Origin of the sequence: Flavobacterium sp. ACN2 (assembly GCF_002303885.1) — a bacterium.
In the GTDB taxonomy this organism is placed as follows: domain Bacteria; phylum Bacteroidota; class Bacteroidia; order Flavobacteriales; family Flavobacteriaceae; genus Flavobacterium.
Genome location: NZ_MRCM01000001.1, coordinates 1 through 57,671 on the forward strand (window position 1 = coordinate 1; position 57,671 = coordinate 57,671).

The 57,671-nt window shown below is 34.8% G+C and carries 47 protein-coding genes (1 of these 47 running past the window's edge); 27 read left to right on the forward strand and 20 right to left on the reverse strand.

The window, feature by feature from the left end; genetic code table 11:
* Nucleotides 1–100 precede the first annotated feature (100 nt).
* Nucleotides 101–844, reverse strand: a complete 744-nt coding sequence (locus tag BSF41_RS00005) for an SDR family oxidoreductase (protein ID WP_095927487.1) — start codon at nt 842–844, stop codon at nt 101–103.
* A gap of 326 nt (nt 845–1,170) precedes the next feature.
* Between BSF41_RS00005 and kaiC the strand changes: the two genes are divergently transcribed.
* The 7 genes from kaiC to BSF41_RS00040 all read left to right on the forward strand — a co-directional run bounded on the left by kaiC (nt 1,171) and on the right by BSF41_RS00040 (nt 7,237).
* Nucleotides 1,171–2,844, forward strand: a complete 1,674-nt coding sequence (gene kaiC, locus BSF41_RS00010; RefSeq protein ID WP_095927488.1) for a circadian clock protein KaiC — start codon at nt 1,171–1,173, stop codon at nt 2,842–2,844.
* A 5-nt stretch (nt 2,845–2,849) separates the two neighbouring features.
* On the forward strand, nt 2,850–3,143 hold the full coding sequence (locus tag BSF41_RS00015; protein ID WP_095927489.1) for a circadian clock KaiB family protein: 294 nt from the start codon (nt 2,850–2,852) through the stop codon (nt 3,141–3,143).
* Between the two features lie 2 nt (nt 3,144–3,145).
* Nucleotides 3,146–3,445 (forward strand): circadian clock KaiB family protein, encoded by a 300-nt coding sequence (locus BSF41_RS00020; RefSeq protein WP_095927490.1) that lies wholly within the window; start codon nt 3,146–3,148, stop codon nt 3,443–3,445.
* A 1-nt stretch (nt 3,446) separates the two neighbouring features.
* The gene (locus BSF41_RS00025) at nt 3,447–4,700 is read left to right on the forward strand and encodes an ATP-binding protein (protein ID WP_095927491.1); all 1,254 of its coding nucleotides are present in this window, start codon (nt 3,447–3,449) and stop codon (nt 4,698–4,700) included.
* A gap of 1 nt (nt 4,701) precedes the next feature.
* Nucleotides 4,702–5,106, forward strand: coding sequence for a response regulator (locus BSF41_RS00030; RefSeq protein ID WP_095927492.1), 405 nt, complete (start codon nt 4,702–4,704; stop codon nt 5,104–5,106).
* Between the two features lie 91 nt (nt 5,107–5,197).
* On the forward strand, nt 5,198–5,533 hold the full coding sequence (locus tag BSF41_RS00035) for a helix-turn-helix domain-containing protein (protein ID WP_095927493.1): 336 nt from the start codon (nt 5,198–5,200) through the stop codon (nt 5,531–5,533).
* A 627-nt stretch (nt 5,534–6,160) separates the two neighbouring features.
* Nucleotides 6,161–7,237, forward strand: a complete 1,077-nt coding sequence (locus BSF41_RS00040; protein WP_095927494.1) for a calcium:proton antiporter — start codon at nt 6,161–6,163, stop codon at nt 7,235–7,237.
* Nucleotides 7,238–7,313: 76 nt separating this feature from the next.
* On the opposite strand, the gene BSF41_RS00045 is transcribed toward BSF41_RS00040, so the two are convergent.
* Nucleotides 7,314–9,077 carry a hypothetical protein gene (locus BSF41_RS00045; protein ID WP_095927495.1) on the reverse strand — a complete coding sequence of 588 codons (1,764 nt, stop codon included), beginning with the start codon at nt 9,075–9,077 and terminating at the stop codon, nt 7,314–7,316.
* A gap of 432 nt (nt 9,078–9,509) precedes the next feature.
* Here BSF41_RS00045 and gndA point away from each other — a divergent pair, with 432 nt between their 5' ends.
* From gndA to BSF41_RS00065, 4 genes are all read left to right on the forward strand, one after another.
* Entirely contained in the window at nt 9,510–10,919 is a 1,410-nt protein-coding gene (gndA, locus tag BSF41_RS00050) for an NADP-dependent phosphogluconate dehydrogenase (protein WP_095927833.1), read from the forward strand.
* 27 nt (nt 10,920–10,946) lie between these two features.
* On the forward strand, nt 10,947–12,479 hold the full coding sequence (gene zwf / locus BSF41_RS00055; RefSeq protein WP_095927496.1) for a glucose-6-phosphate dehydrogenase: 1,533 nt from the start codon (nt 10,947–10,949) through the stop codon (nt 12,477–12,479).
* A complete protein-coding gene (gene pgl, locus BSF41_RS00060; RefSeq protein WP_095927497.1) occupies nt 12,460–13,176 on the forward strand; it encodes a 6-phosphogluconolactonase in 717 nt (238 codons plus the stop codon). Before zwf ends, pgl begins: the two co-directional genes overlap by 20 nt.
* A 328-nt stretch (nt 13,177–13,504) precedes the next feature.
* Nucleotides 13,505–15,229 carry a hypothetical protein gene (locus BSF41_RS00065; protein ID WP_095927498.1) on the forward strand — a complete coding sequence of 575 codons (1,725 nt, stop codon included), beginning with the start codon at nt 13,505–13,507 and terminating at the stop codon, nt 15,227–15,229.
* 198 nt (nt 15,230–15,427) lie between these two features.
* Here BSF41_RS00065 and BSF41_RS00070 read toward each other — a convergent pair whose 3' ends face one another.
* The 3 genes from BSF41_RS00070 to BSF41_RS00080 all read right to left on the reverse strand — a co-directional run bounded on the left by BSF41_RS00070 (nt 15,428) and on the right by BSF41_RS00080 (nt 17,547).
* On the reverse strand, nt 15,428–15,793 hold the full coding sequence (locus BSF41_RS00070; RefSeq protein WP_095927499.1) for a hypothetical protein: 366 nt from the start codon (nt 15,791–15,793) through the stop codon (nt 15,428–15,430).
* On the reverse strand, nt 15,790–15,999 hold the full coding sequence (locus BSF41_RS00075) for a hypothetical protein (RefSeq protein ID WP_095927500.1): 210 nt from the start codon (nt 15,997–15,999) through the stop codon (nt 15,790–15,792). The genes BSF41_RS00070 and BSF41_RS00075 overlap by 4 nt, the downstream gene beginning before the upstream one ends.
* Nucleotides 16,000–16,551: 552 nt before the next feature.
* Entirely contained in the window at nt 16,552–17,547 is a 996-nt protein-coding gene (locus BSF41_RS00080; RefSeq protein WP_253251735.1) for a succinylglutamate desuccinylase/aspartoacylase family protein, read from the reverse strand.
* 345 nt (nt 17,548–17,892) lie between these two features.
* On the opposite strand from BSF41_RS00080, the gene BSF41_RS23585 reads away from it, so the two are divergent.
* The 7 genes from BSF41_RS23585 to BSF41_RS00110 all read left to right on the forward strand — a co-directional run bounded on the left by BSF41_RS23585 (nt 17,893) and on the right by BSF41_RS00110 (nt 26,354).
* Nucleotides 17,893–18,252 carry a hypothetical protein gene (locus BSF41_RS23585; protein WP_141248100.1) on the forward strand — a complete coding sequence of 120 codons (360 nt, stop codon included), beginning with the start codon at nt 17,893–17,895 and terminating at the stop codon, nt 18,250–18,252.
* Nucleotides 18,253–18,480: 228 nt separating this feature from the next.
* Nucleotides 18,481–19,575 carry an efflux RND transporter periplasmic adaptor subunit gene (locus tag BSF41_RS00085; protein WP_253251736.1) on the forward strand — a complete coding sequence of 365 codons (1,095 nt, stop codon included), beginning with the start codon at nt 18,481–18,483 and terminating at the stop codon, nt 19,573–19,575.
* 50 nt (nt 19,576–19,625) lie between these two features.
* Nucleotides 19,626–22,742 (forward strand): efflux RND transporter permease subunit, encoded by a 3,117-nt coding sequence (locus BSF41_RS00090; protein ID WP_095927502.1) that lies wholly within the window; start codon nt 19,626–19,628, stop codon nt 22,740–22,742.
* Nucleotides 22,743–22,933: 191 nt separating this feature from the next.
* On the forward strand, nt 22,934–24,424 hold the full coding sequence (locus tag BSF41_RS00095) for a TolC family protein (RefSeq protein WP_095927503.1): 1,491 nt from the start codon (nt 22,934–22,936) through the stop codon (nt 24,422–24,424).
* Nucleotides 24,425–24,583: 159 nt separating this feature from the next.
* Nucleotides 24,584–25,144, forward strand: coding sequence for a Crp/Fnr family transcriptional regulator (locus BSF41_RS00100; RefSeq protein WP_095927504.1), 561 nt, complete (start codon nt 24,584–24,586; stop codon nt 25,142–25,144).
* 73 nt (nt 25,145–25,217) lie between these two features.
* On the forward strand, nt 25,218–25,544 hold the full coding sequence (locus BSF41_RS00105; RefSeq protein WP_026728926.1) for a multidrug efflux SMR transporter: 327 nt from the start codon (nt 25,218–25,220) through the stop codon (nt 25,542–25,544).
* 363 nt (nt 25,545–25,907) lie between these two features.
* Nucleotides 25,908–26,354 (forward strand): GNAT family N-acetyltransferase, encoded by a 447-nt coding sequence (locus BSF41_RS00110; RefSeq protein WP_095927505.1) that lies wholly within the window; start codon nt 25,908–25,910, stop codon nt 26,352–26,354.
* Between the two features lie 4 nt (nt 26,355–26,358).
* Here BSF41_RS00110 and BSF41_RS00115 read toward each other — a convergent pair whose 3' ends face one another.
* Nucleotides 26,359–27,222 carry a LysR family transcriptional regulator gene (locus tag BSF41_RS00115; protein ID WP_095927506.1) on the reverse strand — a complete coding sequence of 288 codons (864 nt, stop codon included), beginning with the start codon at nt 27,220–27,222 and terminating at the stop codon, nt 26,359–26,361.
* A 62-nt stretch (nt 27,223–27,284) separates the two neighbouring features.
* On the opposite strand from BSF41_RS00115, the gene BSF41_RS00120 reads away from it, so the two are divergent.
* Nucleotides 27,285–27,806 (forward strand): GNAT family N-acetyltransferase, encoded by a 522-nt coding sequence (locus BSF41_RS00120; RefSeq protein ID WP_095927507.1) that lies wholly within the window; start codon nt 27,285–27,287, stop codon nt 27,804–27,806.
* A 1-nt stretch (nt 27,807) separates the two neighbouring features.
* Nucleotides 27,808–28,695: a DMT family transporter gene (locus tag BSF41_RS00125; RefSeq protein WP_095927508.1), complete on the forward strand. Its 888-nt coding sequence runs from the start codon at nt 27,808–27,810 to the stop codon at nt 28,693–28,695.
* Between the two features lie 96 nt (nt 28,696–28,791).
* On the opposite strand, the gene BSF41_RS00130 is transcribed toward BSF41_RS00125, so the two are convergent.
* The 4 genes from BSF41_RS00130 to BSF41_RS00145 all read right to left on the reverse strand — a co-directional run bounded on the left by BSF41_RS00130 (nt 28,792) and on the right by BSF41_RS00145 (nt 34,466).
* Complete coding sequence (locus BSF41_RS00130; protein WP_095927509.1) at nt 28,792–31,068, reverse strand: ATP-binding protein; 2,277 nt, start codon at nt 31,066–31,068, stop codon at nt 28,792–28,794.
* 5 nt (nt 31,069–31,073) lie between these two features.
* The gene (locus BSF41_RS00135) at nt 31,074–31,670 is read right to left on the reverse strand and encodes a biliverdin-producing heme oxygenase (RefSeq protein ID WP_095927510.1); all 597 of its coding nucleotides are present in this window, start codon (nt 31,668–31,670) and stop codon (nt 31,074–31,076) included.
* A 109-nt stretch (nt 31,671–31,779) separates the two neighbouring features.
* A complete protein-coding gene (locus tag BSF41_RS00140) occupies nt 31,780–33,114 on the reverse strand; it encodes a PAS domain-containing sensor histidine kinase (RefSeq protein WP_095927511.1) in 1,335 nt (444 codons plus the stop codon).
* A gap of 2 nt (nt 33,115–33,116) precedes the next feature.
* Complete coding sequence (locus BSF41_RS00145) at nt 33,117–34,466, reverse strand: sigma-54 dependent transcriptional regulator (protein WP_095927512.1); 1,350 nt, start codon at nt 34,464–34,466, stop codon at nt 33,117–33,119.
* A 284-nt stretch (nt 34,467–34,750) separates the two neighbouring features.
* Here BSF41_RS00145 and BSF41_RS00150 point away from each other — a divergent pair, with 284 nt between their 5' ends.
* The 4 genes from BSF41_RS00150 (at nt 34,751) to BSF41_RS00165 (ending at nt 42,888) form a co-directional block, all read left to right on the forward strand.
* Nucleotides 34,751–35,461 (forward strand): ABC transporter ATP-binding protein, encoded by a 711-nt coding sequence (locus BSF41_RS00150; RefSeq protein WP_095927513.1) that lies wholly within the window; start codon nt 34,751–34,753, stop codon nt 35,459–35,461.
* Nucleotides 35,462–35,464: 3 nt separating this feature from the next.
* Nucleotides 35,465–37,876, forward strand: coding sequence for an ABC transporter permease (locus BSF41_RS00155; RefSeq protein ID WP_095927514.1), 2,412 nt, complete (start codon nt 35,465–35,467; stop codon nt 37,874–37,876).
* Between the two features lies 1 nt (nt 37,877).
* The gene (locus tag BSF41_RS00160) at nt 37,878–40,289 is read left to right on the forward strand and encodes an ABC transporter permease (protein WP_095927515.1); all 2,412 of its coding nucleotides are present in this window, start codon (nt 37,878–37,880) and stop codon (nt 40,287–40,289) included.
* Nucleotides 40,290–40,470: 181 nt separating this feature from the next.
* Entirely contained in the window at nt 40,471–42,888 is a 2,418-nt protein-coding gene (locus tag BSF41_RS00165) for an ABC transporter permease (RefSeq protein ID WP_095927516.1), read from the forward strand.
* 65 nt (nt 42,889–42,953) lie between these two features.
* On the opposite strand, the gene BSF41_RS00170 is transcribed toward BSF41_RS00165, so the two are convergent.
* Both BSF41_RS00170 and BSF41_RS00175 read right to left on the reverse strand, forming a co-directional pair.
* A complete protein-coding gene (locus BSF41_RS00170) occupies nt 42,954–43,565 on the reverse strand; it encodes a DUF417 family protein (protein WP_095927517.1) in 612 nt (203 codons plus the stop codon).
* A 79-nt stretch (nt 43,566–43,644) separates the two neighbouring features.
* Nucleotides 43,645–44,457, reverse strand: coding sequence for an AraC family transcriptional regulator (locus BSF41_RS00175; RefSeq protein WP_095927518.1), 813 nt, complete (start codon nt 44,455–44,457; stop codon nt 43,645–43,647).
* A gap of 246 nt (nt 44,458–44,703) precedes the next feature.
* Here BSF41_RS00175 and BSF41_RS00180 point away from each other — a divergent pair, with 246 nt between their 5' ends.
* Both BSF41_RS00180 and ilvD read left to right on the forward strand, forming a co-directional pair.
* On the forward strand, nt 44,704–45,273 hold the full coding sequence (locus BSF41_RS00180) for a Crp/Fnr family transcriptional regulator (protein ID WP_095927519.1): 570 nt from the start codon (nt 44,704–44,706) through the stop codon (nt 45,271–45,273).
* Nucleotides 45,274–45,328: 55 nt separating this feature from the next.
* Entirely contained in the window at nt 45,329–47,020 is a 1,692-nt protein-coding gene (ilvD, locus tag BSF41_RS00185) for a dihydroxy-acid dehydratase (RefSeq protein WP_095927520.1), read from the forward strand.
* Between the two features lie 114 nt (nt 47,021–47,134).
* Here ilvD and BSF41_RS00190 read toward each other — a convergent pair whose 3' ends face one another.
* The 6 genes from BSF41_RS00190 to BSF41_RS00215 all read right to left on the reverse strand — a co-directional run bounded on the left by BSF41_RS00190 (nt 47,135) and on the right by BSF41_RS00215 (nt 53,863).
* Entirely contained in the window at nt 47,135–47,689 is a 555-nt protein-coding gene (locus BSF41_RS00190) for an NAD(P)-binding domain-containing protein (protein ID WP_095927521.1), read from the reverse strand.
* A gap of 267 nt (nt 47,690–47,956) precedes the next feature.
* Nucleotides 47,957–49,387, reverse strand: coding sequence for a glycosyltransferase family 2 protein (locus BSF41_RS00195; RefSeq protein WP_095927522.1), 1,431 nt, complete (start codon nt 49,385–49,387; stop codon nt 47,957–47,959).
* Between the two features lie 12 nt (nt 49,388–49,399).
* Entirely contained in the window at nt 49,400–50,221 is an 822-nt protein-coding gene (locus tag BSF41_RS00200; RefSeq protein WP_095927523.1) for a hypothetical protein, read from the reverse strand.
* Between the two features lies 1 nt (nt 50,222).
* On the reverse strand, nt 50,223–51,437 hold the full coding sequence (locus tag BSF41_RS00205) for a YaiO family outer membrane beta-barrel protein (RefSeq protein WP_095927524.1): 1,215 nt from the start codon (nt 51,435–51,437) through the stop codon (nt 50,223–50,225).
* Nucleotides 51,437–51,802 carry a response regulator transcription factor gene (locus BSF41_RS00210; protein ID WP_095927525.1) on the reverse strand — a complete coding sequence of 122 codons (366 nt, stop codon included), beginning with the start codon at nt 51,800–51,802 and terminating at the stop codon, nt 51,437–51,439. The genes BSF41_RS00205 and BSF41_RS00210 overlap by 1 nt, the downstream gene beginning before the upstream one ends.
* A 75-nt stretch (nt 51,803–51,877) precedes the next feature.
* A complete protein-coding gene (locus BSF41_RS00215; protein ID WP_095927526.1) occupies nt 51,878–53,863 on the reverse strand; it encodes a GAF domain-containing hybrid sensor histidine kinase/response regulator in 1,986 nt (661 codons plus the stop codon).
* A 299-nt stretch (nt 53,864–54,162) separates the two neighbouring features.
* Here BSF41_RS00215 and BSF41_RS00220 point away from each other — a divergent pair, with 299 nt between their 5' ends.
* The gene (locus BSF41_RS00220; protein ID WP_095927527.1) at nt 54,163–56,445 is read left to right on the forward strand and encodes a cation:proton antiporter; all 2,283 of its coding nucleotides are present in this window, start codon (nt 54,163–54,165) and stop codon (nt 56,443–56,445) included.
* Between the two features lie 62 nt (nt 56,446–56,507).
* Here BSF41_RS00220 and BSF41_RS00225 read toward each other — a convergent pair whose 3' ends face one another.
* Nucleotides 56,508–57,146: an NAD(P)H-binding protein gene (locus BSF41_RS00225; protein ID WP_095927528.1), complete on the reverse strand. Its 639-nt coding sequence runs from the start codon at nt 57,144–57,146 to the stop codon at nt 56,508–56,510.
* A 299-nt stretch (nt 57,147–57,445) separates the two neighbouring features.
* Nucleotides 57,446–57,671 carry the end of a DUF5074 domain-containing protein gene (locus BSF41_RS00230; RefSeq protein ID WP_095927529.1) on the reverse strand. Its footprint extends 2,054 nt past the window's final position, so 226 of the gene's 2,280 nt are visible here — the last part of the coding sequence; the start codon falls outside the window, past its right edge; the stop codon is at nt 57,446–57,448.

A 57,671-nucleotide genomic window follows, 5' to 3' on the forward strand; every position in this document is an offset into this window, starting at 1 on the left:
GAATGTAGAATTATCTGATCAATTAGAATTTAAAATTCAACACTTTTAAAAAAAAAAAGAGCTTGCTGATACAAGCTCTTTTTATTGATATAAACTAAATTCACCCCAAACTCATCCCACCATCCATAATAACATCAGCCCCAGTCATAAACACCGCAGCTTCACTACTTAGGTAAGAAACCATTTTAGCCACATCTTCTGCCCTTCCCATTTGTTTTAGCGGGACTTTTTCTACTACGACATCCATAATGCCTTTTACGGTGGTTTCGTCTAGGCCTACTTTGTTCATGACTTCGGTTTGAGTTGGTCCTGGGCTAACCGAATTGACACGAATCTTTCTTGGTGCTAATTCTAAAGCCGCCGATCTCATAAACGAATTCAAAGCGGTTTTACTCGCCGAATAAACCGAAGATTCCGGACCCGGCATACTTGCAGTATTCGAAGAAAGAAATACCACCGAAGCACCATCTTTCAAAATCGGGATAAATTTGCTTAAAGTGAAAAAAGCTCCTTTTAGATTCACATTCATAATGCTGTCGTATAATTCTTCCGTAGTTTGTTCAATTGTTCCTAAACCTGCAATTCCTGCATTGATAAACAAAATATCAACCGAACCGAAATCGGTTTTTAACTTTTCAGCCAGTTTTTCGATATCCAAAATATTCGATTGGTCTGCTGTAATGGCTGTAACGCCTAGTTCTAAAGCTGCTTTTTCTATGGCTTCTTTTCTTCTTCCTGTAATAATTACTTCTGCTCCTTGATTTTTTAATAATTGGGCTGTAGCATATCCTATTCCACTGTTTCCACCAGTTATCACTGCCACTTTATTTTTTAAATTATCCATTTTATATGTGTTTTAAATTAATGAGACAAAGGTAAATTCAAAATGGTATAACTTTGTAACCAGTATCATAAAGTATACCAGAAGTACATTTTAACAGTTAAATAGTATTGAAAAATAAGTTTTAGTAAAAAGTCTTATTTTAATGTTAAATATTGAATTTGTATTCTTTACTTTTTTGGTTAAAATTCTTCGATTAATTTAGATTTTCAAATCAATTCTCTTAATTTATTTTTAAAACTTCATTAAACGCCTGTTAAATCTTAATCAGAATTCATTGAAAATTCTTCAGAAAAAGGTATATTTGAGTAATACAGAAATTTATTATCGTGCAAGAAAAAACAAAATCACATAGTTTTATATTTCCAAAAACTCCTACTGGAGTCGATGGATTAGATGAGATTACAGAAGGTGGATTTCCGCAAGGACGACCAACTTTAATCTGCGGTGGTGCGGGATGCGGTAAGACTTTATTGTCTATGCAGTTCCTTATAAAAGGAATTACAGAGCATAACGAACCAGGAGTTTTCATGTCTTTTGAAGAACCTTCAGACGACTTGACTCTAAATGTTAAATCATTAGGCTTTGACCTTGAACAGCTTAAAAAAGATAAAAAGCTTGTTGTAGATCATGTTCGCGTTGAAAGATCAGAAATTGAGGAAGCAGGCGAATACGATCTTGACGGCTTATTTATTCGTTTAGGACACGCTATCGATTCTATAAAAGCCACTCGTGTTGTATTGGACACAATCGAATCGCTGTTTGCTGGTCTGGACAATCAAGCCATTTTACGAGCTGAATTACGAAGGTTGTTTCATTGGTTAAAAACAAAAGGCGTAACAGCAATCATCACTGGAGAGCGCGGTGAAGCGACTCTAACCCGTCAAGGTCTGGAAGAATACGTTTCAGACTGCGTAATTGTTCTTGATCATCGTGTAATTGAACAGGTTTCGACTAGAAGGCTTCGAATTGTAAAATACAGAGGTTCAACACATGGAACAAATGAATATCCGTTTTTAATTGATGAAGAAGGAATTTCGGTTCTTCCAATCACTTCTCTAAAATTGGATAACGAAGTTTCCTCAGATATTATTTCTACAGGTGTTCCTGGATTAAATGAAATGTTTCATGGTGGCGGTTTCTACAGAGGAAGCAATATTTTGGTTTCGGGAACTGCGGGAACGGCTAAAACGACAGTCGCCTGTTATTTTGCCAATGAACAATGCGAAAAGAACGAAAAAACGATTTACTTCGCCTTTGAGGAATCACCGCATCAATTGGTTCGCAACATGAAATCAATTGGAGTAGATCTGGAAAAACACATCAAAAAAGGCATTTTGCAAATACATTCTTCCCGTCCGTCATTAAACGGTTTAGAACTACATTTGCTTACGCTTAGAAAGTTAATCAAAGAATTTGAACCTACTACCATTATTATTGACCCGATCAGTAATCTTATTTCGGTAGGAAGTGAACACGAAGTGCGCTCTATGCTGGTACGATTAATTGATATGCTGAAAGCCAATAATATTACGGCCATGTTTACGTCGTTAAACAAACAAACCGACACTGTTAGACCTGATTTGGCAGAAGAATCGGTTTCGTCATTGGTGGATACCTGGATTACCGTTCGCGATATGGAAGGTGTTGGCGAAAGAAACCGCGGTATTTTTATCATCAAAGCACGCGGAATGGGGCATTCTAACCAAGTTAGAGAATTTGTCATAACGAGTAACGGAATTGAATTGCTAGATGTTGAATTAGGTCCGCAGGGAATTTTGACGGGAGCGGCGCGAAAGTCTTATCAATTCAAAAAAACCATCTCGGATATTAAGCTTCAAAACGAAATCAGTCGAAAAGACAGGGAAATTGAGCGTAAACGCAAAGTCCTTGAGGCGAATATTGAAGCATTGAGAACAGAATTTGAATCGGCTGAAGAAGAACTTAGCATCCTTAAAGCAACAGAAGAATTGCAGGAAAAACTGTCTTCTAAGAAAAAATAAATAAAATGAAAAAAGAAGTAGCCGAATGGCAATTATTGCTTTATATAGCAGGGCAAACGCCAAAATCGATCAAGGCGCTGGAAAACATAAAGAAGTATGCCGAGGAGCATTTAAAAGGAAAATACAGCATCGAGATTATCGATTTGCTGAAGAATCCGCAATTGGCAGAAGGCGATCAGATTTTGGCCGTACCTACTTTGGTGCGTAAATTTCCCGAGCCTATTCGTAAAATTATAGGTGACCTTTCTAATGAAGAAAGAGTGCTTGTAGGGCTGAACATCAAACCTATAAACTCTTAATCATGGAAGATTCATCTGATGGCACTAGTACAACCAAACATAAGTTTATGCTTTTTGTTTCAGGTATGTCTGTTAAATCAGGACATGCAATCGAAAATATACGCAAAATATGCGACACCTATCTCACCAACAATTATGAATTAGAAATTGTTGATATCAGCCGTGATAAAGAACAGGCTGTGATTCATCAAATTGTAGCCATTCCTACCTTGATCAAAACACAGCCAGAACCTAAAAGAATCATTTTAGGAGATTTATCAGATAAAGAAAAAGTATTATACATACTTAATATAAGCAAATAAATTGAAGGAAGATAAAAAAAATATTGCCGCTCTATTAGCCGAAATTGAGTCATTGAAAGAAGAACTTTATGAGTCAAACAGTATTGTTAATGCTATAAAACAAGGAGATGTTGATGCGCTTGTGGTAAGCAGTAATGGAGTTCCCGAACTGTATTCTCTAGAAACTGCCGATTATACGTATCGTCTTCTTATAGAGAAATTCGGTCAGGGCGCGCTGAGTATTTCAAGAAATGGATTGATACTATACTGCAATGAGCAATTTTCAAAATTAGTCGGCCTTCCTTCAGAGAAAATAACAGGAACGTACATTTATGAATATTTTACAAACCAAACGCAGTTTGTTTCTCTTATAGAAGCATTGAGATATGGAATTACTAAACATGAAATACTTCTAAAATCGGAAAATGAAAAAACTTTTCCAGCTTATATCGCTTTAACTGATCTGGAACCCGCTGTAGAAGCCATTGGGGTTGTAATTACCGATTTGACCGAAAAGAAAAAGCATGAGGAAGCTCTAATTCGCCATCAGAAAGAATTGGAAGAAAAAATAAACGAACTGAATAAAATCAATCGTAATCTAGAGGAATTTATTCATGTAATATCACACGATTTAAAAGAACCGCTGCGGAAAATTGTCATGAATACCAGCAGAATTGACGGAAGCTATTTTAAAGAAGCCGATACAAAAGCGGTAAATGTCATGAAATTATCGGCTTTAAGATTAAATTCGCTTGTAGACGATTTAGTGCAGTATTCTTCGCATACCGCGCAGGAAGAACGAACGGAAATAGATTTAAGAACCATAATTTCGGAAGTTATTGAGGATTTTGAAATTATAATATCTGATAAAAAAGCCGTTATCAAAACAGGAAAAGTCCCCATTATTAAAGCTTCTCGCGTACAGATGAGACAGCTTTTCTCTAATCTTATTTCAAACGCCATTAAATATAGCAAAACAGATATTGCTCCTATTATAGAAATTTCGCAGGAAGAAAATTTAGATAGTGAAATACCGAATCAAAATGCTAAATTTGTAAAGGTTCAGATAAAAGACAACGGTATTGGAATGGAAGAAAGCCATTTGCTTAAAATATTTGTCATTTTTCAGCGCCTGCATGCCAGAAACGAATACTCAGGAAACGGTATTGGCCTCGCGATCTGTAAAAAGATAATGGAAAACCATTCTGGAAATATTACCGTTGAAAGTACATTGAACAAAGGAACCATATTTAACCTTTACTTCCCGATCTTATAAAATGCCGGAAAAATATAATTTACATATCGTAATTGCTGAAGATGACATAGATGATGCAGATGTTATTGCAGAAACTTTTACCAAAAATCCAAATTTTAGCAAAGTCAGTCTTGTTGCCAATGGCGAGGAACTGCTTAATTATCTAAAAAACGGTTCGAACGAAAATCCCGATGTTATTCTTACCGATATCAATATGCCCATTATTGACGGTATTGAAGCTTTGCAAGAAATTCTTAGCAATGATGAATTAAAAAATATTCCGTGTTTTGTTTATTCAACAAGCATTAATCCTTCTTACAAAGAAAAATGCGATGATATGGGCGTAAAAGCCTACTTAATTAAACCATATTCTTTTGAAGCTTTCGCTGAAATTCCGAAAACTATTTTGAGCATTATTGAAGCTTAAATTTCATTCCATCTTAATTTTTTTTTCATTATTTTAGAATTATGGTATAACTTTGTAACCAGTGAATTTTCTAAACTAATGCTGTTTTGTTATGGAAAGAAATCAGAAAGAAGAAGTACAAGCGCTTCAAGACACTTTACATGTTTTGGGTGGTAAATGGCGATTGCCAATCATCAATTCCATCTGTAACGGAAATAACCGTTTCAGGGAAATCGAACGCAGTATTCCGGGAATTACGACACGCATGCTTTCGCGAGAACTCAAAGAAATGGAGATCAATATGCTGATCAAAAGAACCGAAGACCGCGATGCCGAAATTCAGGTTAAATACGAATCCACGCCGTATTGCAAATCTTTCGGTCCAGTAATCGAAGAAATGATCAAATGGGGAAAATTACATCGTAAAGAGATTATTCGAAACTCTTAAAATATTCTCCCGCAGATTTTGCAGATTATGCAAATCAAAAAAAAATCTGCTTTATCAGCTGAATCTGCGAGAAAAAAAAATAGAGAAACTTTAATTTTTTTTCTTAAACACATAGAAACATAGATTTTTTTGCTCTAGAAAAGAATTAAAAAAAGAAATTAATTTCTAACACATAGTCTTAGTACGAAGCCAACTTTGACAAAGTTTAAACTATTAAGGAAAATTGCATGAAAGGAAATCATCAGAAATTCTTAAAATACTCTCCCGCTGATTTTGCAGATTTAGCAGATTCTGTTAATCAAAAAAAATCTGCTTTATCAGCTAGATCTGCGAGAGAAAAATAGAAATACGCTAGAATTGTTTTAGGCACGAAGCGAACTTTGACAAAGTTTAAACTATTAAGGAAAAATCGCATCGAAAGGAAATCATCAAAATTCTTAAAGAAAGTTGTAATTTTATCTGTGGTAAAATGCACTTTTTGATTCAAAACACTCTCAAATAAACTTAAAAAGTGCTTAAAAATGCTTTTTTTTATCATTTTTAGCTATAAAAGTTCTATCTTACAAAAAAGGTAAAAGCCGATTCTGTTGGCCCTATCGGCAGTATAAACTTTAAAAACTACAAAAAATGAAACAATTATTACAGTGGACCATCATTATTCCAATCCTTTCGTGGGTTCTTTTATTTAGCGGACTGATCGCCGACAGCAGCATCTTTCAGATTGTTGCTAGTATCTTGCTTATTCTGAGCGTAATGTCTGCCGTACATCATTCTGAAATCATTGCAGAACGCGTAGGAGAACCATACGGAACCATAATTTTGGCTATTTCTATTACTGTAATTGAAGTTTCTATAATTGTTTCTTTAATGCTTTCTGAAGGTTCTGAGGCCGCATCTTTGGCCAGAGACACTGTTTATGCCGCCACCATGCTGATCTTGAACGGAATTATTGGATTGTGTCTACTTATTGGAAGCATCAAACATTACGAACAGAATTTCTCTACTTCTTCAGTAACCATTGGTTTGGTTTCGCTTATTTCGATTATTGTATTCACTTTAGTGTTTCCTACATTTACAGAGAGTGTTCACGGCTCTTATTATTCAACACCTCAATTGATCTTTGCTTCTATTGCCTGTCTGGTTATTTACGGTTCTTTTTTGTTCGCACAAACCAAAGGGTATCGCCAATATTTTCTAACCAATACCACGAGCGAGGACGAATCTAAAACACATCCAATCGAAATTAATAACAAAACATTTTATACAAGTCTTGTTTTTCTATTGGTGAGTTTAGGAATTGTGGTCTTACTGGCCAAAACCCTCTCGCCTACTATCGAAACTATTATTATAAGTCACAATCTTCCAAAATCTTTGGTTGGGGTTGTAATTGCCATCATTATTTTATTGCCAGAAGCGATCGCAGCGATAATTGCAGCCAAAAAAAACCGATTGCAAACGAGTTTAAATCTAGCTTTAGGTTCTGCTCTTGCCAGTATTGGTTTGACTATTCCAACTGTTGCGCTCGTTTGTATCCTAATGGGAATTCCAATTGTTTTAGGACTTGACATTAAATCTATTGTTCTTTTGGCACTGTCTGTTTTTACCGTAATGCTTTCTCTTAGCAAAGGAAAATCGAATATCGTTTACGGCGTTGTGCTTCTAGTCAATTTGTTTGCTTATATGTTTTTGATGATTTATCCTTAAAAGAATGGGATTTAAACACATAGAAACATAGTTTGAAAGCTTATAAAATCAATGTTTATAAGCTTTTTATCATTTTTTAAAACAATGTCAATCCAAAACTCCATCCTATCCATCCTAGAATATCTTTGCTGTTATTGTTGATTATAGTATAGCGTTTGGTACGATCCTGAACAAATGTAGAAGTATTTAAATTGCCGTTTTTATCTTGTTTTTCAGACCAATAAAAATTTAAAGAAGGTCCTGCAGATAGCGCTACACCTTTACACAATTGAAAAGAAAAGGAAGAATCAAATTTAGATAAGGAATTATAGATGTCCCAATTTCCTAAATAAAGATACTGTGTGCTAAATTCGGGATTAAAAGTGAAACGTTTCCCTAATGGAATATTCTTCCCTAATCCAATTCCGAAAGAAAATAGCTTTTCTTCATCGGTTCTATCGCTTCTTCCTGCCATTAAAATGGTGTACATTTTATGGTCTCCTGTTTTTATAGCAAGATTTATGTCTGAAATTTCGTTGCTTGTAATACTAATCTTTTTATAACCGCCTCTTTTAAAGTTTAGCAGACCAAAACTATAACCAGACGGTGAATCTGTAATGTTCACCAATCCAAATTGAACTCCATTTAATTCTTTAGCATAATTAAAAAGACCAGTAATTTGGGCACCACGCACAGTATCTTTTCCAATATTGTAAATTCCCGAAAACTGTAATCCGTTTTGTGAACCCTTTACTGTATTACCAATTCCTGCAATTTGAAGCCCTTTAGAATCTTTATATACGTTGTTGTAGATACCGCCCATTTGCAAACCGACTTGCGAACCTTTTACACTATTATGAATCCCACTTATCTGCAATCCTCTTAAATTGCCAAAAACATTATTATAGATTCCGGCTAACTGAACTCCGTTTACAGATCCTCCAACGGTATTAAATATTCCTGCTATTTGAAGCGCGTCAACATTCATACGATTAATATTGTAAAGTCCTGCCATTTCTAGCCCGCGAACTCCAGCATTATAACCTCCTAATATATTTAACGAAAAATTATTGACAATTTGCGTATTCAGCATTCCTCGAGTGCTGATACTTGGAATTAAAGAAGCCTGTACGGGAACTTTAGAAATAAATCCTCCCAGATTGAGCGCTTGTATTTTTTGTTTAGAAGAAATAAAGAAACGGCCAATTCCTGATCTTTCAATTGCAGAGAAATCTCCATCAATATAATCTGTTTTATTTTTTTTGTCTCCCATCTGAATTTTAATTTCAGATAGAAATACCATCGTTACCGTTTTATAATTCTCCTTAACGGCTGTAAGTTCTATGGCTTGAGGTGCATTTTTTAATCGAAGTTCAAAAAAACCATCTTTATTGGTTAATGTAGACAGTAGCGCATTCTTCTCCAATACACTCACATTTTCAATACGATTATTGGTTTGTGTATCTACAATATAACCGATTACAATTTGCTGTCCGTCACTCATAACAGTGTTTTTTTCTAACACAAGAGCAAGCTCTAAAGGGGCATAACGAACAATAACAAATCCTGGCGATTCTTTCAATTCATATTTGGCACCTAACAACTGATCTAAAACTCCTTTTATGGTTGTATTATCAGCATTAATACTAACGACGCTATCTTTTACAGCTAGTTTACCATAATAAGCAAATCTAAAATTTCCTTTTTCTTCCATTAAGTCCAAAACACTGCCTAATGGCTTCTTATCTGCATGAACAGATATTTCGTTTTCTAATACCGACTGTGCATTTGCTTTAAAAAAGATACCCGAAATAAGGATAAAAAAAATGGATGTAAAAACAAACTTTGTGTTTCTTGGCATATAAAAGGGATATAATAATTTAATGAATTAAATCTTGGATCCAGTGATTGGGTTTCCAAAATTACCTCAATTCCTATATTTTCAATAAACATTTTTATATTTTTTTACTTCTTTTTTCTTACGAACAGTAAACGGCTTCTAATAAAAGTAGTTCACAATTGACATTAGCAGTATTACAACGATTTAGTTGAAAAACAGTCTTAATAAGCGTAATTTTTACACATAAAAAGTATCACAATAAAGACCAAAAGTGAACGATTTTACCCCTTATTTTTCAGCATTTTTCTCTAACTTAGCGCTCTACATTTTGAAATGTAAGATTAAAATAACCATTGTTTTGCTGCAAAACATTGAATGAAAAAGAATTACCATACTTTCTCTTACTTTTTGCTGCAAAAACATTTCTTCTAATAATTTAGTTAATTGAAAACTATGAGCAAATTTGATTTTGGAATTGTAGGACTTGGCGTAATGGGTCGTAACCTACTTTTAAATATCGCCAGCCATAACTTTGCGGCTGCAGGTTTAGACTTAGACACCGAAAAAGTCAATTCTCTTCAACAAGAAGCCGATGCCGACCACACTATTGAAGCGACGACAGATGTAAAACATTTTGTAGAGCTTATTCAGCAGCCAAGAGCGATTATGTTATTGGTTCCTGCGGGAAAACCAGTTGACAGCGCTATCGCTAGTTTATTGCCTCACTTAGATAAAGGAGACATTATTATTGATGGTGGAAACACTTATTTTACAGATACGGACAGAAGATTTATTGAATTGTCTGAAAAAGGAATCCACTTCTTCGGAATGGGAATTTCAGGCGGTGAAAAAGGGGCTCGTTTCGGTCCTGCTATGATGCCTGGAGGAGATCAAAAAGCATACGAAAGACTTCGTCCTATTTTTGAAGCCATTGCGGCAAAAGTAGATGGCGAACCTTGCGTGGAATATTTAGGAAATGGTTCTGCTGGAAACTACGTAAAAATGGTTCACAACGGAATTGAATACGGAATCATGCAGTTGATTTCTGAGATTTATGACTTAATGAAAAGAGGTTATAACTTAGATGATGAAACGATTCAGCAAACTTTTTCCGAATGGAATCAGACTGATGATTTAAGATCGTATTTGATTGAAATTACTGGAAACATCTTAAAACAAAAAGATGAAGACGGAACACAATTAATCAACAAAATATCGGATTGGGCAAGATCTAAAGGAACAGGGAAATGGACTTCGCAAAATGCAATGGATTTACAAGTTCCAGTTCCAACAATCGACGCAGCAGTTAACATGCGCGATATGTCTAAAACCAAACCAGAAAGAATTGAAGCGGCTAAAAAATTAGTTTGGAACGCTGATGAAACAAATGTTTCTCAAAGCGAAGCCATTGCGGCTTTAAAATCGGCTTTATACTTTTCTATCGTGGTGACTTACGCTCAAGGTTTAGCTCAGCTTCACACGGCTTCTAAAGAATACAACTACGGATTAAATCTAGAAACTGTTGCTAAAATCTGGCGTGGCGGATGTATCATTCGTGCGACTATTTTAGAGGATTTCAGAAAAGCATACGTAGCAAAATCAGATTTGCCAAATTTACTTTTGGATGGCGGAATTGCTTCAAAATTAGTAGAAAACCAAGCAGGAATGAGAGCTGTAATTCAGTTCGCAGTTCAAAAAGGATTGCCTGTTTCAGGATTAATGAACTCGTTATCTTATTTTGATGCTTACAGATCTGCTAATCTTCCAACTAATTTAATTCAGGCACAGCGTGATTATTTTGGAGCGCATACTTACGAGCGTATCGATAAAGAAGGCGTTTTCCATACACAATGGGCTGAATAAACAATTAAAGCAACACAACTACACACAATGACTAAAAATAAACTAAAGAATCCAACCATCATTGTCATTTTTGGTGGAACTGGAGATCTAGCAAAGAGAAAGCTCTTCCCCGCTTTCCAAAATCTGTACCTTGACGGACGTATGTCTGAACAGTTTCAGATTATTGCTCTTGGTAGAGCTGAAAAAACCAATGAAGATTTTCGCGCTTATGTAGCAGAAAATCTAAATCTGTTCTCAAGAAGAAAAGGAGTTGATGATCCAGAAACAGAAAAATTTCTTTCACACATCTCTTACCACAGTCTTGATATCGATAAAGAGGAATCGTACATTGGATTAAATGAAAAAATAAACAATTTTGATCTTGCTTTTGGCGAACGCGCTAATCGACTTTTCTATCTTTCGATTACGCCTTCTTTCATTTCAACGATTTCAAGCAATATCAAGAAAATCGGACTTGCTGCTAATGCGAAACAAGATCGTATTATTATCGAAAAACCTTTTGGTTACGATAAAGCTTCTGCAATTGAGTTGAATGAAATGCTTTCGCAGACTTTCAAAGAAGAGCAGATTTACAGAATTGATCACTATTTAGGAAAAGAAACGGTTCAAAATATTTTGGCTTTCCGTTTTGGAAACTCAATGTTCGAACCTTTATGGAGTCGTAATTTTATTGATTTCGTGCAAATTACCGTTGCAGAAGAAGTGGGCGTTGAAGAGCGAGGCGGATTCTATGAAGGTGTTGGTGCATTGAAAGACATGATTCAGAACCACTTGTTTCAGATTTTATGTATGACGGCTATGGAAGCGCCTGCTTCTTTAAATGCTGATGACATTCGTAATCGAAAAGCAGATGTTTTAAAGTCAATTCGCCGTATTAAACCAGAAGAAGTCGATCATTATATTGTAAGAGGTCAGTATGATGCTGGAGAAATAAAAGGAGTTCCTGTTCCGGGTTACCGTCAAGATAAAGGCATTGCGCCAGATTCTAATACAGAAACCTATGTAGCAATGAAAATCTATTTGGACAACTGGAGATGGCAGGGAATTCCGTTCTACTTGCGTTCAGGAAAAAGAATGGAAGAAAAACAATCTTCGATCATTATTCAGTTTAAACCAGTGCCACATTCTTCATTCTCATACGGAAAAGAAGGCATGACACCAAACCGATTGATTATCAACATTCAACCTTCAATGGACATTAAACTGCAGTTTATGACCAAAAAACCAGGTTTATCCATGTCTTTAAGACCTGCAGAAATGGTTTTTGATTATTTTTCTTGTTCTACAATGTCACCAGAAGCTTATGAAACCCTAATTGCAGATGCATTATTGGGAGATCCTACCCTATTTATGCGTTGGGATCAGGTGGAAGAAGCTTGGGATGCAATTGAAACAATTCAGCAAGTTTGGAAAACAACGCCTCCAAAGAATTTCCCAAATTACAAAGCAGGAAGCTGGGGTCCTGAAGAAGCTGATGAATTATTAGCACGTCAAGGCCACAAATGGATTCCGAATACACAAACAAAAGAAGAAGTTTTAAATGATACAGATACACAATAATACAGAAGAAATTAATACTGCAGCTGCAGATCTTTTTGTAGAATCAGCTCAAAAAGCGATTGCTGCAAAAGGCCAATTTACAGCTGTACTTACAGGAGGTTCTTCTCCTGCTGGGATTTACAAATTATTAGCTTCTGATGCTTACAAAAACAAAGTAGACTGGAGTAAAGTTTATATTTTTTGGGGAGATGAAAGATGGGTTCCGCTTAATGATGATTTGAGTAATGCTAAAATGTCTTACTCCACTTTATTGAGCCACGTTCCTATTCCGCAAGAAAACATTTTTGAAATGTACAAAGATGGCATTACACCTGAGGATTATGCAGCTGAATACGAAAAGTCTATTAGGAAAATTTTAGGCGAAGAAGGAAAATTTGACCTGATTCTTTTAGGAATGGGAGATGACGGACATACAGCTTCTCTTTTTCCAGGTGAAGCGGTTCTTGAGGAGCAGACTAAATGGGTTGATGCTTATTATTTAGCTCCACAAAAGATGTATCGCATCACGCTTACAGCTCCGCTAATTAACAAAGCAGAGAAAATTGTAGTGGTAGCTTTTGGAGAAAAGAAAGTTCACGCTTTGAAAGAAGTGACAACTGGAGAATACAATCCGACTTTATACCCAATGCAATTGATTAAACCAGTTTCGGGTGAATTATTGTTTTTGGTGGATAAAGTTGCTGCAGGAACAAACTAAGAAATTATTTATTTCTATATAATTTAAGGTCTATGCTGAAAAGTGTAGACCTTATTTTTTTGTTTTTTTCTCTCGCAGATCTTGCAGATTTGGCAGATATTATAATTAAAAAAATCTCCTGAATCTGCTAAATCTGCGGGAGAACTATAAGCTCAAAGCAATTCTAAAACCGACCACAAAATACTGAAAAACAAATATTTACATAAACCTATTTCTTTTTTATTTAATTTTGTTTAATACTCTCCGTATCAAACCATTATACTATAAGCATATTCTTTATTCTTCTCGAGCTTTTACACTGATTATATAATTTCAAATTAACTTTCTGATGAAATATAATTACTTTCTAATTGCTGTTTTTCTTCTTTTTATTTCCTGTAAAGAAAAAAACACCGAACCCAAATCAGTTAAAGTTAGCGCTTCGCAAGGATGCTATATTCCGAAAACGAACGATAAAGATTGGTATACCCAAAACAAGAAAGCGCCAAAATTTAAAGGTCTCGATGCTGTGAATTTTAAAATTACGACCAATAATCCAGAAGCGCAGGAATATTTCAACCAAGGAATGATGCTCGCTTACGGATTTAATCATGCCGAAGCAGCCAGATCTTTTTATGAAGCTTCGCGTTTAGATCCGAATTGCGCTATGGCGTATTGGGGATTTGCTTATGTTTTAGGCCCGAATTATAATGGCGGAATGGAAGAAGATAATTTTCAGCGTGCTTATGATGCGGCTCAAAAAGCTAAAAAACTTTCTGGAAAATGTTCTCCAAAAGAAATCGCTATGATTGATGCTTTATTGGTGCGTTATGCTAAAAATCCTCCTGCGGATAGAAAACCGCTTGACATTGCGTATGCCGAGGCGATGAAAAAAGTATATACTCAGTTTCCCTCAGATCCAGATATCGGTTCACTTTATGCCGAATCTCAAATGAATCTCCATCCGTGGGATTTGTATGAAAAAGGCACTGGAATACCTAAAAAATGGACTCCCGAAATACTTGCCGTTTTAAACGAATTGATTACAAAAAATCCGAAACATCCAGGCGCACATCATTTTTTGGTTCATACTGTAGAAGCTTCTGCACATCCAGAAAACGGACTTAAAAGTGCCAAATTACTAGAAACTCTAGTTCTAGAATCGGGGCATTTGGTGCATATGCCATCTCATATTTACATTCGTACGGGAGATTATCATGAAGGCACGCTTTCCAACATTGAAGCGGTTCGAATTGATAGTTTGTATTCTACAGCCTGCAATGCACAAGGCGCTTATCCTCTAGCCTATTATCCGCACAATTATCATTTTTTGGTGGCAACGGCTGCTTTAGAAGGAAACTCTCAATTGGCTTGGAAATCGGCTCAAGTATTACAACAGCATATATCTCCCAAAATCATGCGTGAGGCCGGCTGGGGAACTCTACAGCATTATTACAGTATTCCGTATTATATCGTCGTAAAATTCTCGATGTGGGATAAAATTATGGAGATTCCACAACCTGAAAAGGATCTTGTATATCCGAATGCTATTTGGCATTACGCCAAAGGAATGGCTTATCTCGGAAAAAATGATATTACCAATGCCGAAAAACAGCTTGCTTCTCTTAATCAATTAGCCAAAGATAAAACCTTAAAAGAGGTTACCATCTGGAATATCAATACCACCTACGATCTTGTTCAAATTGCTACCAATGTGCTTTCAGCGGGAGTTGAAGTAAAAAAAAATAATTTGGATAAAGCAATTGTACTTTTAAATAAAGCAATAGCAATCGAAGATCAGTTAAATTACAACGAACCGCCTGATTGGTTTTTCTCCGTTAGACATTATTTAGGCACAGTTTTACTTAAAGCAGGAAAATACGCCGAAGCTGAAAAAGTATACAAACAAGATTTACAAACGCTCCCAAAAAATGGCTTCGCCTTAATCGGACTTTATAATTCTTTAACCGCACAGAAAAAAGAAAAAGAGGCTTTACAAATTAAAACCTCTTTTAATAATGCTTGGCGATATGCTGATGTGAAGATTAAGGCTTCTTCAAATATTGTGGAGTGAGTTTAGTTTTACTTTTTTATTTTAAAATTTATTTGAGATGAAATCATGAAAAATCACGTTTGCAATTTCTAAACACAAAAAAATTGCGCAAAGTCAAGACATTTGCGCAGCTTTTCAATTCAAATATGGTACTCTTTCCAGAGCAAGGGGCCTTTTTTATTTAAGAACTCTTTGCAGAGCGGGAAAACTAATAATTTATTATTTTACAAGAATATTATTTTGCTTTTTAACACTATTTTTAATCATGAATTTCCTGATAAAATTATAATTCAAAGGCTTTGATAGGGTATCTTTATTAATATCATGTATGTAATAAGTCAATTTTTCCTTAGGAACTTTATATGGTTCCATTGATGAGTTATTGTCAACAGAGAAAAAAATAAATTTATCGTCGAAACTAAAATCAACAGCTCCTTTATCAATTATTAATTTGTTTTTTTGCAATACAATATTACTATGCCCTCCTTCCTTTACAAATATATAATTACAAGGAAGCTCGAAATTTTGATCTGACATATTACAACCATAAGCGAATACTAAGGATATTAAAACTAATTTTTTCATGGATATTGTTTATATGAACTTAATTGCGGCGCAACTTTTACCGAATTATTTTTAATTGTGTTAAGGCCTGAAAATTTAAAAGTAAAGCTTGTACCTTTACCAGCATAAAGTTGTGCAATTCCTGTAAAAATATTTCTAGGAGACAAAAACTCAGATACTTTTAATGGGTTTGAAAATTCTAAATTAAAATCGTAAAAGTCATCCATTATTTTCACTTGATTATTACCTTTATATTGTAAATTTAATTTTCCAAAAACCCAGCTCTCTGAAGTCTTCCTTGCTACTGCTGCGCAAATGTCTCTGATTTTGCGCCAGCGCAGCTCTTTAATTCGAATTTAGAACTCTTTGTATAGCGCCGCGAAAAATGCCGTGTTAGACAATTCTAAAACTAGAAAAACTGATCTACTTATTGTAAAATTAAATTTACTCTATTCGATTCAATATCCAAATTATAAAGTTTATAATTTAACTGCTTCAACTTATTTAATCATATGTACTAAAAAGAAACTCGTCTCATTTGTTGGTAACATAAAATTCCATTTTTCACTGTCAAGAGAGTTTAAAATTGGAAGATAATAATTATAAGATGAATTATTACTAATCAACAATTTAGCATAACTATTGTTTTTTAAAACTTTGTCAACTATTTCAAATGTTATATCCTTTGCTTTTTTTTTCTTGCGAAAAGCATAAATTCAAAAATAAAAAAAAAACTAATTGCAGTTACTTTTAATGCTTTAATCATCTTTCAAGTTTTTCTAATATCCAATACAAAAAACAGTCTCACCTTTATTCACTGGCGGAGTTCCTATTTTATATAAAACAATTCCAGTTGCGGGTGATTTAATTTCAGCTAAAACCTTTCCAAATTCATTAGAAAAAAATCCGATTTTATCGCCTTTTCTTATGTAATCTCCGCTTTTTAAAGTGCTATTAAAAATTCCAGCAACTTCTGCTTTTACGTATTCCTGATTGTTCAAATAAACGGCTGATGGATTTTTCACAGAAGCTATTCCGTCGCCGTACATTTCCATGTAATTGAGCATATTATAAACTGCTTTTTTGATCAAATGTACCGCTTCTGTCTGCACATTTCCTAATTTACCAGCTTCGATACTTAAAGCTGTTTTTCCGTTTTGAGAAGCTTGTTTGAAAGCATATTTTGCAGGTTCGGTTTTCGTAATCGTATACGGATAAGAAACAATATGATTGATTCCTGAAATCTCTGAAAGTTTACTGCTTAAAAGCGTTTTCTTTTCTTCTGATGCATTATTGTAATAACACACAAAAGGAAGCAAATCTTCGTTGGCATCGCCTCCATGAATATCCAAAAAAACATCCGATTGAGGAATAATCTGTTTCGTGATATAATTAGCAATTTGTTCTGTAATAGTTCCTGTTTCTGAGCCTGGAAAAGCATTATTCAGATTTTTATGGTCTGACGGATTTACAAATGGGGTTCTTTTATAAAATGAACCAACATTGGCAATTGGAACCACAATCAAAGTTCCTTTCAACTTTTTCGGGTCGATTTCTTTGATTAATTCCTGAACTGCTGTAATCGGCGGATATTCAAAACCATGTATTCCCGCAATAATGGTAAAAACAGGTCCTTTTTCTTTTCCAGAAAGTATCGTTACAGGCATGTAATTATAAGGCGAGTCTGTTTTAAAATGAACCAAAGTATCGGTTCTTTTTGCAATGTTTTCTTTTATTAATTTTTCTAGATATTGTCCATAACTAATTATACTCATCAATAGCATTAATTTTGTTCCAAAAAGCTTTAAATAATTCACGTGGTATTCTTTTTATTATGAGAAACAAAGTTTGTTTCCTTATATTCTTATAGCGCAAAGATAAAAAAGTTTACTCTTTTACTTAATACTCAAAATCCAATCGATACTAACTTATTAATAAGGAACCCAGTAAAAAATCAAAACCTTAAAAACCAACTTCAAATATTATCAAATTTTTAAATCTTACGGTTTTTAGAAAAATTTTAAGAAACCTTACTTTTCAAATTACTATATTTGGCGCACTTTAAACAAATATATTCCCTCTTTCTAAGGAACAAAATTATATAATCTGCTCTACTGTAAATGAAACCCACCAAGTTCATATATGTCGTTTTACTATCGCTGCTTTCTTTTTTTAGAGGTACCGAGACGTATTCGCCAATTTATAGTGCAAGCAACTGCATTACCTTAGATAGTGTTGCAGCAGACGATACGCAAATTTTTTCTTCTGACTTCTCTTCTTCTAAAAATCTAGAAGTTCATTACAAGCTCAAAAAGAAAATGAAATGCAGAGCGACTACTTTGGAACAAAGTACGATCAAAGCTCCGTATTTTTGCAATTTAGTCAACTTCAAAGTCTATAAAGAGACTTTAATATATGGTATAGCTTCAATATACCACATCGAAAGACATCCTCATCTTCATTTGTATCAGCTTTTCTAGGCTTTAAATTTTTGTCGTTTTTATATTTCTATATAATACTCATTTGCTTATGCAATAGAGCTTTTATTGCTATAAAAACATTCTTAAAACGGTACTTTTCTAACAGATAAGCATCCGAAATCCATTTTTATTTTTTGTTTCGATTGTTTTCGAAAACAGAATCCAAATTCATACTCCCGATATTTATTATCAAGGGAGAAAATCTATTTATTCAAAAATTTAAACCTAATGATGAGCATTTATAAAAATCCATTTCTTTTATGCACGTTGGCTTTATTCGTTTTAGTCTCGTGCGGAGATAAATCAAAAAAAGATTCAAACAACATAAAAACGTTTCCTGTTTATAAGGTTACTTTAAAAGACACTATAGTTTCGAGCAAATTTGTTGCCGATGTACATGCTAAAAATAATGTAGAAATTCACGTTCGTATTCCTGGTTTGTTAGACAAGGTATACGTTAGCGAAGGACAAAAAGTAAAAAAAGGGCAAATCCTTTTTAAAATAAGCGATGTTGAACTTCAGATTCAACTTCTAAAAGCCGAAGCCGTTTACAAAAGTGCAAAAGCCGATTTAAGAATAGCAACTGTAGAACTAGAACAGGCTCAAACCCTTTTCAATAAAAAAGTAATTGCAGACAAAGAATTAGAATTATCTAAAGCAAAATATGAAGCCGCTTCCGCTAAAGTAGCCCACGCTGCTGCAGAAAAGAAAGCAATTGACCAACAAATTAGCTTTACCACTATCCGCGCGCCATTTGACGGAACAGTTGACCGTATTCCGTTTAAGGAAGGAAGTTTAGTAGAAAACGGTTCATTATTGACTACTGTTTCTCAATTGGACGATGTGTACGCCTATTTCTCAATTCCTGAGAACACTTATTTCCAAATGATGGAGGATAAAACCTTAAACACGCAAGGCGATATTAGATTGGTATTGCCAAACGGACAAGTTTATGATCAAAAAGGAGAATTAAGAACTGCTGATGGAGATATCGACAAACAAACAGGTTCTATTCAATACAAAGCAAAATTTCACAATCCGCAAGGATTTATCAAACACGGAACTTCTGGAAAACTAATTATTTCAGAGCCAAAAACCAATGCAATTTTAATTCCGCAGAAAGCTGTTTTTTCTATTCAGGACAAACAATACGTTTTTCGCGTGAACAAAGATGGAGTAGTTAAAATGACGAATGTTACAATCGAAACGACTCTAGATGATGTGTATATCTTGAACGAAGGTCTAAAAAGCGACGACCTAATTGTGCAAGAAGGTACGCAATCATTGAGAGACGGCGATAAAATCAACATGAAACAAATGTAGGTTATCGACTTGTAAAACAGTTATTTAATTATTTATCTAAAAAATTTAAAATGATAGAGTTATTTATCAGAAGGAAAATATTGTCATTAATCATCTCGGTTATGATAGTCCTTCTGGGATTGCTGGCGTTGTTTCAGCTTCCCATTACCCAATTCCCAGACATTGTACCACCGTCTGTAACCGTTACAGCAAAATATACAGGAGCAAACGCAGAGGTTTCGGCCAATGCCGTCGCCCTTCCGTTAGAAAGAGCCATAAATGGAGTACCCGGAATGACGTATATGTCAACCGTAACTTCTAACGATGGTTTGACCTTAATTCAGGTTTTCTTTGAAGTAGGAACCGATCCCGATTTGGCTGCTGTAAACGTGCAGAACAGGGTTACCACGATTCTGGACGAACTTCCAGAAGAGGTAATTCGTGCTGGGGTTACAACCGAAAAAGAGGTAAATAGTATGTTGATGTACTTGAACATTACAAGTACCGACAAAACTCAAGACGAACAGTTTATCTTCAACTTTACCGATATTAATATCCTTCAGGAATTAAAACGTATTGATGGTGTCGGACGTGCCGAAATCATGGGTCAGAAAGAATATTCGATGCGTGTTTGGTTAGATCCAGAAAAGATGCTTTCGTATAATATTTCAGCAAATGAAGTTATTAATTCACTTCAAAAACAAAACATTTCTGCTGCACCGGGGAAAGTCGGTGAAGGTTCAGGACAAATGAACAATCAATTACAATATGTAATTAAGTATGGCGGAAAATTCTTCGAGCCAAAACAATATGAAGAAATTCCGCTAAGAGCCAATTCAGACGGAACTATTTTAAGATTAAAAGACATTTCGAAAATCGAATTTGGTGCGATGAGTTACGGAATGGTTTCTAAAACCGACGGAAAACCTTCGGCATCAATCATGTTGAAACAGCGTCCGGGTTCGAATGCTTCTGAAGTTATTGCGAGCGTAAAAGAAAAAATGGCAGAATTGAAAGGGTCTTCTTTTCCTCCTGGAATGGAATTCAACATTGCGTACGACGTTTCGCGTTTCCTTGACGCTTCTATTCATGAAGTATTGAGAACATTAGTTGAAGCCTTTATTTTGGTAGCATTTGTAGTTTTCCTTTTCCTTCAAGATTGGAGATCTACTTTAATTCCAGTATTGGCAGTTCCTGTCGCGCTTATTGGTTCGTTTACGTTTATGTCGATGATGGGATTCTCGATCAACTTATTAACGCTTTTCGCTTTAGTACTTTCCATCGGAATCGTGGTAGATAACGCCATTGTCGTCGTCGAAGCCGTTCACGTAAAAATCTCCGAAGAACACATGTCGCCAATGGAAGCTACCATTAGTGCCATGAAAGAAATTACAGGTGCCGTTATTGCGATTACTATTGTAATGGCTGCGGTATTTATTCCGGTTGCTTTCTTGAGTGGTCCAGTTGGGGTTTTCTATAGGCAGTTTTCTTTAACAATGGCTATTAGTATTGTGATTTCGGGTATTAATGCCCTTACCCTTACTCCTGCCCTTTGCGCTATTATGTTAAAAGCACACGATCCAAATAAAGAGAAAAAATCGCTTTTAGATCGTTTCTTCCACAGATTCAACCATTGGTTCGATAATATTACTTCAAAATACATCAAAGTATTGGTGAAGTTTGCTGATCGTAACACCGTTACAGTTGGTATATTAGTGCTATTCTGTATTTTAACATGGGGAACAACTAAGTTTTTGGCATCTGGATTTATCCCGACTGAAGACCAAGGTATGGTTTACGTAAGTGTTACAACACCACAAGGGGCAACGGTAGAACGTACTGAAAAAGCCCTAGACGAAGTGACTAAAATTGCTCGCGGAATTAAAGGTGTAGACAACGTAACAACTCTTGCTGGATACAGTATTGTAACTGAAATCGCCGGAGCTTCATACGGAATGGGAATGATCAACTTAAAAGACTGGAGCGAACGTGATATTTCGGTTACCGAATTTATGGCCGAACTTACAGAAAAAACCAAAAACATTACCGATGCACAAATCGAGATTTTTGCGCCACCAACCGTTCCAGGTTTTGGTAATACCAGCGGTTTTGAGCTTCGTTTACTGGATAAATCTGGAGGAAGTATTACCAATACCGATAAAGTGACCAAAGAATTCATCAAAGAATTAAATGCTTCGCCAGAAATTCAGAATTCATTTTCGAGTTTTGATGCCACTTTTCCACAGTATTTAATCCATATTGATTATGATTTGGCGGCCAAAAAAGGAATCTCGGTAGACAATGCCATGTCGACTTTACAAACCATGTTAGGTTCTTTTTATGCAACCAATTTTATTCGTTTTTCTCAAATGTATAAAGTAATGGTACAGGCAAGTCCGCAATTCCGTCAAAATCCAGAAAGTATTTTGGATATGTATCTGAAGAATGAAGCTGGCGAAATGGTTCCGTTTTCTACTTTCATCAAATTAGAAAGAGTTTACGGACCTGAGGTTTTAACTCGTTACAACATGTACATGTCGGCTATGATTAACGGTGAACCTGCTGAAGGTTACAGTTCTGGAGATGCCATTGCTGCTGTTGAAAAAATTGCAGCAGAAAAACTTCCTAGCCGTTTTGAACTGGAATGGTCTGGTATGACGCGTGAAGAGATTTTATCAGGAAACCAGACGATTTACATTTTTGCGCTTTGTATACTTTTTGTATACTTATTACTGGCGGCACAATACGAGAGTTTATTGCTTCCGTTCCCTGTATTATTAAGTCTTCCGGTTGGAGTTTTCGGTTCTTACATTGCACTTGTCATGGTCGGACTTGATAATAACATTTATGCCCAAGTAGCACTCGTCATGCTGATTGGTCTGCTCGCCAAGAACGCCATCCTAATTGTTGAGTTTGCGATGGCACAAAATAAACTCGGACGCGATATCGTGGAAGCGGCAATTGAAGGAGCGAGACTTCGTTTCAGACCAATTTTGATGACTTCTTTTGCTTTTATTTCAGGATTGATTCCGTTGTGTATCGCTTCTGGTGCAGGTGCAATTGGTAACCGTTCGATTGGTACAGCAGCTGCGGGAGGAATGTTAATTGGAACTGTGTTTGGTCTTTTAATTATTCCTGGGCTTTACATACTGTTTGCAAAATTGGAAAAACGAATGAGTAAATCTTAATGCGTAATTTTTTAAACACATAGATTCATAGGATTTAAAAAGCGTAAAAAAGGCGTTTCACTAGCATAAGCACACATAGGCTATGTGTTAGAAACTAGTTTCTTTCAACTCCCTTTTCAAAAAAAAGAAAACCTATGTTTCTATGTGTTAAATAAAAAAAAGCACAGAAGATTCAACAAATAAATTAAACAATGAAAGAGATATTAAATCAATATAAAAATACTGATATGATAAGGACAACCAAAAGCGCCATTGTAATAACTGGAGTTTTACTTATAACGGCTTGTTCGGCACCAAAAGTCAGTAACAAACTAGACGCAGCAAAGCTTCCAGAAAATTTTGATAGGGAGAAAAAAGAAGCTTCAACTGAGGCTCAGCCTTTTATTCCGTTAAAAACGGAGACATTTTTTAAAGATCCCAAATTAGAGGAACTATTAAAAAAAGCCATTACCAAGAATCCTGATTATTTAATCATGCAGGAAAGAATACTAATTGCTAATTCGCATTTAAAAGTAGCAAAACTAGCACTTCTTCCCTCTTTAGATCTTGTGGCCGATGCTTCTGGAACACATTACGGAAAATATACAATGGATGGAGTTGGTAACTTTGATACCAATTTTTCTCAAAATATTAGCGATAAACAAAGAATCAACGAAGATGTTACTCCTAACCTATTTTTGGGAGCCAAAGTTTCTTGGGAAGCTGATATCTGGGGAAAATTAAGCAATCGAAAAAAAGCAGCTCAACAACGATTTTTTGCTTCTCAGCAAGGAATGCGTTTGCTTCAAACACGTCTTTTAGGAGATGTTGCTGACTTGTATTTCAAATTGATCGCTTTAGACAAACAAGCCGCGATTTACGATAATAACTTGAAAACGCAAGAAAAAGCACTTGATATTGTTTCGGCACAAAGATCGGTCGGAAAAGCAACAGAATTGGCTGTACAGCAGTTTAATGCACAAAACAATAACATTCACGCCGAAGCGTCAGAATTAAAGTTAAGCATTGATCAGACTGAAAAAGCGCTATTAACACTTTTAGGCGAATATGGCGGAAAAATTGACAGAAGCAGTGATTTTTTGTCTGGACATTTGGAGGTTTTAAACCAAAAAATCAGCGTGGATTCTATCATTCACAAAAGACCAGATGTATCTGAAGCTTACTTCGAATTGTTAGCCAGTAATGCAGATGCCAAATCGGCTCGTGCCGCTTTTTTCCCAACTGTAAATTTGGGCGGATATGCAGGATTCAATTCGTTTTCGTTCAACACTTTCTTTGATGCTGGTTCTTTTGCTTGGCAGATATTGGGCGGACTGACAGCTCCTGTTTTCAACAAAGGACAGATCAAACAAGAATTTTATGTTTCCAACAGAAGACAGGAAATTTCATTTCTGCAATACCAAAATACGGTTACAACAGCCTTCAACGAATTAAGTGCTCTATTGCATAGAAATCAAGCTTATGAAGATGTTTTAAAATATAAATTAAACGAAATTGATCATCTCGAAATTGCCGTAAACGTCTCAAACGATTTGTATTTGAGCGGTTATGCTAATTACTTGGAAATTATCAATGCACAAAAAAATAAATTGCAGGCCGAATTGGACTTTGTTGATATCCAATTACGAAATGCAAACTCACAAGTATTGCTGTACAAAGCTTTAGGCGGAGGAATAAATTAGTTTATATGTTGGTCAAAAATGGCTTCTGTTTATAATAGCTCATCGCAGAGGTTGTTTTTAAGTCCCGTTTCTATTTTGAAACGGGATTTTTTTTATAAAACCAATACTCATTTTACCGTTTACTTTTTACCTTTATTCCAAAATACTAAAATTCCGTTGATGGATATTTCCAAAATTCTCGATCACATACACCAACTTCCCGAGCAGTCTAAACTTGCTCTACAAAACAATGTTACAGAAATAGCATTTTCTAAAGGGCACATTTTGCTAAAAGCCAATAAAGTAGAATCGAATATTTATTTTATAAAGAAAGGATTAGTAAGAGCTTATGTAGAAAGAGATAACGAAGTTACTTTTTGGTTTGGAAAAGAAGGTGAAACCATCATTTCAATGAAAAGTTATGTTGAAGATCAGCCTGGTTATGAAACCATTGAACTTTTGGAAGACTGCGAATTGTACGAACTTAAAACAGAAAACCTAAGAAAACTCTTTAATGAAGATGTTCACATAGCCAATTGGGGACGAAAATTTGCCGAAAAAGAATTGATAAAAACCGAAGAACGTTTGATTTCTAAACAATTCAAAAATGCTTCTGAACGCTATTTGGAATTAATGAAAGACCATCCTGAACTCCTTCAAAGAGTTCAACTAGGACATATTGCTTCTTATTTAGGAATTACACAAGTCAGTTTAAGCAGAATACGTGCAGAAATAAAATAACTTCATTTTTTATCATTTGTTAAATTTTTTCTGATTTCCATAAAAGAACTTTGCATCACAAAATTTTAACTATATGAACTGGATTATTTTAATCATCGCGGGTCTATTTGAAGTAGCCTTCGCATCATGTCTTGGAAAAGCAAAAGCAACTACTGGAACCGAAATGTACTATTGGTATATTGGTTTCTTTATATCATTAACGGTAAGTATGCTTTTATTAATGAAAGCTACAGAAACGCTTCCTCTAGGAACTGCTTATGCAGTCTGGACAGGAATTGGGGCAGTAGGAACTGTGTTAGTTGGTATCTTTGTTTTTAAAGAACCTGCAGCCTTCTGGAGATTATTTTTCTTGGCAACATTGGTTGGTTCTATTGTTGGGTTAAAGGCCGTTTCTCACTAAAAATATTTTTTACAATTATCCTCAACTTTGTCAAAGTCTGAAACTTTGACAAAGTTTTTTTGTTTTTAAACACATAGTCCCGATAGCTATCGGGATTCTTTCTCAAAAAAAGGAAATTGAAAGAAACTAGTTTCTAACACATAGAATATTCACGCAATCTTGTCATTCCGAGGAACGAGGAATGACAAACTGTTGACAGAAACTGCTACATAACTTTGTCAAAGTTTTCAGTTTGGAATTTGGGATTTAAAATTTGGAATTTAAATAAACTAATGCAATTCCAGCATCACATGATAAAAAAATAGCATTTTTAATCATTATTCTCTCTTTTATCTTTGTCAAAAATTAAAGCCTAAATAAAAAATGACATTCAGCCATTCCATTAAATCTTTTGACGAATTAACCAATCACGAATTGTATAATATGCTTCGATTAAGAAGCGACGTTTTTGTAGTCGAACAAAACTGCCCTTATCTCGATTTGGATAATAAAGACCAGAAAGGTTTTCATTTATTGTATTATGTCGATAACGAATTGGCAGGTGTTACGCGCTTACTTCCAAAAGGAGTATCATACGATGAAGTTTCAATCGGAAGAGTTGTCATTGCAAGATCGCATCGCGGATTAGGTTTAGGAGTAAAACTAATGGAAGCTTCGATTGCGGGATGTGAAGAAAAATTTGGAAAAGGTCCAATCCGAATCAGTGCGCAATACCATTTATCCAAGTTTTATCAATCTTTGGGATTTGTAGAACAAGGAGAAGTTTATGATGAAGACGGAATTCCGCATATCGGAATGTTGAGAGCTTAAATGTTTACGGAATAATCAATTTTAAAACATTGGAAAGCACAGGATTATGATCTTCGGTTCTCCAATTGACATATAAATCGGTTTCTAGTGGTAATTTGATAAATCGGATTCCTGGAATTTCATGAAAGACATACGAATCGGGTAAAATCGCGATTCCAAGTCCCTTACGAACCAAAGCGATTATAGAAGAACCAAATTCAGAATGAAGATATACTTCTGGCGCGTTCTCCAAAGAATGGAACAATCTTCGGATAATATCGCTGTAACTGCTGCCTTCATCATTGGTTGGTAAAATAAACTTCTGAGACGCAAGTGTTTCTTTAGTCAGATCCTCAGGCGTTTGATACGGATGATCTGCTGGAACCACAACCGCCAAATGATCGGTATGTATTTTTTGAGATTGAATATCTTTAGCATTATTAATATCTCTGGTAATCGCCAGATCAATTTTATAATTTCGCAGAAAATCCTGCTGATTCTCGTACAGCACCTGAACCAGTTTGATTTTTAGTTTTGGAAAAGCTTCTGAAATACGCGACAAAATTTCGGGCATAAGAGAAGCCGAAATAGAATCGGGATGAGAAATGGTAATCGTACCGCTCTCCCCCAACTGAATCTGGCGGGCAGATTGGTGAATAAACTCCAGTTTACTCAATTCGACCTCCCATTTTTCTTTTAAGAATTGGCCTGCAGCTGTGAGTTTTACATTGCGTTTGTTACGTTCAAACAACTGAACGCCAAGTTGATTCTCAAGAGACTGAATCTGACGGCTGAGTGCCGATTGTGTAATATTCATTTTTCCGGCGGTGTTCCAGAAATGAAGTTCGCGGGCCAAAGCCAAAAAATATTTAATCTGCTGTAAATCCATTGATGCAATTTACGCATTTATCAAGAACAAAAAATAGCTTTTAACGCATTAAAGAAATAAAAATGAATACGCTAAAAATAATTCCAGCAACAATCGATGACGTTTTAAAACTTCAATCAATTGGCCAACAAACCTTTTCTGAAACCTTCGCCAATGTAAACAGCGAAGAAAACATGAAAAAATATCTGGATGAAAGCTTCGCAACAGCAAAATTGGCTGCCGAACTGGACAATCCGTCATCCTATTTCTATTTAGCTGTTTTAGACCAAAAAGTAGTGGGTTACCTGAAACTGAATACAGCCGATGCTCAAACCGAAAAAGAAGATTTAAACGCCTTAGAAATAGAACGTATTTATGTCGCAAAAGAATTTCATGGCAAGAAAGTCGCACAGGCATTATATGCTCAAGCAGAAGAAATTGCAGAAGAAATAAAAGCTTCGTATATGTGGCTAGGCGTTTGGGAAAAGAATTTCAGAGCAGTAAGTTTCTACACTAAAAATGGTTTTGTACAATTTGACACTCATATTTTTAGATTAGGCAACGATGAACAAACTGATTTAATGATGAAAAAAGTATTGATTTAAAATGGAAAGAAGACAGCTACTATTATTTCTATTAATTCTTGGCACTGCCTTTTGGGGAGTTTCTTACTCCGTTACCAAAATGGCAATTGGCCACTTTTCACTCAACATTTTTTTATTTTATCGTTTCCTGCTGGCCGTAATGGTATTGAGCATTGTTTTTTGGAAATACGTTAAAGACATTAATCGAGAAGCTATTAAAACCGGTTTTATACTTGCCGTTCCCATGTTTTTAGGGATTCAATTGCAGACGACCGCATTAAAATATACCGATGCTTCACAATGTTCTTTCATCGCAGGACTAACAGTAATTATTATTCCGATGTTGAAGTTGGCGATTTACAGAACAAATACGCCTTTAAAGATTTGGATTGCCGCTCTCACTGCTTTAACGGGATTATTTATTATTGCTATAACAGATAAATTTACCATAAACGTCGGCGATTTATTTACCATCTCTGGCGCATTTGCTTTTGCCGTTTATTTGATTTCTGTCGAAAAACATTCTGCTGCCAAAAATCTTTTGTACTCGATTGTTCCTATGTTTGCGTTTTGTGCTTTATTTACTTTTTGTATTGCACTTACAGATTCGCAAGCGGTTTGGTTGCCTAAAAACGATACGTTTTGGCTGGGTGCTGTTTACTGCGCTTTGTTTTCTACAGCATTTATGTACACGGTTTCAAACATTTCACAACGTTATTTATCGGCAGAACGTGTAGCGGTTATTTATTTGTTCGAACCTGTTTTTGGGGCAATTGGAGCGTTTTTCATTTTAGGAGAAAACCTTTCATGGCGACTGCTTTTGGGCGGAACTTTAATTTTCTCGGCCACTATTATTTCTGAAGTCAATTTTAAAAGTAAAAAATTAAAAATGCTGATTAGAAAAAACTAATATTTTAAAAGATTTCACGCAGATTTAAAAAGATTTAAGCAGATTTTATTTTATAATCTATTTAAATCCGCTGAATCTGCGTGAAAAAAAACTTATTTACAAAGGCAAAAGTGTGTCTTCGGGATCGCAAGGGAAATAAATAATAATATCGGTACCTTGATTTGGTTTCCCTTCTGCTTGGATATCTCCTCCAACTGTCTGCATAATCTTTTTACATAAAGCAAGTCCAATGCCCGAACCTGTATAGTGTTCTTGCGTGTGAAGTCTTGTAAAAACTTTAAAAATAGATTCTGCATATTGCTGTTCAAAACCAATACCATTATCAGAGAAACGAACCCAGTGACAATATACTTTGTATCTATCGTGTATCAGAACAGGTTCCTGAGAAGCTGTGATTACAATTTTAGGCTGTCTTTCTGAGGAAGCATATTTGATTGAATTCTGAAGAATATTATTAAACAACTGGCGCATTAAAAAACTGATAGCGTGAACTTCCGGAAGATTTTCATGCTCAATGATGGCTTGACTTTCTGCAATAGTTTCATGCATTTCTTTAATCGTAGACTTCAGTATTTTGTTTAAATCTACTTCTTCCAGCTTCTCTCTTGTGTTTTTTATACGGGTATATTTCAGAATATCTTCCAGCAAGCCACTCATTCTGTTGGCAGATTTAGAAACGCGCTGCAAAGAATTCGAAATTGATTCTGTAGAAATAACATCTAGTTCCGAAAGCATTTTAGAAGTAATAAGCTGAATTTTACGCAACGGTTCCTGCAAATCATGCGTACTGATCCAGTTGATGTTTTCAAGCTCAGAATTGGTTTCTTTCAAAATTTCACTTTGACTACGATACTTCTCTTCCTCTTCACTTAACATTATCAAAATCAAATGATTGTATAAAGTATGAGTATATTGAGAAGCAGCATTAATTTCATAGAGTTTCCAGTTACTGCTTTGGTTTTTTACTATTTGTTTATAAATATTGTATGAGTTTCCTGGATGGAGTCCTTTACTGTCTTTTACAATTCTTTTTTCTGGATCGCCTCCCCATTTTATTTCTGAAATCGTTTCTGGTCTAAACCATATTACATGCCCATTGCTACCTAATGAATGGTAAATAATTCCTGCGAAATTAGAATTTTCATCAAATTCTGGAAAATGGTCACTAATCTTATTCGTTGAGAAAAAATCACTATTATTTTTACTTTTGAGATGTCTGAGTAAATCAATAATTTGTTCATCAGATGGCGTTAAACCATTTTTATAGATTTTATCTCTAGTGATAATAGATACACCAGAAGCATTTGCGATTTCTAACAATTGTGGAGCATTAACAATTTTTTCTAAAGACTCTTTTAAAACAGGAAGCTCCAAACTAGTCAACTGTTCTAATGCTAGATTCGTTTTCTGGGCACTAATATACTCATCATTAGATTGTCTAATATCTATTTGAGAAGTAATAAACTGCCCCTGAAGTTTTGCTGCAAGTCTAATTTCAGGAGATATATTTTTCTTTGAATAATGATGGCATGCAATTAACCCCCACAATTTTCCATGATGAATAAGAGAAATCGTCAATGTTGCGCCAACTCCAATATTTTTCAGGTATTCTACGTGAATCGGTGATGTACTTCTTAAAATAGAAAGACTTAAATCGAGATTTTTTCCCTCTTTATCATCAACCGTATAAATTGGAACAGGCTCATAATCAATATCGACAATCAGCCTCAACAGATTCTTAATGTATAATTCTCTTGCTTGAGCTGGAATATCGGTATGCGGGTAATGCAATCCTAAAAAAGGTTCTAAATCTTCTCTGCAATCTTCGGCAAAAACCTCTCCGTTATATTGTTCATCAAAACGATAAATCATTACACGATCATAACCTGTAATTTCGCGCGTTCCTTGTGCTACAAGGGCGCAGAGATCTTTAAGCGAGGTGGTTTTATTCATCTGACTTACAAACTGAATCGTTTGTTTGTAAGCATTAGCAAGTTTTTCTTGGTCAGCAAACAGTAATTCAGCTTCAAGAATGTAAATTCCTTCACTTTTATGAATGTTTATTTGAAATAAGCTACCCAACAATTCTATCTCCAGAGGAAAAGCGTCTTTAAACTCATCTCCGTTTGTGTAAGCTAAAATTTCATTTTCGGCGGTAACTCCAAAAACTGCTGCAAAATCTTTTCCTAACATTTGAGTGTGCGAAATACCAAAATAAGCAACAACATTTTCTGTACAGAAATCTATTTTCCATTGCAGTGTTATACCAAGCAAAAAACCGTGAGGCTGAATCTGACCTGGTATGTGTATAGGTTCATGCTCACAGTTGGTTAACGTAACGATATCGCGATTAACTATATCCTTAAATTTCATTCTTTTTATTTGCTCTCAAAGTGATTATAAATACTATCAAAAGCAAATACAGCTCCTTCTATAATACTATCTCCACAATTATTTTCTTGTTCGTATTCAGAAAGAAAATTCAAGAAAGATTTCCAGAAACTTCCTGTTTTTTCTCCATAACCATTAAAATAAGAAACGCCTTTATCTCCTGAAAGTTGTGGCACTTTTGAAACATTTTTTAAAATAAATCTTCCACCCAGTGTGGAACCTTCAACCACATATAAAATACCAAGCGCAAAAGGAACCGAAATTTCCTTAGTTTTAAAAACTGTCTCAAAAGGAGTCAATTCATAATTTAAAAATGAAAGATCTGCTTCTATAAGCTGTTTTTTTCTTCTTTGTTCTAAATCGTCAATCAGGTTAGCAAACAAAGGAAAAATAGTTTCCTCTGTATCTTGATGAACATCATGCATCAAATTTAAGTATTTCGCATATTCCTCAATTTTCATGTCTGGCGACATAATGGACTTTGAAACAGGAAGTTCTTCTAATTTTTTATGAGAATCAGCAGTTCGTGTTTTTAGATCATTAAGAAAACTAGAAGCTATTGCAGAAGTTGGATTTGTACTCATTAATTTAGTATTATTTTATTTATAAGAGTCAATTTGGCAACTCCTCTTTCACAAATTTAAACAAAAAAAATTAGCCAAATTTTAAAAACACTTTTTAAACGTTGTTCTGTTAATCTTCAACCAAAGAAATCTCAAAAACAGTGCTATTGTTTTCGCTTTTATACGAAATATAACCGCCGTGCGCCTCAATAATATTTTTAGACAAAGTAAGTCCGATTCCTGCTCCTTCGGTTCGGGTGGTGAAAAACGGAAGAAATATCTTGTCTTCAATTTCTTTTTCGATTCCTTTTCCAGAGTCTGAAACTTTTATAAAAATACGATTGTTTTTGGCTTCCGCCGAAATCGAAATTTGCTTCACATCACTGTTTTCTAAAGCATTAATCGAATTGGTCAATAAGTTAATCAATACTTGCTCTATCTGCTGCGAATCGACATTTATTAGATAGTTTTGATTAACAGCATTGATCACTTCGATATTACTTTTTCGAAACAACGGATTCATAACTTGAATACAGTTTTCAACTAAGTGCTGCAATTCTGTTTTTTCTTTTTTAGGCGAAGGAAGCATGGCCAGTTTTCGGTACCCTTCAACAAATTTCTGCAAATGATCACTTCGCCTCAACATTGTCTGCACGCTGTTTTTTATGTCTTCTAAGTCTTCTGTCGAAAGCGAATCTTGTTCTACTAAATCCTCCAAGTTCTGGCAAATCGAACGAATTGGCGTTATAGAATTTAGCAATTCATGCGAAATCACTTTCATCAAATTAATCCACGCATCTTTTTCTTTTTTCTCTACCACATTTTGAATCGAATCTAGCAAAACAATAAAATAATCCTGTTCGAAAATTTCAGTTCGTGAAGCTTGCAAAACAAAGGTTTGTTTGCTTTGTTCATTTATACTAATCTCGATTGAAGTTTTAATTTCGTGAAAATCATCTTCTTCGATTATTTCACACAAAGACGGCAGCTGATTTTTAAGATATCTCCATTTCGAAACTTTCGGGACATTAAAATGACTCGAAAAATAATCGTTCATCAAAAAAATACTCCAATCTTTTTCTTGTTTCTGCAAAATAATAACACCCGATTCTATGTTGTTTAAAATCGAACGATAAATAATATCTCTTGTAACTTGCTCATTTTGTTTATTTTTTAAGGTTTCATACAAAGTGAACAGCTCATTATAAGTACTGTTGAATTTATGCTTAGAAAAATCAGAACTAAAATCATCCTGCAATATCGAAGAGATGGTTTTGTTATAAATCAAGACCATATTTCTAACATAAAAATACATTTCTCTGCCCAACAGAAAAACCATGCAGAGACCAAAAATTCCTGTAAAAAGCAAACCAATTCTAAAGAAATAGAGCGACAATTCGATTCCGATCACGATAAAAATTAATCGTAGAAAAAGGAGTTTATAAGTTTGTAAAGTCCTTAACATAATTAGTCGATATTGATATTAAATTTCTCCAGACGTCGATACAGTGCTCCTCTTGACAACCCCAATTCTTCGGCCGTTTTGCTGATATTGTTGTTGTTTTTGAGAAGTGCTTTTTCAACCGTTGCTTTTTCAACCGAAGAAAGCTGAATATCGTCTGAGTTTTCCTCATAAGCCGTAATCGTTTCTAAATCTAGATCGGAAACCGTTATGGTGTTATTTTCGCAAAGAATAACTGCACGTTCAATCTTATTTTCCATTTCTCGAATGTTTCCATTCCATGCGTGTTTTTCAATCTGTTCCAAGACTTTTTTATCAAAAGTAATTTCGTCACGGTTATATTTTTCAATCATTTTATCCAAAAGATATTCGGCAAGCGGAATCTTATCTTCGTGCCTTTCCCTTAGCGGAGGCAAAACAATTTCCATCGTATTTATGCGATAATACAAGTCTTCACGGAAGTTTTTATCGGCAACTTCTAGTTTTAAGTTCAAATTGGTCGCTGTAATAATTCTCACATTCAAAGGTCTTGCTTTCGTTTCTCCCAACCTTGTTACGGTTTTTGTCTGAATGACTTGAAGCAATTTTGATTGCAAATGAAGTGGCACATTTCCTATTTCATCCAAAAAAATGGTTCCGTTTTGCGCCATTTCAAAACGTCCCGCTGTATCCGTTTTAGCATCGGTAAAAGCGCCTTTGGCATAACCAAATAATTCGCTTTCGAAAATATTCGAATTTAAAGACCCCAAATCAACTGCAACAAAAGACTGATTTTTTCTTTCAGATTGGGTATGAATATGATGTGCTAGAACAAATTTTCCTGTTCCGTTTTCACCTAGAATCAAAACATTAGCATCGGTTTTTGCGACTTTATCTGCCAGCGAATAAGCCTTTTTTATAATTTCAGAACTGCCAACAAAAAAGTCCTCTTTTACCTCAATGTCTTTAGTTTTCTTCTGTTCTTTTCGGGCTCTATCTACAGCTTGTTTTACCGATTCTAAAAGCTTTTTATTTTCCCAAGGTTTCAAAATATAATCAAAAGCACCCGATTTTAAACCTTCAACAGCCGTTTCCACTTTTCCGAAAGCGGTCATTAGAATTACCACCGTTTTAGGCGAAAGCGTTTTTATTTCCTTCAGCAAATACAAACCTTCCCTTCCATCTTCAAATCCTAATCTATAATTCATGTCTAACAGTACAACATCGATGGCATTTTTCGCCAATAATTCGACAATATTTTTCGGATTATTGAGGGTATAAATGTTTTCAAAATACTTTTTCAGATAGACTTTTGATGCAAAAAGAATGTCTTCCTGATCGTCGATGATTAAAATAGATGCGTTGGTCTTTTTCATTATTGTTCAGTTTTGGACGAAAGGTGTCCACTTATGGACAGTTTAAATTTTTATTGAAAAATAATCCCTTAAAAACAAGGTGTTTACAATGTTTAATTTACTGGCACGAAAATCACATTAGAACTTGTAAATCATTAATTATTAACCCCTTTCGGAAGTACAAATAACAAAATAAATAGCGATAAATTAAAAATAATTTATCTTAATTTTCAGACTTGTTTCTGTCATTCCAAAGGGCATAAAAATTTTAAAAGAAATCAATCAAAAATTAAAACAGTCAAATTATGATTACCATTACTAAACTTTCAAAAGTATTTAGAACTGAGGAATTAGAAACCAAAGCATTAAGCGAAATTTCGCTAACCATCAATCAAGGCGATTTTGTATCGATTATGGGACCGTCTGGAAGCGGAAAATCAACTTTATTAAACATTATCGGACTTCTAGACAGCGCTTCTAGCGGAAGCTACAAACTTCTGGATCAGGAAATGGTGGGTTTAAAGGAAAAATCTAGAGCGCAAGCCCGAAAAGAAAACATCGGATTCATTTTCCAGAATTTCAATTTAATTGATGAATTATCTGTTTTTGATAATATCGAATTGCCTTTAATTTACAGTAATGTTCCTTCTGCCGAAAGAAAATCGCGAGTAAACGAAATAGCAAAAATTCTAGGAATCGCACACAGATTGAAACATTTTCCACAACAGCTTTCGGGCGGACAACAGCAGCGTGTAGCCGTTGCAAGAGCTTTAATCAATAATCCGAAAATTATTCTGGCCGATGAGCCAACAGGAAACCTAGACAGCAGAAACGGAAATGAGGTTATGGAATTACTAACCGATCTTCATGCCAGCGGTTCGACAATCTTGATGGTAACGCACTCCGATTACGATGCTTCTTTTTCGCAAAGAACTATCTTAATGAAAGATGGCGAAATCCTTTCTGAAAAAGTAAATCATAGAAATGTGGACGTTTTGGTAACTGCTAACAACTAGTTTATGCTAAAGAATTGGATTAATATATTTATATATCAATTAAAGCATAACAAGCTTTTCAGCATCTTAAATATTCTTGGTTTAAGTATCGGAATTGCAGGACTAATCTTTGCAACGCTGTACTGGAACGACGAATATTCGTATGATAAATGGAATCCGTCGAAGGATAAAACATTTATTGTTATGAATAATGTGAGAAAAGGAAATATTTTTGCTACAAACTCTGCTATTACAGCGCCACTTCTAAAATCGTCTACTCCATATGTAGAAAATTATTGCTATTTTACTGATTATTACTCAAAGGAGACGATTCAATATAATGGCAAAACAGAAATTGTAGATAAGATTTTTTCTGCACAAAAGAGTTTCTTTTCTTTTTTTCCATATCAATTCAAATACGGCAATCCGAATACTGTGCTTCAAGAACCTCAAAGCATTGTATTTTCTGAAGAAACTGCTTTTAAATTTTTTAAGAATGAAAATCCAATCGGAAAACAGGTAAAATATGATGACAGAACCTATATAGTTCGTGGTGTTTATAAAATACCTGGAAAATCGGTTGTCATGCCTGACGTGGTTACCAATAGTATTGAAGAAAGTCTTGAAAGAAATAAAGATCATTGGGGCTTCAATTATGGTTTAATGCTAAAACTGAAAAAAAAGAATGACGCTCCACTGGTAAAAAAAGCTCTAGATGAAATATTCTTAGAAAAAAATTATAAAAGACAGGCACGAAATGAAGGCATGACTCTTGAACTATTTATAAAAACATACGGAGAACCTTTGAAAACCATAGTAGTTCCATTTGAAAATTCTAGGCTCCACAATGAAAGCTATCCATTTCCAGAAGGAACAGGAAGCCTTCAGTTTTTACGAATCTTAATGGGATTATCTATTGTCATTTTATTGCTGTCAATTGTCAATTATATCAATTTAGCTACCGCTAATGCTATAAAACGTGCAAAAGAAGTGGGTGTGAGAAAAATTATTGGTGCTACAAAAAGACAGATTGTACTTCAATTTGTATTTGAAACTGCTTTAACCATGCTTTTTGCTTTATTATTGGCACTCGTAATTGTCGAAGTTTCTCTGCCTTTTTACAATCAGTTTTTAAACAAAGAATTGGTTCTTGCGGGATCTCAGTTTTATCTTCAGCTTGTTGTAATCTTTACCCTTGTGGTTATTGTAAGCGGCGTTTTTCCTGCGGTTTACATTTCAAATTTTGAGGTTTTGAATGTTCTAAAAGGAAATTTTTCGCACAGCAAAAATGGTTTATGGCTTAGAAATACCATGCTTGTTTTACAATTTTCAATTGCTGTTTTCTTTATCATCGGTTCTATTGTTGTGTATCAGCAAGTTCAATTTATGGTAGAAAAAGATTTAGGCTTTAATGGGTCACAGTTAATGAATATCTCTTTTAGGGAACAAAAAGACAAAGGTCAATTTGAGCGATACGAAAGCATAAAACAAGAACTGAAGAAAATTCAAGGTGTTGAAGCGGTTTCTGTGGCAGCTTTTTCTATTGGAAGTGATTGGAGCTCCAGAGGCGGTTTGCATTATAAAAATAATCCGGAAGTTATCATTCAGCAATTGGGTTCAGATTTTGGAATGCTGGAAATGTTAGGCGTTAAACTGCTAAAAGGAAGATTCCTGACCGATAAACTAGTTTCTGATACGATTTCTAATGTTTTACTGAACGAAGTGGCAGCTAAAACAATGAACGAAAAAAATCCTGTGGACAAAATCATCGATTGGCAGGGCGAAAAATATAAAGTGGTCGGAGTTGTAAAGAACTTCCATTGTTCTGGTCTTGATAAAGAAATTAGTCCGATGATCTTCTTTCATATCAATGCCCAAAAATGGACACAGAGAAACATCGAATCTATTACAGTAAAGGTTTCTCCTAGAAATATGGATCAGACTATTGCTTCGCTAAAGAATTTCTGGGTCAAAAATGTAGATGCCGAATATCCTTTTGAATACAGTTTTGTAGACAAAAATTTTGCGCGCACTTATAAAAAATACGAAGATCAAAGAAACTTATTTGCTTTATTGAATGTTGTTGTGATTCTAATTGCCGTTTTCGGGCTGTTTGCCCTAGCTTCTTTTTCTATGGAAAGAAGATTAAAAGAAATTGCAATAAGAAAAACACTTGGCGCTGAAACCAATATTTTACTGAAAGAATTGTCTAAACAATACGTCATATTCTGTATAATTGGTTTCTTTATCGGAATTGTTCCTGCTTATTTATTACTGCAGAAATGGCTTAAAAATTTCCCATTCCGAATAGATATCACTCTTCTACCCTTTTTTCTTGCTTTTGTGTCTTTGCTTTTCCTTACGCTGACAATAGTTTTAGTAAAAGCCTATCAAGTAACAAAAGTGGATGTTTTAAAATACTTAAAATACGAGTAAGATGCTTAAAAATTGGATTAACACATTTATTTATCAGATCAAAAACAACAAACTGTTTTCGATTCTTAATATATTAGGATTATCAATAGGAATGGCCACTTTAATTTTTGCCATTCTCTATTGGAACGACGAGCATTCTTACGATCAGTGGAATCCCGAAAAAGATCAAGTTTATTCGGTCTTAAATGACATTGGCAATAATAATGTCTGGACATCAAACGCTGCAACGACAGGGCCAATGCTAAAAGCTGTTTCTACAGATTTAGACAGTTACTGTTATTTCTATGGCGATTATGCGAGAGATGTTATTTCGTATAATGGCAAAAAGGAAATGATCAGCAAAATTTTTACGGCTCAAAGTAATTTTTTCTCCTTTTTTCCTTTTCAATTTATGTATGGAAACGCGAAAACAGCTCTTCAAGACAGAAACAGTATTGCTTTATCTGAGGAAACTGCCGTGCGATTATTTGGAAATGAAAACCCGTTAGAAAAACTGGTAAAGTATGAAGGACAGATTTTTACCGTTAGAGGCGTCTATAAACTATCACAAAAATCTTCGGTAATGCCAAATGCCATTACTACCTTAATTGAAGACGATTTAAAAAGAACAAAAAACGAATGGAGCTATCATTACGGACTTGTCCTTAAAATAAAAAATCCCAAAGCAACTCCAGGAGTAATAAAAACGATCAATCAGCTTTTCTTTGATAATTGCACCAAAGTGTATGCAAAACAAGAAGGTTTACCGATTGCTGAGTTTATAAAAAAGTATGGAGAACCTGTAAAATCAAGTTTGCTTCCGCTGTCTGAAGCACGAATGTACAAAGGCAATTTTCCTTTTCCTGAAGAAGGCGGAAAACTGCAGTACATTATTATTTTAATGGGATTGTCTATTTTGATTTTATCGCTTTCAATTGTAAATTACATTAATCTCGCTACGGCAAACGCCATAAAAAGAGCAAAAGAAATTGGTGTTAGAAAAATTACTGGCGCAAAAAAAGGACAAATTGTATCGCAATTTATCTTTGAAACCGCTTTAACTACCATTTTTTCAGTTCTATTAGCTTTGGTAATTGTCGAAATTTCGCTTCCTGTTTACAATTCTTTTCTTGATAAAGATCTGGTTTTAATTGGTTCTCAGTTTTACATTCAATTAATTTTAATCACTTTACTTGTAATTGTAGCTTCTGGAGTTCTACCTGCGGTTTATGTTTCAAATTTTGAAGCTTTAAAAGTTTTAAAAGGCAATTTTTCTCGCAGTAAAAGAGGAATCTGGCTCCGTAACGGAATGTTGGTTTTGCAATTTGCGGTAGCTGCTTTTTTCATTATCGGATCTTTTATTGTGTACAAACAAGTTAATTTTATGGCTGAGAAAGATCTTGGTTTTCAAGGAGCTCAGGTTTTAGACATTACTTTTAAACCAAAAAAAGATGTAACACAATATGAACGCTATAAAAGAATTAAACAAGAGATTGGTAAAATAAACGGTGTAGAAGCGGTTTCTACAGCTTTATTTGCCATGGGAACTCAAGAAAATTCCTGGTCAAGTGCGAGTTACAAAAACATCCCTCCTTTTTTGATACAAGAAATGGCAATGGATTTTGAAATGCTCGATATGCTGGGTGTGAAAATCTTGAAAGGGCGAAAATTAAATCCTGCTTTTTCATCTGACAGTATTTCATCTGTTTTGTTAAATGAAACTGCATCAAAACTACTTCTCGAAAAAGACCCTCTGAATAAAACACTCGTATGGAGAGATCAAAAAGTAAAAGTAGTCGGAATTGTAAATGATTTTAATTACTTCGGAATGGAAAGCCAAATTGGTCCAATGATGTTTTTTTATGTCACAAAAATCAACGGAGTCAAAGACGATATACGTCATATTTTTGTCAAAGTTTCACCAGACAACATGAAGGAAACCATCGCAGGAATCAACAAATTATGGATACAAAAAATAGACTCTGAATATCCTTTTGAATACAATTTTGTAGATAAAAATTATGCTCGAACCTACAAAAAATACGAGAATCAGAGAGATTTATTTGGTTTGCTAAATATCATCGTAATCTTAATTGCCGTTTTCGGATTATTCTCTCTAGCCTCTTTTTCAATGGAAAGAAGACAGCGTGAAATTGCAATTAGAAAAACGCTCGGCGCAGATACCACTATTTTGCTGAAAGAACTGTCCAAACAGTATGTGCTTTACTGTGTAATAGGTTTCTTAATCGGAATGGTTCCAGCGTATTTACTGCTAGAAAAATGGCTTGAAAATTTTGCCTTTAGAATTACTATTCCGCCTCTGCCGTTTTTCTTTGCTTTTGTATCACTGTTGTTTCTAACCCTTACAATTGTTTTGGCAAAAGCCTATCAAGTAACCAAAGTAGATGTGCTGAAATATTTAAAATACGAGTAACCCATTTGCTTTTTTTATTTCACGCTTCCCATAGTTCTCGGGGTTAATAGGGTTTTGGCAGATTCTAGCAGACTATTTTTTGATTAAAAACAATCTGCTAGAATCGGCAACCCGAGCGATAGCAAACAGGCGAAGTAAATCTATATGAAACTAACCACCCAACCATAAAAACACCAACAAAATGTTAAGAAACTGGATCAATACATTTATCTATCAAATCAAACACAGCAAGCTTTTTACTGCTCTCAATATTCTCGGATTATCAATTGGAATTTCAGGCTTAATTTTCGCGCTTTTGTATTGGAACGACGAACAAAACTACAATTCTTGGAATCCAGAAAAAGATAAGGTGTATCAGGTTTTAGTGCAATTAAGTGGCATGACATCTTGGTCAGAATGTGCTTTATTTTTGAAACCAGCTTTGGATGCAGATCCAAATATTGAAACCGCAATGTATGGGGAAGATTGGTATCAAAAAGATAAAATTGTTTACAAAGGAAAGAAAGAATTTGTAGATAAAATTATTAATGTACAACGCAACTTTTTTTCCTTTTTCCCTTTTGAAATCATAAAAGGAAATGCTGTTTCGTCCATTAAAGACGATTCTAGCATTGCCATTTCAGATAATATTGCAAAAAGAATCTTTGGAAACGAAAATCCAATTGGAAAACAAATTGAATGCTTTAATCAAGTATTTTCTGTTCGCGCAGTTTATCGAATTCCGGGAAACTCATCGATCGCGCCAAATGTTATAATCAATACAATTGAGAAAGAGATGGATTACTCTGTAATAAATCCGTTTGTTTTTAAATTATTGCTAAAAGTTAAAGATCCGTCAAAAGTTGAAATTACAAGAAAAAAACTGGAACGAATCTATAATTACGATTTCATCAAACGCTTAGCAAAACAAGAAGGCTTTACGTTTGAAGACATGGGAAAGAAAGTAGGATATTTTAATGTCGTAATAGAACCGCTTTCGAAAGCCAGATTACAGTCAATAACAGACGGTTATCCTGAAGGCAGAGGCAATTATCAATTTTTAATGATTATGATGGGTTTATCCATTTTGATTCTCATTTTATCAATTATTAATTATATTAATCTCGCTACCGCAAATGCTGTAAAAAGAGCTAAAGAAGTTGGCGTGAGAAAAATTACAGGCGCTTCCAAAACAAATATTATCTATCAATTCCTTTTTGAAACAGTTTTAATAACTTCATTTTCAATTCTATTGGCTTTAGTTATTGTAGAAATAGCCTTGCCGTTTTACAACAATTTCTTAAACAAAAATCTCATTCTATTGGGCAATCAATTTTACTGGCAATTAATTCTAATTTTTATAATTACAGTATTTACAGCTGGCTTACTTCCATCTATTTACGTAGCCAATTTTGAAACTTTGAAAGTTCTAAAAGGAAATTTTGGAAGAAGTAAAAACGGAATCTGGTTGCGCAACGGAATGCTGATTTTTCAATTTGCAATTGCTGCCTTTTTTATAATTGGCTCCTATATTGTTTATGAACAAATCAGGTATTTACAAAATAAAGATCTTGGTTTTAAAGGAGATCAGGTCATTTCTGTGGCATTAAATTTTCCGCCAGCAGAATATGAAAACCAAAATGTAGAAAAAAATATTTACAGCAAATACAGTCTCATAAAACAACAGCTCAGTAAAATAAAAGGTGTTCAGGAAATTTCGACTGGTCTTATTGCTTTTGACGGTTCTGATAATTTTATCAATCCCGTTCTCTATAATGATGAACTTTTTAAAGAACGAACAATTGCATTAGATTATGGCATGTTGGAGATGCTCAATATTAAAATGGTAAAAGGGAGAAATTTTGATCGAAAACTAGCTTCTGACACTATCAATTCGGTTATCATAAATGAAAGTGCTTTAAAACAGATGAATATTAAAGACCCAATTGGTAAAGAATTGATCATACGAGGACAAAAATTACGAATCATTGGTATTGTAAAAGATTTTAATTTATTAAGTCCAGAAATGCAAGTGCCTCCCATCTCCTTTTTTCATTTAAAGACTTTAGGAATGGCGCGTGACATCAACAAAGTTTTCATTAAATTAAAAATGGATGACTCCGAAAATACCATTGCAAGCATAGAAAAATTATGGTCAAAAATCGACACAGAATATCCATTTAAATATGATTTTGTCGATAAGGAATATGCTAGAACCTACGAGTCTTATGTAAAGCAGAAAAATCTGTTTTCTCTACTCAATGTAATTGTGATTCTTATTGCCCTTTTTGGATTATTTGCTTTAGCATCTTATTCCATTCAAAGAAGAATGAAAGAAATTGCGATTCGAAAAACTTTGGGCGCAGAAACCAATATCTTATTAAAAGAACTGTCTAAACAATATGTAGTTTACTGTGCAATAGGTTTTCTTATTGCCGTATTTCCTGCCTATGTTTTATTGCAGAAATGGCTGAATAATTTTGCTTTTAGAATCGAAATTCCGATGCTGCCGTTTCTACTTTCCTTTTTGCTTTTATTATTTCTAACCTTATGCATAGTTTTAGCAAAAGCCTATCAGGCAACAAAAGTAGATGTCCTGAAATATTTAAAATATGAATAATTAGTTTTGAGTTTTTGTAAAAAGCTGTGCAAGTCTGAGCCCTTGCCCAGCTTTTTTTATTTTGATCAAGCGTAAAATCGTTTTAAAATTTCCTTTGCATTGTCTGAAGCTACAATCAATCCGCCGCTCATCATGATAATGTCTTTGAGAACCAGACGGCCTCCGACAGAAAGATACGGAAAACCAAATTCTGGTGTTGGAAAATCTCCGCCCAAATTCGGAACGTAAACTTCGGGTGTTGTAATTAAAAACGATAAGGTTACAAATGCCATTCCGAACGTTAGAAGTCCGCCCAAAAAGCCTATTTTAGGAAACCAGATTCCTAAAAGAACCAACAAGCCAATGGTCACAATAACAGTTCCTAATCCGTAAGAGAAAATATAAGTTCCGTTGGCTTCGTGCCATTTAATGTTTTTCTCCACAGTTTTACCTTCAGCGTTTTTGTAAAGTGTATAGGCTTTGACGGTTTTACCATCCTCATTCACAACTTGTTTATTGGCATCTTTATAAAAGAAACTCATAAACGGACTATTGGCAACTAGCGGAACAATTCCGTCAGCTTCATATTTAAAAGCTTTTAATCCGCCAATCCAAGCCATTACAACAAATATGGCAATTCTTAAAAAGTGAATAAAGTTGTTTTGTCCACCAGCAATAAATCGTATAAATTTTTCCATTTTGATTCTGTTTTAAATACATACCAAAATTACTATACTGCTATCTGGATAAAAATGGACTAAAAGGAGTTTTCATGGACTATTTTGCCACGATAGAAATGCCAACTTCTTTTCGGAATTCTTTAGGCGAAATGCCCACACTTTTCTTGAAATATCGGCTGAAATAAAATTCGTCTTCAAAATTAAGATCGTCTGCAATTTCTTTTATCGTCTTCGTTGTTAAATGCAGTTGTTTCTTGGCTTCCAAAACAATTCGGTCCTGAATAAGCTGAGAAGGCGATTTTCCGAAATGCTTTTTGATTCTTTTACTGAAAGTATTCACACTTAAATTGTACTTAGAAGCATAAAAAGCGACTTCTTTGGCTTCAAGAAAATGAGTGTCTAACAAATGCTGAAATTTCAAAATATCAGCATTTCCAATAGATTCCTGAATCTGTGGTGACATTTTGAGCTGTTTTTCTTTGCTACTCAAGGCGAGAATAACCTGTAAATACGATTTTAGAATCGAATTATCATAATCGAGTTTAGAGTCTTCTACCCTTTTCATTCGTTCCATAATACTCATGATTTCTTCATAAATAAAATCGGAAACCGTTACAAAAGGTTCGCTATAAATATCATTAAACAAAATTCCGTTACAAGCCACTTCTTTTTTATGGTATTCAATGCAATAAAAATCGCCATGAAAACGGAGAATATTTATAAAAGATGCAGTCGAATTTTTCCATTGCAATAACTGATATGGCGTTAAAAACAAAAGGCATTTCCCTTGGCATTCGTAATCGCTTAAATCAACAGAAAAAGCCACTTCTCCATCAAACATTAAAATGTTGTAATACGGCTCGTTGATTCCCTTTTCAAGAAAAGAAGATTGTTTTAGTTTGATTTTCATTTTACTAAATTACAGATTTGTTTTTGTTTCACGCAGATTCTGCAGATTTGAGGAGATTAAAACTTCAAAACTTTGCGCATTAGCGGCTTTTCGAGATTATACTTTAAGTCTCTTTTTCCATCCATCGAAAAATTGCTCATTAAGGCGTAAAGTTTTATTTATATTCATTCTTAAACCGATTTTGACATTCGTCAATGTTTTTCTCCCTTATTAGCTTTATTTTTGGAAATGATTAATTTTTGAGAAATGATGAGTGAACTTGAGACCTTAATTCAAAGCAGATTACAACTGGAAAACGATGACCTTAACACCATTCTTTCCCGCTTTAAATTAATACAAGTAAAAAAGAATGAACCGCTGCTTAAAAGTGGAAACGTGGCAGATAAAATCTATTTTATAAAAAAAGGTTGCCTGCGATTGTATTACAGCACCGAAGATCATAATATCACGACTCGTTTTATGGCTTTTGAAGGTACTTTTCTAACTTCAATTGTTAGTTTTATTTCTAGAGAACCAAGTACAGAATATATTGAAGCTGTAGAAGCTTCGGAGCTTTTGGCAATTTCTTATGACGATTTTTTTCATCTTCGCAACACCATTCCGCAATGGGACAAAATGTATATCTATATTCTAGAATATGGTCTAACGGTTATTACTTCAAAACTTAGCAGTTTGTTGACACAAAATGCTGCCGAACGGTATCGAAACCTTCTTAAAAACAACCCAGAACTTATTCAGAGATTGTCCAATGCCAATCTTGCCGCATATCTTAATATTTCGCCAGAAACATTAAGCAGGATAAAATCACAGATCTAAACAATCTGTTAACTATCAAAAGACAAAAAAACAACATTAAAAAACATTTTCTATCATGAGAAGTGATGAAGTAAAAAAAGGCGTTCAACGAACTCCTCACAGATCCTTATTGCGAGCTACGGGCTTGAAAAACGAAGATTTCAACAAACCTTTTATCGGAGTGGCCAATTCGTTTATCGAAATTATTCCGGGACATTTTTTCTTAAATAAAGTATCTGAAATTATCAAAGAAGAAATTCGAGCCAATGGCTGCGTTCCTTTTGAATTCAATACAATTGGAATTGATGACGGAATTGCAATGGGACACGACGGAATGCTGTACTCGCTTCCGAGTCGTGAAATTATCGCCAACTCTATAGAAAGCGTAATGAATGCGCATAAATTGGATGCCATGATCGCAATTCCAAACTGTGACAAAATTGTTCCAGGAATGATCATGGGCGCTTTACGCGTTGATGTTCCGACTATTTTTGTAAGCGGTGGACCAATGTCTAAAGGTTACACTAAAAACGGAACAGCAATTGACTTAGCAACAGCATTTGAAGCGGTTGGAAAACACGAAGCTGGAAAAATCTCTGACGAAGAGTTGTACGATATTGAATGTAACGCCTGCCCGAGCGGAGGAAGCTGTTCTGGAATGTTTACCGCAAATTCTATGAATACCTTGATGGAAGCAATGGGAATTGCACTGCCTGGAAACGGAACTATTTTGGCTCAGACACCAGAACGCGAACAATTGTATCGCGAAGCAGCAAGGAGAATCTGTGACATTGCTAAAGATCAGCATTTAATAGAGAAATTCAAATTGAAAAATATCTTAAACGAAAATGCCGTTCGTAATGCCTTTGCGGTAGATATGGCAATGGGCGGAAGTACCAATACCGTTTTACACATGCTTGCAATTGCCAACGAAGCCAATGTCGATTTTAAACTGCAAGACATTAATACCATTTCTGGAAATGTTGCCCATATTGCCAAGATTTCGCCAAGTTTAAGCACCGTTCATATGGAAGATATCAATAGAGCTGGCGGTGTAAATGCAGTTATGAAAGAAATAAACAAAAGAGGCTCGGGTGTTTTAATTGATAATCTTACGATTGGAGGCGAAACATTATTGGAAAAAATTGCGAATGCCGAAATTAAAGATACCACTATCATTCATACCATTGATAATCCGTACAGCAAAGTGGGCGGATTGGCTATTTTGTATGGAAATCTCGCAGAACAAGGTGCTGTTATTAAAACAGCAGGACTAACAGGAGACCGCGTGTTTACAGGTAAAGCGGTTTGTTTTGACGGTCAGGCCGAAGCAATTGCCGGAATTATGATGGGAAAAGTAAAAGCAGGAAACGTAGTAGTTATTCGTTATGAAGGCCCAAAAGGCGGACCGGGAATGCAGGAAATGCTTTCGCCAACCAGTTTGATTATGGGTATGGGACTTGGAAGTTCTGTAGCCTTGATTACAGACGGAAGATTCAGCGGTGCAACCAGAGGCGCTTCTATAGGACACGTTTCTCCAGAAGCGGCAGAAGGCGGAATGATTGGTCTGGTTAAAGATGGAGACGAAATTCATATTGATGTAGATCAGTATATTTTGTCTGTTAATTTAAGTGATGAAGAAATCGCAACAAGAAAAGCCAATTTCAAACCATTGAAAAAACCTTTAAATTCTAAATGGCTTTCACAATACCGAGCTTTAGTGACCAATGCCAGTACGGGAGCTGTATTAAAAACCGATTTAGATTAAATTTTAATTTTCTAAAGAAATAGAACCAAAAATGTCCCAGAAAATTAGCCTTTCTGGGACATTTAAGGTTGAATAATCTAATTATTAAAAGCTGGTTTCATACTATATTCCTCTTTAATTCAGGAAACAGGAATGCACTGGAAGTTGGTACAATTCTTCAAAATCTACTCCTACGAGATTTAGGCTTTTAAAAAATGTTTTGACTTTATTCTTTGCCTGTTTATTCAATCCAGTATAAAATATTTCATCAGCATTCTGCTTTTGGTTTATTGCAGAAAACACTTCTGGATTAACGATATTAAGCACTCTTATAGCATGAGCTTCCGGCAAAAGAGAAACAATAATTTCAGGTGATGATTTTGAATTTGGCTTCAAGCATTCTAAACTAAAAATAGGATTGCTCTCGTATATGATTACTTTTTCGTTCATATCTGGCAAATCTGTCAGGAACAATCCAACATCTTCACGCGGAATAAACACTATCAAAATGCTGGCTTTTGCGGCTTCGTCTTTGCTTACCAATTTTACATTCTTTCCCAAAGTCTCAGCCATATCTTTAAACTGACGATTTTCGCGGGTAGAACTTAATAAAACCTGATGCCCAGCCCCGATCGCACGGTTCACAAAATCCATTGTAAAACTACATAAACCAATTACCCCTACCTTCATACGTTTTGTACTTTGCTTTTAACCTTATAACGTAAATATAGCATTGCAAAGTACTACAAGGCTTTTTTTACTGTGCCAATAAATCTACAACGTTGTAGATTTAAAACTACAAACCTCAAATTGTGATTTATCTTTGCTAAGTTTATTCTATAATTTAATCAGATGCCAAAAATAGCAGTTCATCTTTTACGTTACTAATCAAAAGGAAGATTTTTTTTTTAAGCGTAATGAGATCACCTACTATTAAAATCTTCTTTGTCATTTTCATTATTTCTTAGTAAACCCCTTTCTAGTCATTTCTCCCCAGCCTTTGGTTCCCATCATTTTTTCTTTATAACCAATTAATGCTGCATAAACTGTCAACGGATGAAAATAAAACGGTTCAATAAAAGCGGCGATCAGTAATTTGAAAAAATCGGCCTGTTTGGGGTATTTATGATAGGTTTTTTCTTCGCTGTACAAAGCGATAACCGAAAAGAACACTGCAAATGTATACACAAAAAGCAGCAGTAAAAAGAAAAAATGCCAGTTTAGCAAACCGAACACTATAAATACAGCGGTTATGACCAAACCGATAAACTCAATTGCAGGCGCTAAAAACTCAAACAGAGTCCAATAAGGCACACTGAGCATTCCGAGTAATTTATATTTTGGATTTAAGAACATTCCGCGGTGAATGCTTAATGTTTCTATGGTTCCTCTCATCCAGCGAGAACGCTGTTTTTTGAATATTTTGAAATCCTCAGGCGCTTCGGTCCAGCAAAGCGGATCTGGAATATAACTCACGGAATAAGGCAGTTTATTATCGAGCATATAACGGCGCATTCTGACAATAAGTTCCATGTCTTCTCCAACCGTTTTGGTACTGTAACCTCCAGAAAGTATCGCAATTTCTTTGTCAAAAGCTCCAAAAGCACCGCTTATAAGTAATAAACCATCTAGTTTTCCCCAGGCCATTCTTCCTAAAAGAAAAGCTCTTAGATATTCTAAAACCTGAATTCTCGACAGCATTACATCTGGAACATTTACTTCGACTAAACGTCCGTTTTTAATCACGCATTGATTGGCAATTCGTACTACTCCTCCAGTCGCGATAATTCGTTTTCCGTACGATTCTAAAAATGGTTTTGCCAATTTTAAAAGTGAATCTTTATCTAAAATACAATCGACATCAATACAAACCACATACGGATTTTGGGCAATATTAAGTCCAACGTTTAAAGCATCGGCTTTTCCTCCATTTTCCTTGTCAACTACAATCAGTTTTTTGAAAGCAGCATTTTTGGAAGTATATATTCCTCTGATTGTTTTGGTCTCAATTTGCGGATGAAAATCCAAATTGGTCAAAACCAAATCGTAGGTTTTGGTTAAGATTTCCATCGAATTGTCTTTACTTCCGTCGTTTACCACAATAACCTGATAATTGTTGTAATTCAGCGAAAGTAGCGATTTTACATTTTCTTCAATAGTTAAACCTTCGTTATACGCAGGCGCTATAAGCGAAAGTTTTGGCGCAAACTCGCTGGTTAACAAAACATCATAATCTACAAAACTGTTTCGTTTAAGGTATTTTCTAAGCTCTTTTGTAGAAAGATAAGCCAACATTAAATAAGAAGACATGATTAGTATGGCGTAACCCAATATAAGGAGTATATATACATCCAAAAACCACGTTATTTCAGTATTAAAAAAAGTCATTTTCTTATAAGATTATGCTGTTAAGGTCTGCAAAATACTCTGGGCTTCGTACTTAATGATGGTATTGGTTGTCTGAGCTGCCAATTGCGCTACATGAGGAACTTTTTGAGACAATTTAAGCTCTTTTATCAGTTTTAATCCAAGTGTAACCACTGTCATATTTTGTGATTCTAATAAATGCTCGATTCCTTCTGTATCGCCAATATCATGTTTTTTAAAAGCTCCAATAATATTCAGCTGCATCCAATCGTCTATAGGATCTGAATGTTCTACAAGATATTTTATGCTTTCAGTGCCTTCAAGTTTAATAGCTGCATTGATTGCTACGATTTTTAATGTTTTCTTTCTGGCTTTAGAATAAACAATAATCTGATCAAAAGCTTCATTGATATTAAACTCTGCCAGTTCGGTGATTCCTTTACATTTTACCTCCCATTTCAGGCTCTTCAATTTTTTGAATGAATCTTTTATCAATCCAGAATCTTTATAAAACTGCTCTAATTTTTGAGCATAAATACCTTCATAGTTTTTATGCAGATTGATAAGAGATTCTGTCAAAACTTCTCTGAAAAAAGAAGTGTCAAAAAGAACTAGGAAATTTTTGTCTTTCTTTACTTCTTCAAAAGGAACATCTTCAAAAATAACAGCCGACATTATTTTGTCTATTATTGTACTGTATTCTTTACTAAGGCGTTCTCGTTTTATTTTACCGTTTCTGCTGGCAACAATAACAAGATATAGAATAAGTGAAGCCGCTATGAACAGATAAATTGAGAAAGTAAGAAAAGGCACTTCCCACTGACCTTGCTTATATAGTTCCCAGATTTCAGTCATATTAAAAACGTTTTGTTACAATTAACTGCACATTAAACTTGTTTCTATATTGGCCAGGTACATATTCCTCATCTTCATAAAGGAAAATCGGGCGTACAAAAAACGAATCGCCAAAACGATGCTGATACTGAATTCCAATTCTATACGCTTTTAGAGGTTGTGTAAAATTATTGTACAGATACAAATAAGGAACGTTTCCGTATTGCAACTCCAGCCTAATAAGGCGCTCTTTTTCTTCATTTACGCGCTGCACGCTTAAAACATGAGAAAACAATTCGTTCGAAGTATCATAATAAGGTCTGTAAGCAAAACTATAAATTCCGGCGTTATAGGCCACTTGCCCTGTAAGCAGCGTAATATCGTCTGTATCAAAATGCATAAATCTTGCGCCAAGCGAAAAATCAAAATGTTTCTGTGGCTTAAAATAATATTCTAAACCAGCTTTGGCTACAGGAAATATAGTTTCTCCTGTTGATACCCCAGCATTTACATACAAATAGCTTTTGTTTGAAAAGGTTTGGTAGAAATCGGTTTCAAATAACATTTGGGTTTCATTGCTCACATTTCCAATATTTGCCCTTCCTACTATTGCCGATTTGCTGAATTTATGCGAATACTCTGCATATCCATAATGAAATGGAGATTGTCCTGGATCTGAGGTTGAAATATTAAGATAAGAAAACGAAACGGCATTTTTTGCTTTGCGTCCAATAAGCGTACGGATTCCTCTGAAAGCCTGCGTGCTATTATCAATGTAAGATGCTTTTTCTATTAAATCTAAAGCTTCCTGATCGCGGTTTAATTTCTCTAGACAAGTGACTTTAATCTTTAAAACATCAACCGATTTTGGATCAATGGCCAGATATTTATCGCAATACGAAATGCATTTTTCATAATCTTCTGTCCAAAAATAGACATTTAGAAGTGCCTGTAACGCTTCTGGGTTTGGATTATTTCTGTCCGCCATTGGAGACAAAATTTTGATAGCGGTTTTATATTCTTTTTTCCAGCTGTAAATGCGTCCTGTGTAGATCTGTATATCTTCATTTTCAGGATATTTGGCGCGCAGAGGTTCTATAATCGATAAAGCTTTATCGTAATTTTCTTTTTCGACTTCGCGCTTCACATTGGCCAAAGCCTCGTCTATATTGATTTCTTGTCCAATTGCAACAGAAGAAATAAAAAGCAGGAAAATAGAATAATAAATAAACTTCATCAGATTCGGGTTTTTAGTAGTTTATTAATTCTCACTAAAAGTACAGCCGGACTTACTGGCTTGGCAATAAATTCGTTTGCCCCAATATCAAAAGAGTCAAGCTCGGTCTGCTCAACGCCCGAAGAAGTCAATATAATAACAGGAGTATCAGATTTAAGGTTCTCTCTGACGTGCTGCGTAATTTCCATTCCGCTAACACCCGGCATGTTTATATCAGTCAATATTAAGTCGTAGTTTTCTTTTTCGATCGCGTCCAACGCCTCTTTACCATCAGAAAACTGGTCAACATTAAATCCTTTCGACTCTAAGAAAAAAGATAACGATTTGCGTAGGATATCATTATCTTCGGCTACAATAATTCTCATTTTTTATTTTTTTATCTGGGGGATATTCAAAATTATAACTTCTTATTTATAAAGCTACTGCATATTTCTTTTATATCATAGCTCTTTTAAAATTTTAACGACTTCTTCAATTCCGCAGTGAAAAATATTCACTTTATCTAATGTTTCCGCAGTAAATTCACCAGATGACGCTTCTACTTCGATAATCGACAGACAATTGCTCAAATCCTGCAGCATAAATATATCCATGCTTGATTTCATATTATGCGCCAGTTTTTTTACATTTTCATAATCCGTATTCTTAAATGCTTCTTCTAACTGTGACACCTGACTTGGAATTTTTTCTATAAAAAGATCTATCATATCTTTTCTAAATTCAGAATCGCCTCCAGACATTTCATCCAAAAAAGACATATCAATAATTCTCTTATGAGTCACATTGTGGTCTGGCGTCATTACTGTTTTTATCGCTTTTAAAAGAACAGACTGTTTAAACGGTTTTGGCACATAAGCATTCATTCCTACTTTGTAGCATCGCTCCTGCTCACCTACCAGAGAATGTGCCGTCATGGCAATAATTGGAATACTAGAATTCATCTCGTTTCGAATGTATTCTGTGGTTTGATAACCGTCTTTAACAGGCATCTGTAAATCCATTAAAACTAAATCATATTCGTTTTGAGACAAAAGTTCGATGCCTTCTTCGCCATTTTGCGCAATATCCAAATCAAAACCAAAATTATTAATTACGCTTTTTGCAAGCTTTTGGTTTAAAACATTGTCTTCGCAAAGCAGTATTTTAAGATTTCCTAAATCATTTTTAGAAACCGTTTTTACTGCGGTCTCTTCAAAATTTGACTTTTTGTACGAAAGGGTAAAGAAAAACTCCGAACCGCGGTTTAAAGTACTTTTTACGTGAACTTCTCCTTTCTGCAATTCAACCAGCTGTTTTACAATATTCAATCCAAGTCCGGTACCGCCAAATGTTCGTGTAGTACTTTCTTCGCCTTGTGTAAAGCGCTCAAAAATAGTTGCAAGTTTATCTTTCGGGATTCCGATTCCAGTGTCTTTTACAGAAAATTTAAGCGAATAACTGTCTTCTGTTTCGTCTATTTTCTTTACCGAAACGGTTACTTCTCCTTCATTTGTAAATTTCAACGCATTCCCAATAAGATTTACCAATATTTGATTAAGTCTTCCTTGATCTCCAATAACCAAATCTGGCATTTCGGCATCCAAAAAAAGATTAAACTCCACCTCTTTCTGCACTTTTACTTTCAGTAAATTGTAGACGTGTTTGAGCGTTTTCTTTAAATTAAAAGATTCGGCTTCGATTGGTAAATTTCCAGATTCAATTTTTGAAAGATCCAAAATATCATTTACAATCAGAAGTAAATTTTCGCCTGCAATCTGCACACTTTCAATATAATCGCGCTGTGTATCATCGAGTTCTGTCTGTGCAAGCAAATCTGTAAAACCAATAATTGCGTTTAAAGGTGTTCTGATTTCATGGCTCATATTGGCCAAAAAACTGTCTCTTGCCAGAACAGCGCGCTCGGCAATTTTTCGTTGCGTATATAATTGATGGTTTTTTGTACCTAATTCGAGCTGTGCGATAACGTGTTTTGCTACGATAGAAAGTGCATTACGCTGATTTTCATTCAATTCTTTTACGACATGATCAACTGCACACAAAGTCCCGATATTATAGCCATCGGGCGTTGTAAGCGGTACACCTGCATAAAAACGAACATTAAATCCGCCCGTTACATTGGGATCGTCTTTGAATGTTTCATTGACATGCGTATCGTTGATTTCTAGAATTTTTGTGTCTAAAATAGTGTAATTGCAAAAAGTGATTTCGCGAGGAACTTCAGAAACTCCTATTCCAATTTCAGATTTGAACCATTGCCTATTTTCATCAATAAAAGAAATATGGGCAATTGGCACACCGCAGATATAAGCAACAAGCTTTGTAGCATCATCAAAGGCATCATCTGGAAGCGAGTCGAGTATATTATAACGTTTTAGGGCAGCTAAACGTTGAAGTTCGTTATCTGGAATTGGATAATCTTTATTCATTTTATTCAAGTGGTAAAGGCATAAAGGTAAGGCAATTTAGTCTAAGACCCTTGCATTATCTCGACTTTTCTAAAAAAACGACTTTAAGTATAGTAGTTTTCATCGGTCAAATCTTCCTTTTTTTATTTCATTACAAATTTTTTCTTGGTCATTACAAAATTGAATATCCCCTATTGGGCGAATGCTGATTTTGTTATAAAATTGCCCTGATTTTATCAACTAATCTCTTCAAAAAAGCCTTTTTTCTACCTTTTTCACAAGAAAATAACGTCGTTGCGAAGAGCAAAAAATTAAAATAAATGAAAAATTTAAGAAACAGTATTTTTTACGTTGGAGTTATTGGAGGATTCTCTGTTCTAATGTATTGGATTATTTTGTTAGGCGTAAAACTGGAAACAGGCCGAAATCTTAAAATCCCAACATCTGACAAAAGCCAATGGAGCGAGTTTCTCGATTCTCTTATAAAAAATCTGCACCATCCTTTAGCGCTTTTATTGGCGCAGATTGTTACAATTATCTTTGTTGCCCGTATTTTTGGATGGATTTGCATTAAAATAAAACAGCCTGCCGTAATCGGAGAAATGATTGCGGGAATTGTGATGGGTCCTTCTTTAATCGGAATGTATCTTCCTGAGTTTTCTGCCGCTTTATTTCCTGCGGAATCACTTGGAAATCTTCAGTTCTTAAGCCAGATTGGTTTAATCCTTTTCATGTATATCGTGGGAATGGAAATCGATATGAAGATTTTGAGAAACAAAGCCCACGATGCTGTAGTGATAAGTCACGCAAGTATTATCATTCCGTTTGTTTTAGGAATGGGACTGGCGTATTTTATCTATGACGAGTTTGCCCCCGCAGATGTACAATTCACATCTTTTGGTTTGTTTGCCGGAATCGCGATGAGTATCACAGCTTTTCCGGTGCTTGCCAGAATTGTGCAGGAACGCGGCATTCATAAAACAAAATTAGGAACGATCGTAATTACCTGTGCCGCTGCCGATGATATTACGGCATGGTGTATTCTTGCGGTTGTAATTGCAATTGTAAAAGCGGGTTCTTTTGGAAGTGCTATATACACGGTTGTTTTGGCTTTAGGATATGTTTTCTTAATGATTAAAGTGGTTCGTCCGTTCCTTAAAAGAATCGGAGATTTGTATGCAACAAGCGAAAAATTAAGCAAACCCATTGTTGCCATTTTCTTTTTAACGCTTGTGGTTTCTTCTTACTTAACAGAAGTTATCGGAATCCATGCTTTATTTGGAGCTTTTATTGCTGGAGCCATCATGCCTGAAAATATTAGATTCAGAAATCTATTTATCGAAAAAGTGGAAGACGTTGCGCTTGTACTTTTATTGCCATTATTCTTTGTTTTTACTGGTTTAAGAACGCAAATTGGTTTATTGAACGAACCTTATTTATGGAAAATTGCAGGATTAATTTTTGCAGTGGCTGTTATAGGTAAATTTGTCAGCAGTGCGCTTGCAGCAAGATTTGTGGGGCAAAACTGGAAAGACAGTTTATCGATTGGAGCTTTGATGAATACAAGAGGTTTAACAGAATTAGTGGCTTTAAATATTGGTTACGATCTGGGTGTTTTAAGTCCAGAATTGTTCTCTATGTTTGTTATTATGGCGCTGGCTACCACGTTTATGACGGGACCAACATTAGATTTAATCAATTGGCTTTTTAGATCTAGCAAACAGGAAACCGAAGAAGATCTTGCATTAAAAAACAAGTACCGAATTTTATTGTCTTTTGACAGACCAGAATCTGGAAGGGCTTTACTTAAAGTTGCCGACGGATTAACCAATAAACGTTCTGAAAGTTCTGAAATTACAGCCATGCATTTTCTTCCTACAGAAGAATTACACCACTACAACACAGACGTTTATGAAGACGAAAAGTTTAAAGATATTGTGGAAGAATCTGTTGCTTTAAACCGAAATATCACTACTATGTTTAAGGCATCTTCTGATATTGATAACGAGATTGTAAATGTTGCCAACAAAAGCAAACATGATTTATTATTGGTTGGAATTGGGCAATCTATCTATCAAGGAAGTTTATTAGGACGCGTACTCGGATTTACAACTCGAATTATTAATCCTGAAAATATATTGAATACCGTAACGGGAAAGGAAAACATTTTAGAATCTGCTCCTTTTGATGACGGAACAAGACAAATTATTGCAAAATCTCATATTCCGGTTGGAGTTTTAATTGACAAGGATTTAGCCGACATCAACACGATTTTTATTCCGCTTTTTAGTTTAAAAGATTGGAGTTTTATTCAGAACTACGTTCAGAAATTTATTCAGAATATCAATGCGAGAATTGAAATTTTGGATGTCGAAGGTAAAATTATGGCCGATCTGGACACGAAAGAAAAAATTAGGCTAATGGAACAAGTAGCTCCAAACCAGCTGACTCTAAGAAAAGAACAATCTATTGAAAAAGATTTTCTTGACCAGCAAGATCTTATGCTGATTTCTATTGATGGATGGAAACATTTAGTAGAGAATAAAAGTCCTTGGCTGGCTAATATACCTTCCACTTTAATTCTTTCTGAAGATAAAAAATAGCTTTTTTTGTGAAATGTGAATTGTGAAATGTAAATCATTACTTTTAACATTTCACATTTCACTTATAAACTAATAATTCTGTCAAGTTCAAGTGTTGTATTTCCTGATGGAAGCGATTTTGGAGCTTTTACTAATTTTTGAGCTAAAAATGCAGTTGTGATTGGTTTCAGGTTTTTAAAAAGTCCGATGGCGTTGAAGAATTTAATGACTTTTACTGAAATCTTTTCGCCCAAACGATCTGTATTTTCTCGAATTAAAGGTCCGGGCCTGAAAATAATATATTGAGGAAAATGAAGCTCCTGAAGATAATCTTCTAGTTTTCCTTTCATCATCGAATAATATACATTGCTTTTTGCCGAAGCTCCGTAAGAAGACACCAAAACCAATGAATTTACATTGTTTTGTTTTGCAGTGGTTGCAAAATCAGCAGGAATATCATAGTCAATTTTCCATTGCTTCTCTTTTGAGCCCGCATCTTTTAAAGTTGTTCCAATGCAAGAAAAAAGAACATCGCCCGTAATTAATTCCCGAAACGAATTTACATCTGAAAAATCAACAACGTGTTCTGTCAATTTTGAATGTGATTTTCCTGTTGGACGTCGCACAAAAATGGAGACTTCTGAATAATCACTACTTTCTAAAAGAAGATTAACCAATTCTTTTCCCGTCGCGCCTGTAGCTCCAATTACCAATGCTTTCATAATGTTCGGAATTTTGTATGGTAAATATAATGATCTTTTTATTGAAAAAAACGTCTACCAATATGTCGTCTACCAATATTTCGCTCCTACGGAGCGTTTTCTTTGGTTATTCTATTTGCTATAAATATTATGCTTCTCCAAAGCATTAAAAAACGTATTGTGCTTGGTTTTTCTTTGCTTTTAGACGGTCGAAACCATTGGTTATGCTTCTTTGCTGTAAATATGTTTTTGCTCAGGAGCATTTATAAAAAAAAGGCTGTCACCAAAGTGACAGCCTCAAATTATTGCAATTCTAAATTTTATCTTTTAATAAATTTCTGTGTATACTTTGCTTTGTCTGTTGCAATATTGATAATGTAAAAACCTTTGGCAAAATTACTTACATCAATTTGATTGTTGTTAATTCTAGTATTAACGGTTCTTCCATTAACATCATAAATTACAACATCAATAACTTCCTCTTCACTACTGATATTCAGATAATCTGAAACTGGATTTGGATAAATAGACAAGTGCACTTTCGTG

What these genes read in the sequence shown, in the direction of transcription:
- BSF41_RS00005 (WP_095927487.1), bottom strand. Translation starts at nt 844, where the DNA reads ATGGATAATTTAAAAAATAAAGTGGCAGTGATAACTGGTGGAAACAGT.
- BSF41_RS00015 (WP_095927489.1), top strand. Translation starts at nt 2,850, where the DNA reads ATGAAAAAAGAAGTAGCCGAATGGCAATTATTGCTTTATATAGCAGGG.
- BSF41_RS00020 (WP_095927490.1), top strand. Translation starts at nt 3,146, where the DNA reads ATGGAAGATTCATCTGATGGCACTAGTACAACCAAACATAAGTTTATG.
- BSF41_RS00030 (WP_095927492.1), top strand. Translation starts at nt 4,702, where the DNA reads ATGCCGGAAAAATATAATTTACATATCGTAATTGCTGAAGATGACATA.
- BSF41_RS00035 (WP_095927493.1), top strand. Translation starts at nt 5,198, where the DNA reads ATGGAAAGAAATCAGAAAGAAGAAGTACAAGCGCTTCAAGACACTTTA.
- BSF41_RS00040 (WP_095927494.1), top strand. Translation starts at nt 6,161, where the DNA reads ATGAAACAATTATTACAGTGGACCATCATTATTCCAATCCTTTCGTGG.
- BSF41_RS00045 (WP_095927495.1), bottom strand. Translation starts at nt 9,077, where the DNA reads ATGCCAAGAAACACAAAGTTTGTTTTTACATCCATTTTTTTTATCCTT.
- gndA (WP_095927833.1), top strand. Translation starts at nt 9,510, where the DNA reads ATGAGCAAATTTGATTTTGGAATTGTAGGACTTGGCGTAATGGGTCGT.
- zwf (WP_095927496.1), top strand. Translation starts at nt 10,947, where the DNA reads ATGACTAAAAATAAACTAAAGAATCCAACCATCATTGTCATTTTTGGT.
- pgl (WP_095927497.1), top strand. Translation starts at nt 12,460, where the DNA reads ATGATACAGATACACAATAATACAGAAGAAATTAATACTGCAGCTGCA.
- BSF41_RS00065 (WP_095927498.1), top strand. Translation starts at nt 13,505, where the DNA reads ATGAAATATAATTACTTTCTAATTGCTGTTTTTCTTCTTTTTATTTCC.
- BSF41_RS00070 (WP_095927499.1), bottom strand. Translation starts at nt 15,793, where the DNA reads ATGAAAAAATTAGTTTTAATATCCTTAGTATTCGCTTATGGTTGTAAT.
- BSF41_RS00075 (WP_095927500.1), bottom strand. Translation starts at nt 15,999, where the DNA reads ATGGATGACTTTTACGATTTTAATTTAGAATTTTCAAACCCATTAAAA.
- BSF41_RS00080 (WP_253251735.1), bottom strand. Translation starts at nt 17,547, where the DNA reads ATGAGTATAATTAGTTATGGACAATATCTAGAAAAATTAATAAAAGAA.
- BSF41_RS23585 (WP_141248100.1), top strand. Translation starts at nt 17,893, where the DNA reads ATGAAACCCACCAAGTTCATATATGTCGTTTTACTATCGCTGCTTTCT.
- BSF41_RS00085 (WP_253251736.1), top strand. Translation starts at nt 18,481, where the DNA reads ATGATGAGCATTTATAAAAATCCATTTCTTTTATGCACGTTGGCTTTA.
- BSF41_RS00090 (WP_095927502.1), top strand. Translation starts at nt 19,626, where the DNA reads ATGATAGAGTTATTTATCAGAAGGAAAATATTGTCATTAATCATCTCG.
- BSF41_RS00095 (WP_095927503.1), top strand. Translation starts at nt 22,934, where the DNA reads ATGAAAGAGATATTAAATCAATATAAAAATACTGATATGATAAGGACA.
- BSF41_RS00100 (WP_095927504.1), top strand. Translation starts at nt 24,584, where the DNA reads ATGGATATTTCCAAAATTCTCGATCACATACACCAACTTCCCGAGCAG.
- BSF41_RS00105 (WP_026728926.1), top strand. Translation starts at nt 25,218, where the DNA reads ATGAACTGGATTATTTTAATCATCGCGGGTCTATTTGAAGTAGCCTTC.
- BSF41_RS00110 (WP_095927505.1), top strand. Translation starts at nt 25,908, where the DNA reads ATGACATTCAGCCATTCCATTAAATCTTTTGACGAATTAACCAATCAC.
- BSF41_RS00115 (WP_095927506.1), bottom strand. Translation starts at nt 27,222, where the DNA reads ATGGATTTACAGCAGATTAAATATTTTTTGGCTTTGGCCCGCGAACTT.
- BSF41_RS00120 (WP_095927507.1), top strand. Translation starts at nt 27,285, where the DNA reads ATGAATACGCTAAAAATAATTCCAGCAACAATCGATGACGTTTTAAAA.
- BSF41_RS00125 (WP_095927508.1), top strand. Translation starts at nt 27,808, where the DNA reads ATGGAAAGAAGACAGCTACTATTATTTCTATTAATTCTTGGCACTGCC.
- BSF41_RS00130 (WP_095927509.1), bottom strand. Translation starts at nt 31,068, where the DNA reads ATGAAATTTAAGGATATAGTTAATCGCGATATCGTTACGTTAACCAAC.
- BSF41_RS00135 (WP_095927510.1), bottom strand. Translation starts at nt 31,670, where the DNA reads ATGAGTACAAATCCAACTTCTGCAATAGCTTCTAGTTTTCTTAATGAT.
- BSF41_RS00140 (WP_095927511.1), bottom strand. Translation starts at nt 33,114, where the DNA reads ATGTTAAGGACTTTACAAACTTATAAACTCCTTTTTCTACGATTAATT.
- BSF41_RS00145 (WP_095927512.1), bottom strand. Translation starts at nt 34,466, where the DNA reads ATGAAAAAGACCAACGCATCTATTTTAATCATCGACGATCAGGAAGAC.
- BSF41_RS00150 (WP_095927513.1), top strand. Translation starts at nt 34,751, where the DNA reads ATGATTACCATTACTAAACTTTCAAAAGTATTTAGAACTGAGGAATTA.
- BSF41_RS00155 (WP_095927514.1), top strand. Translation starts at nt 35,465, where the DNA reads ATGCTAAAGAATTGGATTAATATATTTATATATCAATTAAAGCATAAC.
- BSF41_RS00160 (WP_095927515.1), top strand. Translation starts at nt 37,878, where the DNA reads ATGCTTAAAAATTGGATTAACACATTTATTTATCAGATCAAAAACAAC.
- BSF41_RS00165 (WP_095927516.1), top strand. Translation starts at nt 40,471, where the DNA reads ATGTTAAGAAACTGGATCAATACATTTATCTATCAAATCAAACACAGC.
- BSF41_RS00170 (WP_095927517.1), bottom strand. Translation starts at nt 43,565, where the DNA reads ATGGAAAAATTTATACGATTTATTGCTGGTGGACAAAACAACTTTATT.
- BSF41_RS00175 (WP_095927518.1), bottom strand. Translation starts at nt 44,457, where the DNA reads ATGAAAATCAAACTAAAACAATCTTCTTTTCTTGAAAAGGGAATCAAC.
- BSF41_RS00180 (WP_095927519.1), top strand. Translation starts at nt 44,704, where the DNA reads ATGATGAGTGAACTTGAGACCTTAATTCAAAGCAGATTACAACTGGAA.
- ilvD (WP_095927520.1), top strand. Translation starts at nt 45,329, where the DNA reads ATGAGAAGTGATGAAGTAAAAAAAGGCGTTCAACGAACTCCTCACAGA.
- BSF41_RS00190 (WP_095927521.1), bottom strand. Translation starts at nt 47,689, where the DNA reads ATGAAGGTAGGGGTAATTGGTTTATGTAGTTTTACAATGGATTTTGTG.
- BSF41_RS00195 (WP_095927522.1), bottom strand. Translation starts at nt 49,387, where the DNA reads ATGACTTTTTTTAATACTGAAATAACGTGGTTTTTGGATGTATATATA.
- BSF41_RS00200 (WP_095927523.1), bottom strand. Translation starts at nt 50,221, where the DNA reads ATGACTGAAATCTGGGAACTATATAAGCAAGGTCAGTGGGAAGTGCCT.
- BSF41_RS00205 (WP_095927524.1), bottom strand. Translation starts at nt 51,437, where the DNA reads ATGAAGTTTATTTATTATTCTATTTTCCTGCTTTTTATTTCTTCTGTT.
- BSF41_RS00210 (WP_095927525.1), bottom strand. Translation starts at nt 51,802, where the DNA reads ATGAGAATTATTGTAGCCGAAGATAATGATATCCTACGCAAATCGTTA.
- BSF41_RS00215 (WP_095927526.1), bottom strand. Translation starts at nt 53,863, where the DNA reads ATGAATAAAGATTATCCAATTCCAGATAACGAACTTCAACGTTTAGCT.
- BSF41_RS00220 (WP_095927527.1), top strand. Translation starts at nt 54,163, where the DNA reads ATGAAAAATTTAAGAAACAGTATTTTTTACGTTGGAGTTATTGGAGGA.
- BSF41_RS00225 (WP_095927528.1), bottom strand. Translation starts at nt 57,146, where the DNA reads ATGAAAGCATTGGTAATTGGAGCTACAGGCGCGACGGGAAAAGAATTG.